The organism is Sulfitobacter albidus (genome assembly GCF_018200035.1).
GTDB lineage: Bacteria > Pseudomonadota > Alphaproteobacteria > Rhodobacterales > Rhodobacteraceae > Sulfitobacter > Sulfitobacter albidus.
Genome location: NZ_CP073581.1, coordinates 1095644 through 1152342, shown reverse-complemented (window position 1 = coordinate 1152342; position 56699 = coordinate 1095644). Strand labels below are relative to the sequence as shown.

Annotated in this window: 56 protein-coding genes and 2 pseudogenes (2 of these 58 running past the window's edge); 20 read left to right on the top strand and 38 right to left on the bottom strand. The window is 64.7% G+C overall.

Annotation, left to right across the window (positions count from 1 at the left end; translation table 11 throughout):
• The 4 genes and pseudogenes from KDD17_RS05410 to mmsB all read left to right on the top strand — a co-directional run.
• Positions 1-807: the 3' portion of a CoA-acylating methylmalonate-semialdehyde dehydrogenase gene (locus KDD17_RS05410; protein ID WP_212705629.1), read on the top strand. It extends 693 nt beyond the left edge of the window; the window shows 807 of its 1500 coding nt (coding positions 694-1500); its start codon lies off the left edge, out of view; it ends in the stop codon at positions 805-807.
• 165 nt (positions 808-972) lie between these two features.
• Complete coding sequence (locus tag KDD17_RS05405) at positions 973-2115, top strand: acyl-CoA dehydrogenase family protein (protein ID WP_212705628.1); 1143 nt, start codon at positions 973-975, stop codon at positions 2113-2115.
• Between the two features lie 9 nt (positions 2116-2124).
• A pseudogene (locus tag KDD17_RS19090) lies at positions 2125-3081 on the top strand (enoyl-CoA hydratase/isomerase family protein); the annotation flags it as partial.
• Between the two features lie 81 nt (positions 3082-3162).
• The gene (gene mmsB / locus KDD17_RS19085; RefSeq protein WP_348541496.1) at positions 3163-4038 is read left to right on the top strand and encodes a 3-hydroxyisobutyrate dehydrogenase; all 876 of its coding nucleotides are present in this window, start codon (positions 3163-3165) and stop codon (positions 4036-4038) included.
• Here mmsB and uvrA read toward each other — a convergent pair whose 3' ends face one another.
• The 8 genes and pseudogenes from uvrA to KDD17_RS05360 form a co-directional block, all read right to left on the bottom strand.
• A complete protein-coding gene (gene uvrA, locus KDD17_RS05395) occupies positions 4039-6906 on the bottom strand; it encodes an excinuclease ABC subunit UvrA (protein WP_212705626.1) in 2868 nt (955 codons plus the stop codon). It lies immediately after the preceding gene.
• Positions 6907-6987: 81 nt separating this feature from the next.
• Positions 6988-8127, bottom strand: coding sequence for an MFS transporter (locus tag KDD17_RS05390; RefSeq protein WP_254796897.1), 1140 nt, complete (start codon positions 8125-8127; stop codon positions 6988-6990).
• A complete protein-coding gene (locus KDD17_RS05385; protein WP_254796896.1) occupies positions 8127-8666 on the bottom strand; it encodes a class I SAM-dependent methyltransferase in 540 nt (179 codons plus the stop codon). The genes KDD17_RS05390 and KDD17_RS05385 overlap by 1 nt, the downstream gene beginning before the upstream one ends.
• Before the next feature lie 293 nt (positions 8667-8959).
• Positions 8960-10354, bottom strand: a complete 1395-nt coding sequence (lpdA, locus tag KDD17_RS05380) for a dihydrolipoyl dehydrogenase (RefSeq protein WP_212705624.1) — start codon at positions 10352-10354, stop codon at positions 8960-8962.
• A gap of 142 nt (positions 10355-10496) precedes the next feature.
• Positions 10497-11078, bottom strand: coding sequence for a DUF924 family protein (locus KDD17_RS05375; RefSeq protein ID WP_212705623.1), 582 nt, complete (start codon positions 11076-11078; stop codon positions 10497-10499).
• A gap of 138 nt (positions 11079-11216) precedes the next feature.
• Positions 11217-12492 (bottom strand): annotated as a pseudogene (locus KDD17_RS05370) (MFS transporter).
• 84 nt (positions 12493-12576) lie between these two features.
• Entirely contained in the window at positions 12577-13632 is a 1056-nt protein-coding gene (gene queA / locus KDD17_RS05365; RefSeq protein ID WP_212705622.1) for a tRNA preQ1(34) S-adenosylmethionine ribosyltransferase-isomerase QueA, read from the bottom strand.
• A gap of 10 nt (positions 13633-13642) precedes the next feature.
• Positions 13643-17059: an AsmA-like C-terminal region-containing protein gene (locus KDD17_RS05360; RefSeq protein WP_254796895.1), complete on the bottom strand. Its 3417-nt coding sequence runs from the start codon at positions 17057-17059 to the stop codon at positions 13643-13645.
• 105 nt (positions 17060-17164) lie between these two features.
• Here KDD17_RS05360 and KDD17_RS05355 point away from each other — a divergent pair, with 105 nt between their 5' ends.
• The 4 genes from KDD17_RS05355 (at position 17165) to KDD17_RS05340 (ending at position 20428) form a co-directional block, all read left to right on the top strand.
• Complete coding sequence (locus KDD17_RS05355) at positions 17165-17626, top strand: peroxiredoxin (RefSeq protein WP_212705621.1); 462 nt, start codon at positions 17165-17167, stop codon at positions 17624-17626.
• 14 nt (positions 17627-17640) lie between these two features.
• Positions 17641-18432 carry a ferritin-like domain-containing protein gene (locus tag KDD17_RS05350; protein ID WP_431358148.1) on the top strand — a complete coding sequence of 264 codons (792 nt, stop codon included), beginning with the start codon at positions 17641-17643 and terminating at the stop codon, positions 18430-18432.
• Between the two features lie 180 nt (positions 18433-18612).
• On the top strand, positions 18613-19929 hold the full coding sequence (locus KDD17_RS05345; protein WP_212705619.1) for a M23 family metallopeptidase: 1317 nt from the start codon (positions 18613-18615) through the stop codon (positions 19927-19929).
• Positions 19919-20428, top strand: a complete 510-nt coding sequence (locus tag KDD17_RS05340) for a bactofilin family protein (protein ID WP_212705618.1) — start codon at positions 19919-19921, stop codon at positions 20426-20428. The genes KDD17_RS05345 and KDD17_RS05340 overlap by 11 nt, the downstream gene beginning before the upstream one ends.
• Positions 20429-20610: 182 nt before the next feature.
• Here the strand turns inward: KDD17_RS05340 and KDD17_RS05335 are convergent, their stop codons facing one another.
• Together KDD17_RS05335 and KDD17_RS05330 are read right to left on the bottom strand one after the other, a co-directional pair.
• Positions 20611-21165: a peptidylprolyl isomerase gene (locus KDD17_RS05335; RefSeq protein WP_212705617.1), complete on the bottom strand. Its 555-nt coding sequence runs from the start codon at positions 21163-21165 to the stop codon at positions 20611-20613.
• Positions 21158-21664 carry a peptidylprolyl isomerase gene (locus tag KDD17_RS05330; RefSeq protein WP_212705616.1) on the bottom strand — a complete coding sequence of 169 codons (507 nt, stop codon included), beginning with the start codon at positions 21662-21664 and terminating at the stop codon, positions 21158-21160. Before KDD17_RS05330 ends, KDD17_RS05335 begins: the two co-directional genes overlap by 8 nt.
• A 133-nt stretch (positions 21665-21797) precedes the next feature.
• Between KDD17_RS05330 and KDD17_RS05325 the strand changes: the two genes are divergently transcribed.
• The 7 genes from KDD17_RS05325 (at position 21798) to KDD17_RS05295 (ending at position 29736) form a co-directional block, all read left to right on the top strand.
• Positions 21798-22991, top strand: a complete 1194-nt coding sequence (locus tag KDD17_RS05325; protein WP_212705615.1) for a phosphoglycerate kinase — start codon at positions 21798-21800, stop codon at positions 22989-22991.
• Positions 22992-23015: 24 nt separating this feature from the next.
• The gene (locus tag KDD17_RS05320) at positions 23016-24572 is read left to right on the top strand and encodes a hypothetical protein (protein WP_212705614.1); all 1557 of its coding nucleotides are present in this window, start codon (positions 23016-23018) and stop codon (positions 24570-24572) included.
• A 113-nt stretch (positions 24573-24685) separates the two neighbouring features.
• On the top strand, positions 24686-24976 hold the full coding sequence (locus tag KDD17_RS05315; protein ID WP_212705613.1) for an FtsB family cell division protein: 291 nt from the start codon (positions 24686-24688) through the stop codon (positions 24974-24976).
• Between the two features lie 129 nt (positions 24977-25105).
• Positions 25106-26122 carry a pyruvate dehydrogenase (acetyl-transferring) E1 component subunit alpha gene (pdhA, locus tag KDD17_RS05310; RefSeq protein WP_212705612.1) on the top strand — a complete coding sequence of 339 codons (1017 nt, stop codon included), beginning with the start codon at positions 25106-25108 and terminating at the stop codon, positions 26120-26122.
• On the top strand, positions 26122-27495 hold the full coding sequence (locus tag KDD17_RS05305) for a pyruvate dehydrogenase complex E1 component subunit beta (protein ID WP_212705611.1): 1374 nt from the start codon (positions 26122-26124) through the stop codon (positions 27493-27495). Before pdhA ends, KDD17_RS05305 begins: the two co-directional genes overlap by 1 nt.
• Before the next feature lie 12 nt (positions 27496-27507).
• Positions 27508-28842: a pyruvate dehydrogenase complex dihydrolipoamide acetyltransferase gene (locus KDD17_RS05300; RefSeq protein ID WP_212705610.1), complete on the top strand. Its 1335-nt coding sequence runs from the start codon at positions 27508-27510 to the stop codon at positions 28840-28842.
• Between the two features lie 3 nt (positions 28843-28845).
• Positions 28846-29736, top strand: coding sequence for an SPFH domain-containing protein (locus KDD17_RS05295; protein WP_212705609.1), 891 nt, complete (start codon positions 28846-28848; stop codon positions 29734-29736).
• Here KDD17_RS05295 and cysE read toward each other — a convergent pair whose 3' ends face one another.
• The 25 genes from cysE to fabD all read right to left on the bottom strand — a co-directional run bounded on the left by cysE (position 29737) and on the right by fabD (position 51165).
• Positions 29737-30549: a serine O-acetyltransferase gene (gene cysE / locus KDD17_RS05290; protein WP_212705608.1), complete on the bottom strand. Its 813-nt coding sequence runs from the start codon at positions 30547-30549 to the stop codon at positions 29737-29739.
• Positions 30550-30588: 39 nt separating this feature from the next.
• Positions 30589-30879 (bottom strand): DUF7742 family protein, encoded by a 291-nt coding sequence (locus KDD17_RS19320; protein WP_489146336.1) that lies wholly within the window; start codon positions 30877-30879, stop codon positions 30589-30591.
• A gap of 17 nt (positions 30880-30896) precedes the next feature.
• Complete coding sequence (locus tag KDD17_RS05285; protein ID WP_212705607.1) at positions 30897-34823, bottom strand: baseplate multidomain protein megatron; 3927 nt, start codon at positions 34821-34823, stop codon at positions 30897-30899.
• Between the two features lie 13 nt (positions 34824-34836).
• Entirely contained in the window at positions 34837-35259 is a 423-nt protein-coding gene (locus KDD17_RS05280; RefSeq protein WP_212705606.1) for a C40 family peptidase, read from the bottom strand.
• Entirely contained in the window at positions 35256-36146 is an 891-nt protein-coding gene (locus KDD17_RS05275) for a DUF2163 domain-containing protein (protein WP_212705605.1), read from the bottom strand. The genes KDD17_RS05280 and KDD17_RS05275 overlap by 4 nt, the downstream gene beginning before the upstream one ends.
• Positions 36143-36790, bottom strand: coding sequence for a DUF2460 domain-containing protein (locus KDD17_RS05270; RefSeq protein WP_212705604.1), 648 nt, complete (start codon positions 36788-36790; stop codon positions 36143-36145). The genes KDD17_RS05275 and KDD17_RS05270 overlap by 4 nt, the downstream gene beginning before the upstream one ends.
• Before the next feature lie 12 nt (positions 36791-36802).
• Positions 36803-37468 carry a phage tail tape measure protein gene (locus tag KDD17_RS05265; RefSeq protein WP_212705603.1) on the bottom strand — a complete coding sequence of 222 codons (666 nt, stop codon included), beginning with the start codon at positions 37466-37468 and terminating at the stop codon, positions 36803-36805.
• Positions 37455-37637 carry a rcc01693 family protein gene (locus KDD17_RS05260; protein WP_254796944.1) on the bottom strand — a complete coding sequence of 61 codons (183 nt, stop codon included), beginning with the start codon at positions 37635-37637 and terminating at the stop codon, positions 37455-37457. The genes KDD17_RS05265 and KDD17_RS05260 overlap by 14 nt, the downstream gene beginning before the upstream one ends.
• Before the next feature lie 26 nt (positions 37638-37663).
• Positions 37664-37978 (bottom strand): gene transfer agent family protein, encoded by a 315-nt coding sequence (locus tag KDD17_RS05255; protein WP_212705601.1) that lies wholly within the window; start codon positions 37976-37978, stop codon positions 37664-37666.
• Positions 37979-37980: 2 nt separating this feature from the next.
• Positions 37981-38409, bottom strand: a complete 429-nt coding sequence (locus KDD17_RS05250) for a phage major tail protein, TP901-1 family (protein WP_212705600.1) — start codon at positions 38407-38409, stop codon at positions 37981-37983.
• A 39-nt stretch (positions 38410-38448) separates the two neighbouring features.
• Positions 38449-38859, bottom strand: a complete 411-nt coding sequence (locus KDD17_RS05245) for a DUF3168 domain-containing protein (protein WP_212705599.1) — start codon at positions 38857-38859, stop codon at positions 38449-38451.
• A complete protein-coding gene (locus KDD17_RS05240; protein ID WP_212705598.1) occupies positions 38856-39194 on the bottom strand; it encodes a phage head closure protein in 339 nt (112 codons plus the stop codon). Before KDD17_RS05240 ends, KDD17_RS05245 begins: the two co-directional genes overlap by 4 nt.
• Complete coding sequence (locus KDD17_RS05235; RefSeq protein ID WP_254796894.1) at positions 39191-39817, bottom strand: head-tail connector protein; 627 nt, start codon at positions 39815-39817, stop codon at positions 39191-39193. Before KDD17_RS05235 ends, KDD17_RS05240 begins: the two co-directional genes overlap by 4 nt.
• A 163-nt stretch (positions 39818-39980) precedes the next feature.
• On the bottom strand, positions 39981-41153 hold the full coding sequence (locus KDD17_RS05230) for a phage major capsid protein (RefSeq protein ID WP_431358141.1): 1173 nt from the start codon (positions 41151-41153) through the stop codon (positions 39981-39983).
• Positions 41150-41782 (bottom strand): HK97 family phage prohead protease, encoded by a 633-nt coding sequence (locus KDD17_RS05225; protein WP_212705596.1) that lies wholly within the window; start codon positions 41780-41782, stop codon positions 41150-41152. Before KDD17_RS05225 ends, KDD17_RS05230 begins: the two co-directional genes overlap by 4 nt.
• A 26-nt stretch (positions 41783-41808) precedes the next feature.
• Positions 41809-42030 (bottom strand): GTA head formation protein, RCAP_rcc01685 family, encoded by a 222-nt coding sequence (locus KDD17_RS05220; protein WP_212705595.1) that lies wholly within the window; start codon positions 42028-42030, stop codon positions 41809-41811.
• Positions 42023-43192, bottom strand: coding sequence for a phage portal protein (locus KDD17_RS05215; protein ID WP_212705594.1), 1170 nt, complete (start codon positions 43190-43192; stop codon positions 42023-42025). Before KDD17_RS05215 ends, KDD17_RS05220 begins: the two co-directional genes overlap by 8 nt.
• A gap of 304 nt (positions 43193-43496) precedes the next feature.
• Positions 43497-44909: a DNA-packaging protein gene (locus KDD17_RS05210; protein WP_212705593.1), complete on the bottom strand. Its 1413-nt coding sequence runs from the start codon at positions 44907-44909 to the stop codon at positions 43497-43499.
• 366 nt (positions 44910-45275) lie between these two features.
• Entirely contained in the window at positions 45276-46448 is a 1173-nt protein-coding gene (mltG, locus tag KDD17_RS05205; protein ID WP_212705592.1) for an endolytic transglycosylase MltG, read from the bottom strand.
• 1 nt (position 46449) lies between these two features.
• Positions 46450-47709 (bottom strand): beta-ketoacyl-ACP synthase II, encoded by a 1260-nt coding sequence (gene fabF / locus KDD17_RS05200; RefSeq protein WP_212705591.1) that lies wholly within the window; start codon positions 47707-47709, stop codon positions 46450-46452.
• A 94-nt stretch (positions 47710-47803) separates the two neighbouring features.
• On the bottom strand, positions 47804-48337 hold the full coding sequence (locus tag KDD17_RS05195) for a GNAT family N-acetyltransferase (RefSeq protein WP_212705590.1): 534 nt from the start codon (positions 48335-48337) through the stop codon (positions 47804-47806).
• Between the two features lie 169 nt (positions 48338-48506).
• The gene (locus KDD17_RS05190) at positions 48507-48740 is read right to left on the bottom strand and encodes an acyl carrier protein (RefSeq protein ID WP_093914756.1); all 234 of its coding nucleotides are present in this window, start codon (positions 48738-48740) and stop codon (positions 48507-48509) included.
• 204 nt (positions 48741-48944) lie between these two features.
• Positions 48945-49682: a 3-oxoacyl-[acyl-carrier-protein] reductase gene (fabG, locus tag KDD17_RS05185; RefSeq protein WP_212705589.1), complete on the bottom strand. Its 738-nt coding sequence runs from the start codon at positions 49680-49682 to the stop codon at positions 48945-48947.
• Positions 49683-49694: 12 nt separating this feature from the next.
• Complete coding sequence (locus tag KDD17_RS05180) at positions 49695-50243, bottom strand: hypothetical protein (protein WP_212705588.1); 549 nt, start codon at positions 50241-50243, stop codon at positions 49695-49697.
• Positions 50233-51165, bottom strand: a complete 933-nt coding sequence (gene fabD, locus KDD17_RS05175) for an ACP S-malonyltransferase (protein ID WP_212705587.1) — start codon at positions 51163-51165, stop codon at positions 50233-50235. Before fabD ends, KDD17_RS05180 begins: the two co-directional genes overlap by 11 nt.
• Before the next feature lie 157 nt (positions 51166-51322).
• On the opposite strand from fabD, the gene KDD17_RS05170 reads away from it, so the two are divergent.
• On the top strand, positions 51323-52525 hold the full coding sequence (locus KDD17_RS05170) for a cytochrome b/b6 domain-containing protein (RefSeq protein ID WP_212705586.1): 1203 nt from the start codon (positions 51323-51325) through the stop codon (positions 52523-52525).
• A gap of 54 nt (positions 52526-52579) precedes the next feature.
• On the opposite strand, the gene KDD17_RS05165 is transcribed toward KDD17_RS05170, so the two are convergent.
• Positions 52580-53149, bottom strand: a complete 570-nt coding sequence (locus KDD17_RS05165) for a YceI family protein (protein ID WP_212705585.1) — start codon at positions 53147-53149, stop codon at positions 52580-52582.
• Positions 53150-53250: 101 nt separating this feature from the next.
• Entirely contained in the window at positions 53251-53757 is a 507-nt protein-coding gene (locus KDD17_RS05160) for a hypothetical protein (protein WP_212705584.1), read from the bottom strand.
• Positions 53758-53966: 209 nt separating this feature from the next.
• Between KDD17_RS05160 and rpsF the strand changes: the two genes are divergently transcribed.
• The 4 genes from rpsF to KDD17_RS05140 all read left to right on the top strand — a co-directional run bounded on the left by rpsF (position 53967) and on the right by KDD17_RS05140 (position 55926).
• The gene (gene rpsF / locus KDD17_RS05155; protein ID WP_212705583.1) at positions 53967-54320 is read left to right on the top strand and encodes a 30S ribosomal protein S6; all 354 of its coding nucleotides are present in this window, start codon (positions 53967-53969) and stop codon (positions 54318-54320) included.
• Between the two features lie 29 nt (positions 54321-54349).
• The gene (rpsR, locus tag KDD17_RS05150; protein WP_005852865.1) at positions 54350-54577 is read left to right on the top strand and encodes a 30S ribosomal protein S18; all 228 of its coding nucleotides are present in this window, start codon (positions 54350-54352) and stop codon (positions 54575-54577) included.
• 11 nt (positions 54578-54588) lie between these two features.
• Positions 54589-55233, top strand: coding sequence for a 50S ribosomal protein L9 (rplI, locus tag KDD17_RS05145; protein WP_212705582.1), 645 nt, complete (start codon positions 54589-54591; stop codon positions 55231-55233).
• 222 nt (positions 55234-55455) lie between these two features.
• On the top strand, positions 55456-55926 hold the full coding sequence (locus KDD17_RS05140) for a transglycosylase SLT domain-containing protein (protein WP_212705581.1): 471 nt from the start codon (positions 55456-55458) through the stop codon (positions 55924-55926).
• Between the two features lie 70 nt (positions 55927-55996).
• On the opposite strand, the gene tig is transcribed toward KDD17_RS05140, so the two are convergent.
• Positions 55997-56699, bottom strand: the 3' portion of a protein-coding gene (gene tig, locus KDD17_RS05135; protein ID WP_212705580.1) for a trigger factor. Its footprint extends 629 nt past the window's final position; only the last 703 of its 1332 coding nucleotides appear in the window; its start codon lies beyond the right edge, outside the window — the gene reads right to left on this strand; it ends in the stop codon at positions 55997-55999.

The following is a 56699-nucleotide window of genomic DNA, read 5'->3' as shown; positions in this document are numbered from 1 at the left end:
TACATCTACGCCACTGGCTGTGCGAACGGCAAACGCGTGCAGTGTTTCGGCGGCGCCAAGAACCACATGATCATCATGCCCGACGCGGATATGGATCAGGCGGCGGACGCGCTGGTGGGTGCCGGCTACGGTGCGGCGGGCGAGCGTTGCATGGCGATTTCCGTGGCCGTGCCCGTGGGCGATGAGACCGCGGACCGGTTGATCGAAAAACTGGTGCCACGCATCGAGGCGCTCAAGGTCGGGCCCTATACGTCGGGTAATGATGTGGATTACGGCCCCGTCGTTACGGCGGCGGCCAAGGCCAACATCGAACGGCTGGTGCAGACCGGCATCGACCAGGGGGCTGAGCTTGTGGTCGACGGGCGCGATTTCAAATTGCAGGGCTATGAGGACGGCTTTTTCGTCGGCCCCCACCTGTTTGACCGCGCGACCAAGGAGATGGACATCTACCAGCAGGAGATCTTTGGCCCCGTGCTGACCTGTGTGCGTGCGCAGAGCTACGAGGAAGCGCTGGGTCTGGCGATGGATCATGAATACGGCAACGGCACCGCGATCTTTACCCGCGACGGCGATGCGGCACGGGATTTTGCCAACCGGATCAACATCGGCATGGTGGGCATCAACGTGCCGATCCCCGTGCCGCTGGCCTATCACACCTTTGGCGGCTGGAAGAAATCCGTCTTTGGCGATCTCAACCAGCATGGCCCCGATGCGTTCAAATTCTATACGCGCACCAAGACCGTCACGGCGCGCTGGCCGTCCGGGATCAAGGAAGGCGGCGAATTCTCCATCCCCGTGATGGAGTAAGCCACCCTACCCCGACCGGTCGTGCGTGGCGGGCGGCGGCATTTAGGTATTTTTGAAAGGGTGCAGGGGGCGGTGGCGTCCCCTTGCCACGGCTTTACGGGGTTGCAAAACTTGCGCAAGGATTGGAATTTAACGTGTGTTCAATAACACCTGCGGAGGACCCCGATGGATTTTGCACTGAGTGAAGAGCAGACGGCGATTTTTGACATGGCGCATGCCTTTGGTCAGGAGCACATCGCGCCCCATGCGCAGACGTGGGAGCGGGACGGCACGATCCCCAAGGAGCTGTGGCCGCGGATCGCCGAGCTGGGGTTCGGCGGGCTGTATGTCTCTGAGGACGGCGGTGGGGCGGGTCTGTCGCGATTGGATGCGACGCTGGTGTTCGAGGCGCTGTCGATGGCCTGCCCGTCGGTTGCGGCGTTTTTGTCGATCCACAACATGTGCGCCAAGATGATCGATACCTTTGGCTCGGACGAGATGAAGAACCGGGTCATGGGCGATGTGCTGAGCATGAAGACGGTGCTGAGTTATTGTCTGACCGAGCCGGGATCGGGATCGGATGCGGCAGCGCTGAAGACCCGCGCGGAGCGCACCAATGACGGCTATACGGTGACGGGGACCAAGGCGTTCATCTCGGGCGGCGGCTATTCGGATGCCTATGTGTGTATGGTGCGCACCGGCGACGACGGTGCGGGCGGCGTGTCGACGCTGTACGTCGAGGACGGGGCCGAGGGGCTGTCGTTTGGCGGGCTCGAGGATAAGATGGGCTGGCGCAGCCAACCGACCGCGCAGGTCCAGTTCGACGGCTGCAAGGTGCCTGCGGCAAATCTGGTGGGCGAAGAGGGTCAGGGTTTCAAATACGCGATGGCGGGGCTGGATGGCGGGCGGCTCAACATTGCGGCCTGTTCGCTGGGGGCCGCACAGACCGCGCTGAGCGCGACGCTGGACTATATGGGGGAGCGTAAGGCATTTGGTCAGTCGATCGACCAGTTCCAGGGCTTGCAGTGGCGGCTTGCGGATATGGAAATCGAGCTACAGGCGGCGCGGACGTTCCTGCGGCAGGCGGCGTGGAAGCTCGATACCGGCGCGCCGGATGCCACGAAGTTCTGCGCCATGGCGAAGAAATTCGTGACCGAGGCCGGATCGCGTGTTGTCGACCAGTGTTTGCAGTTGCACGGCGGCTATGGCTACCTTGCCGACTACGGGATCGAGAAGCTGGTGCGCGATCTGCGGGTGCACCAGATCCTTGAGGGTACCAATGAGATCATGCGGGTGATTGTCGCCCGTGACATGCTCAAGAACCGCTGAGGAGCCGCGATGAGCGACATCGACATTCGTGTGACGGGCCGTGCCGGGCGGATCACACTGAACCGCCCCGACGCGCTGAACGCGGCAACCTGGGCGATGATCACCGCCGTCGAGGAGGCGCTGGACCGCTGGCGCGACGATGACGCTGTTGCATTGGTCGTGATCGACGCGGCGGGCGATCGTGCCTTTTGCGCTGGCGGCGATATTGCGGACCTCTACGAGACCGGCCGCGCGGGCGATTTTGCCTACGGGCAGCGGTTCTGGGCCGATGAGTACCGTCTCAACAACAAGATTTTCAGCTATCCCAAGCCGGTCGTGTCCTTCCTGCAAGGGTTTACCATGGGCGGCGGCGTTGGGCTGGGCTGTCACGGCTCGCACCGGGTGGTGGGCGAAAGCAGCCGCATTGCAATGCCCGAATGTGGCATTGGACTTGTTCCGGACGTGGGCGGCACGCTGATGCTGGCGCTGGCGCCCGGGCGGCTGGGCGAATATCTTGGCCTGACGGCGGCGCGGATGGCGGCGGCAGATGCGATTTACGCCGGGTTTGCGGATGTGTTCGTGCCGCAGGAACGCTGGCCCGAACTGATTGCGGCGCTTGAGCGTGACGGCGATGTTGCGGCGGTGGAAACGGCTGCCACGGGCGTCGCGCCGGGCGCGCTGCAAGGGTTGCAAGAGCAGATCGACGCCTGTTTCGCGGGCGAGGCGCTTGGCGATATCCTGACCGATTTGCGCGGCACCGATAGCGATTTCGCGCGCGATACGCTCAAGGCGATGGGGCGCAACAGCCCGCTGTCGATGGCCTGCACGGTCGAGATGCTGCACCGGTTGCGCGGCCCCTCGCTGAGCATGGAGCGGGCGCTGGAGCTGGAGTACCGGTTTACCGCCCGCGCGATGGAGCACGGGGATTTCCTTGAGGGGATCCGCGCGGCGATCATCGACAAGGACCGTGCGCCGAAATGGCAGTACGCCGACGCTGACGTGCCGTTGACGGCGGTGGCCAAGATGCTGCAACCCTTGAAAACGCAATTGACGCTGGAGGGAAAGAGGATGGCACGGATCGGATTTATCGGACTGGGGAACATGGGTGCGCCGATGGCGCAGAACCTTGCCGCCGCAGGCCACACCGTCGTCGGGTTTGACGTGGCGGGTACGACCGCAAAGGGTGCCGAGATGGCCGAGAGCGCGCAGGCTGCCGTGACGGGCGCGGATATCGTCATTACCATGCTGCCGAACGGGCAGATCCTGCGGGACGTCGCCGCCGACATCCTGCCAAAGATGGCGGCGGGCGCGACCTTGATCGATTGCTCGACCGTGGATGTGGACAGCGCACGCAGCGTGGCGGCGGATGCGACCGCGCGCGGCATCGGATTTGTCGACGCGCCGGTGTCGGGCGGGATCGGTGGCGCGGCGGGCGGCACGCTGACCTTTATGGCCGGCGGCACCGCAAAAGATTTCGCCACCGCCTCCCCGCTGTTCGAGATCATGGGGCAGAAGGCCGTGCATTGCGGCGAGGCGGGCGCCGGTCAGGCGGCCAAGATCTGCAACAACATGATCCTGGGTGCGACGATGATCGCCACCTGTGAAGCCTTCGCTTTGGCGGACAAGCTGGGGCTGGACCGACAAAAGATGTTTGACGTGGCCAGCACTTCGTCAGGCTACAGCTGGTCGATGAACGCCTACTGCCCTGCCCCCGGCGTTGGCCCGCAAAGTCCCGCTGACAACGACTACACGCCCGGTTTCGCCGCCGAGCTGATGCTCAAGGATCTGGGGCTGAGCCAGCAGGCAGCCGAGGCCGTGGATGCCGACACCCCGATGGGCGCCCGCGCGCTGGAGCTTTACCGCCAGTTCGTCGAGGATGAAGACGGCAAGGGCCGGGATTTCAGCGCGATGTTGCCGAGGTTCGTCGCGCGGGGGCGCGGCTGATCATTCAGCCGCAACCTTCCGCTTGGGTGCCAGCATCGGCTTGAGGTAGCGCCCGGTATAGCTGCCCTCAACCTCGGCGACTTCCTCCGGCGTGCCGGTGGCGACGATCGTGCCGCCGCCGTCGCCGCCTTCGGGGCCCACATCAATGATGTGATCGGCGGTTTTCACCACGTCGAGGTTATGCTCGATCACCACCACCGAATTGCCCTGATCGACCAATTCGTGCAGCACTTCCAACAGTTTGCGCACGTCCTCGAAATGCAGCCCCGTTGTCGGCTCATCTAGGATGTAGAGCGTGCGACCGGTCGAGCGTTTGCTCAGCTCTTTGGAGAGCTTCACGCGCTGCGCCTCACCGCCAGAGAGCGTCGTCGCCTGCTGGCCCACCTTGATGTAGCCGAGCCCCACGCGCATCAGCGCATCCATCTTCTCCCGGATCGACGGCACGGCGGCAAAGAACTCCTGCGCGTCCTCAACGGTCATGTCGAGCACGTCAGCGATGCTCTTGCCCTTGAACTTGATCTCCAGCGTCTCGCGGTTATAGCGCTGGCCTTTGCAGGTCTCACATTCCACGTAGACGTCGGGCAAAAAGTGCATCTCGATCTTGATGACGCCGTCGCCCTGGCACGCTTCGCACCGCCCGCCCTTCACGTTGAACGAAAAGCGCCCGGGTTTGTAGCCGCGCGCCTTGGACTCCGGCAGCCCGGCAAACCAGTCGCGGATCGGGGTAAAGGCGCCGGTATAGGTGGCGGGGTTCGAACGCGGCGTGCGCCCGATGGGGCGTTGATCAATGTCGATCACCTTGTCGAGGTGCTCCAGACCCTTGATGGTCTCGCAGGGCGCGGGCGTCTGGCGCGCGCCGTTGAGGTTCATGCTCGCGGTCTTGAACAGCGTCTCGATGGTCAGCGTCGATTTTCCGCCGCCCGACACACCCGTGACGCAGACAAACTTGCCCAGCGGGAATTCGGCAGTGACGTTTTGCAGATTATTGCCGGTAGCTTTCACGACCTTGACCGATTTCTTCTTACCCTTGCGGCGCTTAACGGGCACTGCGATCTCGCGCGCGCCGGTCAGGTACTGGCCGGTGACACTGTCGGGATTGGCAGCGATTTCGGCGGGCGTTCCGTGGGCGACCACCTGCCCGCCGTGCACGCCTGCCCCCGGCCCGATGTCGAACACATAGTCGGCCTCGCGGATCGCTTCCTCATCGTGTTCCACCACGATCACGGTGTTCCCCTGATCGCGCAGGTTCTTGAGCGTCAGCAGCAGGCGGTCATTGTCGCGCTGGTGCAGGCCGATCGACGGCTCGTCGAGCACATAGAGCACGCCGGTGAGGCCCGAGCCGATCTGGGAGGCCAGCCGGATACGCTGGCTTTCCCCGCCACTTAATGTACCACTTGAACGTGACAGCGTAAGGTATTCAAGTCCAACGTTATTCAGAAAACCGAGCCGCTCGCGGATCTCTTTCAAGATCGCGCGCGCGATCTCGTTTTTCTGCACGCTCAACGCCTCCGGCACGGTCTCGCACCAGTCAAAGGCTTCCCGGATCGACATCTCGACGATCTGGCCGACGTGGCGCAGATCGTCGGGTTTGCCGATCTTCACCGCGCGCGCTTCCTCGCGCAGGCGGTAGCCATCGCAGGTGCCGCAAGGGCGGTTGTTCTGATAGCGCTCGAATTCCTCGCGGATCCAGTTGCTGTCCGTCTCGCGGTAGCGGCGCTCCATGTTGGGGATCACCCCCTCGAACACGCGGCTGACCTCATAGACGCGCCCGCCCTCGTCGTAGCGAAATTTGATCTCTTCCTTGCCGGACCCGTAGAGGAACACCTGCTGGATCTTGGCATCCAGATCCTTCCACTTTGTGTTCTGGTTGAAGCCATAGTGCTTGGCGATGGCCTCGATCGTCTGTTTGAAATAAGGGCTCTTGCCCTTGCGCCAGGGTGCCAGCGCGCCGTCGTAGATCTTCAGATTCTGATCCGGCACCACGAGGCGTTCGTCAAAAAACAGCTCCTTGCCCAGACCGTCGCAGGCCGGGCACGCACCGAAGGGCGCGTTGAAGGAAAACAGCCGCGGCTCGATCTCGGAAATGGTGAAGCCCGACTCAGGGCAGGCGAATTTTTCCGAGAAGGTGAACCGTTCGGGCTCCTCCGTCGCCGTCTCAAGGATCGCGATCCCGTCGGCAAGGTCCAAAGCGGTGCGCAGGCTGTCGGCCAGCCGCGTCTCCATCCCCTCGCGCACGACCAGCCGGTCGACGACCACGTCGATGTCGTGGCGGAACTTCTTGTCCAGCGTGGGCGGCTCGTCGAGCTCGTAGAACTCGCCGTCGACCTTCACCCGCTGAAACCCCTGCTTGCGCAGCTCAAGGAACTCCTTGCGGAACTCGATCTTGCGGTCGCGGATGATGGGGGCCAGCAGATAGGCGCGCGTCCCCTCGGGCATCTTCATGATCCGGTCGACCATGTCTTGCACCTGCTGCGCCTCGATGGGCTTGCCGGTAGCGGGCGAATAGGGCGTGCCGACCCGCGCGAACAGCAGACGCATGTAGTCGTAGATTTCGGTCACCGTGCCCACGGTGGAGCGCGGGTTTTTCGAGGTCGTCTTTTGCTCGATCGAGATAGCGGGCGACAAACCAGAGATGTGATCCACATCCGGTTTCTGCATCATATCAAGGAATTGGCGGGCGTAGGCGCTCAGGCTCTCGACATAGCGGCGCTGCCCTTCGGCATAGATCGTATCAAAGGCGAGCGAGGATTTGCCGGAGCCCGACAACCCGGTGATAACCACCAGCTGATCGCGCGGAATATCCACGTCGATCCCCTTGAGGTTATGCTCGCGCGCGCCGCGGACTTCGATGTTCTTGAGCTCGGCCATTGGTCACCCCTTTTCCACCCTGCGGGATATAGGCCGCGCGGGCGGATTCTCCAATGGCAAAACAAGAACGTTAACGGAACATTACGATTTTTGACGCAGCGCCGCCAAACCCGCGTGCACCGCCAGCCCGGCCACAAACGCACCCCCCGCGATCAGCGGCAGGCTGGCATAGCCCGCCCCCGCCAGCGCCAGCGCCATCACCGGGGTGCCAAGCGTGTTGCCCAGATTGCCCGCCTGCGCCATGGCGCCATTGGCCTGCGCCTGCGCCTGCGGCGCCGCGTTCAGCTGCGGCACGGCGGCAAATGTCGCCCCCTGGATCAGTCCCATCGCGCCCGCCAGCGCCAGACAGGCCACCGGCCCCGCGGGCACCAGCGCCAGCCAGACCATCGCCAGCGCCGACAGCGCAAACCCCAGCATCACCACCTGCACCGCGCTCATCACGCGCAAGAGTGCTACGCCCAGGGTCATCGACACGGCGATGCTGACCAGCGGCATCGCCCCCATCACCGGCGCCCGCACCGACGGGTCGAGGAACGGCGGCAACACCGTCAGGATCGACACAAAACAGAACGTATAAAACAGCCAGCCCGCCGCAGGCGCCGCGATACGCGGTGAGCGGTAGATGGCCAGATGCGTGGCGACAACCTTCATCGAGGGCGCATCGGCCTCAAGCACCCCGCGCAAGGGGCGTGCGAGCGCCAGCGCAAAAAGCGCCAGATAGGCGCCGTGGACCGCAAAGAGGGCAGGAAGACCCGCCGCAAGCGCCAGCGGGCGCCCGCCCCAGGCCATCACCGCAAACGCCACGCCAAAGAATGTACCCCAAAGCGTCAGCGCCAGCCCGCGATCGCGATCTGTGGCCACCTGCGCAATCAGTGTTGGCGCGGCCACCACAAGGCCCAGATGCGACACGCCCTCGATCCCGCGCAACACCAGCATCACCGGCAGGCTTGGCATCAGGGCTTGCGCGAAGGACACCCCAGCGCCCAGCCAGAGCGCCCCCAGCAGCGCGCGGCGAAAGCCCACGCGCCCGACCAGCATCGCGGCCACCACGCCCAGCACGATGCCCACCCCGCCGACGATGGATACAAGCCACCCCACGGCGGCGCCGCTGCCATATTCCGCCTGCAACAGATCGTAGATCACCGAGAACTTCGCGTATTGCGCAGCCGCCCCCAGCCCCGCGCCCCACAGCGCGAGGATCATCGGCCAGGATCGCCCCATCAGCTGCGCTCGGCCATGGCCCAGGCACAGATGGGCATCTCGGGGTCGTTTTCGATATCGTCGGTGGCTTCGTCGTATTCAGGCGGCCAGGTATCTTCGAGGTTACGGCGCGCCACGTGGCGGTTGCCCCATTGGTGCGCCTCGATCAGATGCTCCTCGAACCCGCATTCGATCAGGAAATTCTTGAGCCCGCGCGCCGACCAGCGCGAATTATCCATGGGGGCCGCGTGGAACGGAATGAAAAACGGCACCGCCACCCAGAACTTCCCGCCCTTTTTCAGCATACGCCGCACGTTCTTGGTCGCCTGATAGGGGCGGTCCAGATGCTCCCACACCTGATTGGCAAGGATCAGATCGAACTTGCGCGGCTTGCCCGTCTCGGGGTCCAGATACGGCCCCGCGCAGATGTCATATTCGGGATAACGGAATTTCTCGTAGGATTTGAAATCGAATTGCTCCCCGTACCAGCCGGAAATCTCGGCCACCTGAAGCCGTTGCGGTTTCAGGGCCTGGATCATCCGGCGCGAGGCCGGTCCCATGACGACACGATTGAGGCTTACCATGCGGTGATTATGCCAGCGCATATAGCGGGGCGCAACGCCCGTCGGGGCCGGGTCAAGGATCGGCGCAGCCGACGGGGCGCATGCCCCGCATGTCCTTGACGCGGTCCCGGCGGGCAGACACTCGAGCAAGGTCGTTCAGGACGCACCGCGCCCTGAACACCGTCTCAGCAAATTTTCAGTCCTCACGGCACACTCAAACCATGCCATGAGGGGCTCACGCCTGCCCCGCGCGCCGATAAAGATAATCGCGCGTCAGCGCGTCCGCTGGATCACATGTGGATGACACGCCCGTAGGCGTCGAGCACCGCCTCATGCATCATTTCCGACAGCGTGGGATGCGGGAAGACGGTGTGCATCAGGTCTTCCTCGGTCGTCTCCAACTGGCGCCCCACCACGTATCCCTGGATCAGCTCGGTCACTTCCGCGCCCACCATATGCGCGCCCAAAAGCTCGCCGGTCTTGGCGTCAAAGATCGTCTTGATCATGCCGTTCTCTTCACCCAACGCGATCGCCTTGCCGTTGCCGATAAAGGGAAAGCGCCCGACCTTAATGTCGTAGCCCAGCTCTTTCGCCTTCGCTTCGGTATAGCCGACGGAGGCGACCTGCGGATGGCAATAGGTACAGCCCGCAATCGTCTCGGCCTTCACCGGATGCACGTGTTTGCCCGCCATATGCTCGACCACCATCGTGCCCTCGTGGCTGGCCTTATGCGCAAGCCATGGCGCGCCCGCGATGTCGCCAATGGCATACAGCCCGTCGACGCCCGTGCGGCAATATTCATCGGTGACCACATGGGTGCGGTCGATCTTCACGCCCAGCTCTTCGAGGCCCAGCCCCTCGACATTGCCCACGATCCCCACGGCCGAGATTACCGTGTCAAACTCCTGCTTTTCCAGCTTGCCGCCCACTTCGATGTGCGCGGTCACCTTGTCCTTGGCGCGGTCGAGCTTCTTGACGATGCTCTTTTGCATGATCTTCATGCCCTGCTTTTCAAAGGATTTCTTGGCAAAGGCGCTGATTTCGGCGTCCTCGACGGGCAGCACGCGGTCCATCACCTCGACCACGGTCGTGTCGGCCCCCAGCGTGTTGTAAAAGCTCGCGAATTCGATGCCGATGGCGCCCGATCCGATGACCAGCAGCTTTTTCGGCATGCGCTTGGGTTGCAGCGCGTGTTTGTAGGTCCACACGCGGTCGCCGTCAGCCTCCAGCCCCGGCAGCTCGCGCGCGCGCGCGCCGGTGGCCAGCACGATGTTCTTGGCGCTCAGGCTCTCGGTGCCCTTGTCCGTCTTGACGCTCACCTTGCCCTTGGCGGGGATCGTCGCCTCACCCATCACCACGGTGACCTTGTTTTTCTTCATCAGATGGCCGATGCCGCCCGACAGCTGCCCGGCCACCTTGCGTGAGCGTTTGACCACCGCGTCGAGGTCATAGCCGATGCCCTCGGCCTTCAGGCCGAATTCCTTGGCCCGGTGCATCAGGTGGAACACCTCGGACGAGCGCAGCATCGCCTTTGTCGGGATGCAGCCCCAGTTCAGGCAGATGCCGCCCAGATGCTCGCGCTCGACAATGCAGACCTTCATCCCCAGCTGCGCGCCGCGGATCGCGGCCACATAGCCACCCGGCCCGGCGCCAATCACGATCAGATCATAGGAAGTCTCGGCCATGGGGCACCTCGCGCAGTTAAGCCAGAATATGGTTTACCATTAAACCATCTCCGGTCGACCATCAATGGCAAGCCGTGCAAGGCCGACATGCAAAACCCGCGCCAAACGGACGCGGGTTTCCGGGACGCCATAGTGGACCGGTTCAGGCGGCCTGCGCCTGCTGCAATGTGCGGAGCGTGTGACCGTAGCCCCCGGCGGCAGCATAGGCCTGCTCTCCCTGCGTCTGCGTGCGCGAGAGGGCTTCATTGCGGTACGGAAAGCGACCGAACTGGCGGATCACCTCACGGTGTGCGCGGGCGTGCAGCATGTTGTCGTCACTCTCCGGCATCCGCTCGCACATCAGCCGCACGCACCGGTCCTGATCGCTGAGGTTTTCGGAATGCATCAGGGGCAGGTAAAAGAACTGCCGCGCGGGCGCGTCGATCTTCTTGTCCCACCCCTTGCAGATCGCCTGTTTCGCCACCGCAAGCGCCAGCGGGTCGAGCGTGAATGCCTCTGCCGTGCCGCGATAGATGTTGCGGGTGAACTGATCGGTCAGGATCAGATAGGCGAGCGCGCCGGAGGGATAGGTCAGCCAAAGCCCGAGGCTGCCGCTGCGGGCTGCCTCGATCGTCGGGCCAAAGCGCGCGGCGATCTTCGCGTCAAGCGCTGCGTCGGTGGCGTACCACCCCGACGGCCCAACCTCATCAAGCCAGAATGACAGGACGTCCTGCGGATCAACCATTTTCCCACTCCCATGTGTCAGCCTTGGTCAATAGGAGACGGTAGACAGAGGCCCCGCACGATTGACAGACACAAATTGCAACGAGGCTGCAATAATTGCGCTAACACCGCGCGGATGCCTAAAAATGTTTCCTTTAGGTCACTTTTGGTCCGTTTCGGGGTCCCCGGCGCTGTCTTCCAGCTCACTTTCGATGGCGTATTCCTGCGCGATTTCCATCGCCACCGCCGTGGCCGAGGGTGTCATGGCCACGTATTGACCGGTCTCGTCCACGGGCACCGTATCGCGCACGGTCGCGCGGTAGCCCGCATAGACTACCATCGCCACGAACAGGATCGCGGTAAACAAATAGAACCCCGCAGGGCCCAGCGACGTGCCCATGATCCAACCGGTGATGACCGGCCCCAGGATCGCGCCCAGCCCGTTTATGAACAGCAGACCGCCTGAGGCGGCGGCCATGTCCTCATGCTCCAGAAAGTCGTTGGTGTGGGCGATCAACAGCGAATAAAGCGGATTTGCCATGCCGCCGATCACGAAGGCCGACACCAGCAACAAGGCAAACACATGGCCCAGCATCATCCCCATGATCGATCCCACCAGCCCGATGACCGAGACGCCGATGATCAGCACCCGTCGGTCCATGCGGTCCGACAGCCAGCCAACGGGATATTGCAGCACCACCGCGCCGACAAAGAACGTCGCCACAAAGGTCGAGATCTGCGCGACGCTCAGCCCCGCCTGCGCGCCATAAACCGACGACATGCCGAATTGCGCCGAAAAGATCCCGCCGAGGATGAACATACCCACCGCCCCAACGGGGAGAAATTGACCAGCTGGCGCAGGCTCATCGGTTTGGTGGTGTCAAACGCGGGCGTGGGGCTGATCGACAGAAGGATCGGCGTGATCGCAAGGCTCACGAGGATCGAGGGGATCACGAACAGCATGAAGCCACCGGGATCCGCCGTCAGCAGCAGCGCCTGCGCCGCCACGATGCCCAGCGTCTGCACGATCATATACAGCGACAGCGCCTGCCCGCGATTGGAATTGTTCGCGGCATTGTTCAGCCAGCTTTCCGCCGTGACGTAAACGGCGGAAAAGCAGAACCCGATCAGCACACGACCGAAAGTCCACACGATGATGCTGGGATAGCTGGGATATAGGATCATCACTGCTGAGATCATCGAGGCAAGTGCCGCAAAAACGCGCACGTGTCCCACCCGCTGGATCATGCGGGGCGCCAGACGCGAGCCGCCGAGGAAGCCGGCAAAATAGGCCGACATCACGATCGACATCGCAAAGGTGTCGAACCCTTCCAGCCCCCGCGAATACCCAGAAGCGTCCCCTGCATCCCGTTGCCGAGCATCAGAAGGAACATCCCGAACAAAAGCGCCCATGCGCTGGAGAGTACCTGTAGCATTGCCGCGTCTCCTTACCAGTCAGCCCCGCCTAACAGCCCCGCAAACGCCGCGTCGGGCCTGTCTGCGACTCATTGAGGGTCGTTTCAGCGCGGCGGTATCAGCAGCGACGCATCTCCGTAAGAGAAGAATCGATAATTTTTTGTGACAGCGTGGGCGTAGATTTCCCGCACCCGGTCCACCCCCATCAGCGCCGAGACGAGCATCATCAGCGTCGAGCGTGGCAGGTGGAAATTCGTGATCAGCGCGTCGGCGACGTTGAAGCTGAAACCGGGCGTGATGAAGATATCGGTATCGCCCTCCCAGGGGGTGATCTGCCCACCGCGTCCGGCGGTCTCGATCAGGCGCAGCGCGGTGGTGCCTACCGGGATCACGCGACCGCCGGCGGCTTTGGTCGCGGCGATCTCGGCGGCGGCGGAGGTGCTCACCTGTCCCCATTCGCTGTGCATCTTGTGATCCGCGATGTCGTCGACCTTCACCGGCAGGAAGGTGCCCGCGCCCACGTGCAGCGTGACGTAGCTGAACTGCACCCCCCGCGTCTCAAGCGCCGCCAGGAGCGCTGCATCAAAATGCAGCGAGGCCGTGGGCGCTGCGACTGCCCCCTTGTGACGCGCCCAGACAGTCTGATAATCGGTGCGGTCCTGCGCATCCGCCGCGCGCTTGGCGGCGATATAGGGGGGCAACGGCATCGCCCCGGCCGCGTTGAGGGCCGTATCGAAATCCTCGCCCGTCAGGTTGAAGGCCAGCATCCCCTGCCCGTCCTGTACGCCCACCAGCGTCGCACTCAGGTCGTCCGAGAACACGACCTCCTCCCCGATCTGTAGCTTTCTGAGCGGCTTGATCAGCGCCGACCAGACGCCCGCCTCCGCCTGAGGCTCCAGCAGCGTGGCCTCGATCCGCGCTGTGACGGGCCCCTGCGCGCTGTCGCGGTGGCGCAGCCCCGACAGGCGCGCGGGGATCACGCGGGTATCGTTGAGCACCAGCCGGTCGCCGGGGCGCAGCCAATCGGGCAGATCGCCCACCGTTTGGTCGTGGGTCTGCGCCCCATCCGCGATCAACAGCTTGGCGGAGCTGCGCGGGACGGCGGGCCGCACGGCGATGCGGTCCTCGGGAAGGTCGAAATCAAAATCACTCAGTTTCATGCGCGCGGGCCTAGCGGTCTCCGGCATTGGGTGCAATGGGTCTGCGCGCGGGCGGCTCCGGCGCCGCGTCGGGTGCGGGCGTGGCCCCCTCGATCTGCGGCAGCTCGGTCTTGGGCGCGCGGAACGCATCGCGCAGCCCCCCCGGCGCCAGCGCCGACAGCGGATTGATCGAGACTTCGGGATCCTTGGCCTTGCCGCCCAGCGAATAATTGAACCCAATCAGCCCCTCGCCCTTGCGCGTCAGCACCGATCCGATCCCGTTGAGCAGATAGACAGGCGTGATCACCCCCTGCATCGCGATGTCACCGGTATCGGTGGCAAACACCCCGTCCATCGAAATCCCCAGCGAGGCGCCCACGGCAGATCCCTCGGAGAGCGTCACACGCCCCGGCGTCAGGCGGAACCGCGCGGCAACCTCGTCAAAATAGATGCCGTCGCCGTTCATCTCGTTGACCAGGCCGACGACGGAAACCGCATTGACCAGCGCGGCCATCGACGGCGCGTCCTTGATCGACACACCCTTGACGGTCATGCGCCCGTCGAATGCACCGCCCGCCCCCAATGGCGTCAGCGTCAGATCCAGCGCGCCGCCCACTGCCTGACGCAGCACGCCCGCAGAGCGCAGCACGCCGCCCGCGTCGGGCGTCGTCACCCGCAGCGCGGTGCGGCCGTTTTGCGGCACGACCCGCCCGGTGATCGCAGTACCGCCATTGACGAGACCCTGAAACGGGCCATCCAGCCCGGCGGCGGTTTTGAACTCGCCGCGCAGGTTGGCCAGATGAATGGTGTCCGTGAGCTGCAGCCGGTCCAGCCGTACTTGCATCGGTGCCTGCGCCTCGGGTGCGCCGCGCCCGGCATCCCCCGACGCGCGGCCTTGCCGCGTGCCGCCGAAGGGCGCGCTGCGCAGATCGAGCCTCCCGCCGCGCACGACCACCTGCGGCGCGCGCCCCGCGCCCTGCCCCAGCAGATCCACCGGCGCATCAAGCCAGCTGCCCACCCGCAAACGGTCGAGCCGCAATCGCTCCAATCCGCCCGCCGGGGCCAGCGTCACGCTGCCCGCCGCCTCCAGCCCCGCGCCCGCGAGGCTCAGCCGCGGCACCGAAGGGCGCGCGCCCAGCACGGCGTCGACCCGCAGCTGCCCCGCGGTGTTTGCGGATTTGCGCCAGCCGATCTGCGGCACGGCCACCGACATGCCCCGCAGGTCCGACCGTGCGGTGAGCGTTGGCGGCGTGCCGCGCGCGAGATCCACCGTCACCTGCGCCTGTGTCGCCCCCGACAGCGTGCCCGGCGGCAGGGCCACACCGAATTGCGCAAGCGCCTCCGGCGTGATGCGCACCGAACCTTCCCAGCTGCTCCGGGCACTTCCCGGTCCGATGGGCTGGCGCCATTGCCCGTCAAAGGCTGTCCCGTCGAGCGTGCCGCTCCCGCCGATTTCGACCCCTGTGTTGGTCGCGCGCAGCGACAGCGACGGCGCCTCCAGGCGGCGGCCCTTGATGAGCGCGTCGCTTTCAAGCTCCAGCAAGGTGCCGCCAACGTCAAAGAGCACGTCCGCCGGGCTGCCGCCACGTCGCAGCGGGAATTTCAACGTGCCCGACAGCTGCGCCCGCCCCGCGCCCAGATCGGTGCCCAGCCCCACGCGCTGCAACACCCGCATGGGCGGCTGATCCAGCGTCCAGAGCGCTGCCGTCAGGCTGGAACTTGTGTTGAGTGTCACTTCGGCGGGCGTATTGGGGCGCACGCGGGTGTCGGGGATGACGAATGCTGAATCGCGGAGGTTCAGGACCCCGCCCTGCGCCGCCTGCATCTCGCCCTCGGCCACCGCGATGACAAACCGTGCGGCCTCAAGGCTCGCGTGTCCGCGCGCGCGGCTGATCGGCGGCAGTCCGCGCAGCACCCGCACCCGCGCCTCGTCGAAATCGAACGACAGAAAGCTGCGCGGCGCGGCGTCGGGGGCCAGCCGCAGCGCAAAATCGGCGTTGCTGATGTTGGCCTCCAGCAAATTGTCGGCCAGCCAGCCCCGCGTCTTGGCCTTGAGCGTGGGCGGCCAGAATGCCAGCACCCGCGCCGGCGTGATCCGGGGCGCCCGCGCATCGAGCGACAGCTGCCAGCCATCGGGCCGCGCGGCCAGCGTCCCCCAGGCCCGCGCGGTCATCGGGCCATCGCGGATGACCAACTCCCCCAGCCGCAGCTCGAACGGCTCGGGCGTCAGCGCGAAATCAACGTGGGCGCTTTCCAGTTGCACGCCGCCCTCGAAAAGCGCCATGGGGTTGGCCCGGATCGCGCGCACCTCGATCTGCCCGGTCAGATTTTGCAGCGCGCCGCTGCGCAGCCCGGTCAACTGCGCATTGCCCGAGGCGGTGGCGCTGATCCACTCGCTCTGTACCGACAGTTCGGTGAATTCCAGAACCCCCGCCGCCGCGTCGTAGGTGAAGTAGCTGCGCGCACTGTCGAAAGGCACGGGGGCCGTGCCGTCGTTGGGCTGAACCGCCCCCGCCCCGATGCGCAGCGCCGCCGTCAGCGGCGCCAGCGTGCCATCATCCCGCACGCCCGTGCGCAGATTACCCGAGATCGGCGCGCGCAGCGCGCCCAGAAATCCGAACGCCGGGCTAAGGGTCGCAAAATCGGCGCTGCGCGCGCCGGTCAGGCTCAGCCCCATCTCTGCCTCGGTCTGCCCGATGGGGCTGGCAAAATTTGCGGCCAGCGTGGTCACGCCGCCCCCGTCCCCCGCCAGAAGCGCCAGATCCGCGGTGATCGTGAGCCGCCCGTCGGTGCGTCGCGCCAGCACACGGCCCCCGTCGAGGGTATAGGCCTGCTCGGCCCGCTGGTCGATGAATTGCAACGTCAGCCCGCGCAGCTCAGCGGCCTCAAGCGCGGCAAGGCCGGGTTGCGCCAGCACCGCGTCGATACCCTCAACCGCCGCGCCGGGGGTCAGCCCTACCAGACCGTCCCCGCCTTCAAGCGCCAGATCGCGGCGCAGCGACAGCGCCCCCGAGGGCGCACGGATGAGCGTTGCCACAACGCCGTTGAGCCGGATCGCCTCCGGCTGTACCTCCCCGTCCAGCAGCGCCGCCATCGACACCTCTGCCGTGGCTTCGGCGAATTGTACCAGTTCGCGCCCCTCTGGCGTGCGGACCCGGATGTCGCGCAGACGCACGCGCGGGCGCCAGCCCTCTTCGATCAGCACGCGCAGCTCGCCGAAGGTGATGCGCACCGTCGGGAATTCCTGCGCCAGTCGCGTCTCGATCCGCGCCTCGACCCAATCGGGCGCCGTCAGCGGACGGTCGTAGAACAGATAGAGCCCCAGCACCGCCAGCACGCCCCCCAGAAGGACAAGCGACCACACCGCCTGCGCCATACCGCGCAACAGCCACAGGCGCCTGCCTTTCGGCGGCGCTGCGAGAACGTCGGGCGCGGTCTTGTCAGACATCTGCTGATATTTCCCTTACGGCTTGCGGTGGACTTTCCCGCAGTCACGCTACTATGACAGAGGCCCGCGCGCGCCGGAAGGCCCGCGCCTATGACGGAGGAACACATGCCCGAGATTTCCCAACCCGCCCCGGATTTCACCCTGCCCGTCACCGGCGGCGGTGAGGTGACGCTGAGCGCGCTGCAAGGCGCGCCCGTTGTCCTGTTTTTCTACCCGCGCGACGACACGCCGGGCTGTACCAAGGAAAGCGTCGGCTTTTCCGAACATCTGGATGCGTTCGAGGCGGCGGGCGCAAAGGTCTTTGGCATTTCGCGCGACAGCATGGCGAAACACGACAAATTCGCCGCAAAGCATGATCTGACCGTACCGCTTCTTTCGGACAGCGAAGGCAGCGTCACCGAAGATTACGGCGTCTGGGTCGAGAAAAACATGTACGGCAAGAAATCCATGGGGATCGAACGTGCAACCTATCTGATTGCCGCCGATGGCACGATCGCGCAAATCTGGCGCAAGGTGAAGGTGCCCGGCCACGTCGAAGAGGTCCTCGACGCCGTGCGCGCGCTTTGAAACCGCTCGCCGAGATGGCCGATGCCGTGCTGCGCACCGCAGATGGGCGCGAAAAGACGGCCCTGTCGCGCGGTTTTGCCGCCCAATGGCGCGCCGCCCGGGCCGAGGGGGCAGAGCCCCGGATCGGCCGGGCCGATCCCCCCCTGCACCCCGCGCGCCCCGCCACGCCCGAGCTTCTGAGCCCGCGTGACGTGCCACGCCGCCGCCCCGGCACGCCCGAGGGCCGCATCGCCCTGCTGCACGCCGTCGCCCACATCGAGCTCAACGCCGTTGATCTGCACTGGGACATCATCGCCCGCTTTGCCCATGTGAAAATGCCCATCGGATACTACGATGACTGGGTGAAGGCCGCGGATGAGGAATCCAAGCATTTCAACCTAATGTGCGACTGTCTTGAAGCGGCAGGCAGCCATTACGGCGCCCTGCCTGCGCACGCCGGCATGTGGCGCGCCGCCGAGGATACGGTGGATGATTTCATGGGTCGGCTTGCCGTCGTCCCCATGGTGCTGGAGGCGCGCGGCCTCGACGTCACTCCCGGCATGATCGAGATTTTCAAGCGCGCCAAGGACACCGGCGCGGTCGACGCGCTCGAGACGATCTACGCCGAGGAGGTGCACCACGTCGCGTACGGCTCAAAATGGTTTCACTTCCTGTGCGGTCGCCACGATCTGGATCCGACGGTGCAATTCCACAGCCTTGTGCGCCAATATTTCCATGGCGCGCTGAAGCCCCCCTTCAACGAAGAGAAGCGTGCCGAAGCTGGAATACCGCCGGATTTCTACTGGCCACTCGCCCAGAACGGGTAAGTTCCCGCCTCCAACCTGCTGCATTCGGCGGATTTCTGCCAGTTTACCCTCAAATTGTGCCGGTCTTGCCCCGCTTTGGTCGCAAGGGTTGCCCCATCTATCCGCGCTGGATATTGCAATACCGTTAACAGCTGCGCGCGGGACACGCGCAGCCGTAGAACAATAAGGGGACGGTAAAACGTGCGAACAAAGCTCGCGATTAAAACTCATGCCTTTCTGGAACGGTATTTCCCGGAACGGCGCGTCTTTCTGAAATCCGACAGCGACACGCGGTTTATCCGTCTGCGTCCGGGCACCCAGCTTCTGGCGGTCGCAGGATCGGCCCTGTTGGTCAGCTGGGCCATCGTCGCCGCCGCAATCATTCTGATGGACAGCATCGGGTCGGGCAACTTCCGCGATCAGGCCAAACGCGATCAGCGCACCTACCAGGCGCGGCTCAACGATCTGTCCGCGCAGCGCGACGCCCGCGCCGAAGAAGCGCTGGCGGCGCAGGAACGCTTCAACGCGGCCCTCGCCCAGATTTCCGTGATGCAGTCCGAACTTCTGAATTCGGAAACGCGCCGCCGCGAGCTCGAAACCGGCATCGACGTGATCCAAAGCACCCTGCGCGACACCATGAAAGACCGCGAAGCGGCCCGCACGCAGCTTGCCAGCCTGACCGAAGAGGGCGGCGCGGAGTTGCAGGTTGCCGCCAATACCGCACCGATGGATTTCCTTGCCGACGCGCTGGCCCGCACCGCGGCGGAGCGCGACAAGATCGAGGCCGACGCGCAGGACGCCCTGCTGGCCGCCGACGAGCTGACCCAGAAGATCGCGCTCATGCAGGAGCAGAACGACACCATCTTCCGCCAGCTCGAAGAGGCGATGACCGTCTCTGTCGCGCCACTGGACCGGATGTTCCGAAACGCGGGCATGCCGACCGACCAGATCCTGCGCACCGTGCGCCGTGGCTATTCCGGTCAGGGCGGCCCGCTGACACCGCTCAGCTTCACCACCCGCGGCGATGAACCCACCGTGGACACGCTGCGCGCAAACCGTCTGCTCAACCAGATGGACAAGCTTAACCTCTACCGCATCGCCGCGTCCAAGGCGCCCTTTGCCAATCCGGTGAAGGATTCGTTCCGCTTCACCTCCAAATTCGGCTTCCGCCGAGATCCCAAAACCGGCGGTCGCCGCATGCACCAGGGCGTCGATTTTGCCGCAGGCCTCGGCACGCCGCTCTATGCCACGGCGGACGGTGTTGTGACCCACGCGGGCTGGGGCTCAGGATATGGTCGTCTGGTCAAGATCCAGCATGAGTTTGGCATCGAAACCCGCTACGCGCACCTGTCGAAAATGCGCGTCAAGGTTGGACAAAGAGTGTCGCGCGGCCAGCGGATCGGTGATATGGGTGCTTCAGGACGGGTCACCGGCGTGCATCTCCATTACGAGGTCCGCGTCGGCGGTAAGGCCGTCAACCCAATGATCTATATCAAGGCAGCAAACGATGTTTTCTAAAAGCAAAATCAACGATCCCGCGCCGGGTGGCGCTGACGGAGCCAAGCCTTCCACGCCGCCCTCCGCTGCACAGGCCTCCCCGTCCCCCGCGCCCAAGCAGTCGGAATTCAAGGCCTCGGCGCCCAAGGCAAAGCCTCCAGCCTCGGTGCTGTCCGCCGATTTGCACGTGACCGGCAACATGAAAACCACCGGTGATATCCAGGTCGAAGGCACGGTCGAAGGCGACATCCGCGCGCATCTGCTGACCATCGGCGAGACCGCGACAATCAAGGGTGAGGTCATCGCGGACGACGTGGTCATCAATGGCCGCATCGTGGGCCGCGTGCGCGGTCTCAAGGTGCGCCTGACCTCCACTGCGCGGGTCGAGGGCGACATCATCCACAAGACCATCGCGATCGAGAGCGGCGCCCATTTCGAAGGCTCCGTGCAGCGTCAGGACGATCCGTTGAACCCCGGCGCCAAATCCGCGCCCGCGCAGAAAGCCAACCCCGCTTCCTGAGCCAGCTTGTTACGACACGATTCAAAACGCCGCCGCGCATCCGCCGGCGGCGTTTTTGCGTGTCCCCTGCCTGCACCCTTTTCCAAATACCTCAATCCCGACCCTGCCGCCCGAACTGCGGCTGCAAAAAAGGCGCCACCGGTCTCCCGGCAGCGCCCCAAACACCACGGCGGAATTCCCCGTCAGTCGATGACGGTCACCTCGCGCATCACGTCCGGTGCGCCGACAACGGCCCCATTCCCGCCGGTGCCGCGCTTGATCGCATCCACCACATCCTGCCCGTCGGTCACGCGGCCGACGACCGTATACTGACCGTTCAGGAACGGCGCCGCGTCGAACATGATGAAGAACTGGCTGTTGGCCGAATCAGGGTTCTGCGCGCGGGCCATGCCCACCACGCCGGTCTCGAAAGGCAGATCCGAGAATTCGGCGCCCAGATCCGGCATATCCGACCCGCCGGTGCCCGCGCGGCGCAGATCGCCGCCCTGGCGCCCGTGCTCGACATCGCCGGTCTGTGCCATGAAGCCGTCGATCACCCGGTGAAACACGACCCCGTCGTATTTCCCGTCGGCGGCCAGCGCGGTGATGCGCGCGACGTGATTTGGCGCGACCTCTTCCAGAAGATCCACCGTGACGGTGCCATTGGCCTCCCCCGCGATCTCGATCTGCAATCCCGTCGCCATCGCAGGCCCCGCGAAGAGCGCCGCAAGAAAGCCGCCAGCTACAAGATCACGCATCTGCGGCCACCTTCACGCTGATCATGCGGTCGGGATTGGCGGGTGGCTCGCCCTTGGCGATGGCGTCCACATGTTCCATCCCCGACACGACCTGACCGTAGACGGTGTATTGCCCGTTCAGGAAATCATTGTCCTTGAAGTTAATGAAGAACTGGCTGTTGGCCGAATTGGGATTGGCCGAGCGCGCGGCCCCCAGGCTGCCGCGCGCGTGCGGCACTTTCGAGAATTCCGCCGGCAGATCGGGCATTTCCGATCCACCCGTGCCCGCCATGCGCGGGTTATAGTCCTTTTCCATGTTCGCGTGCTGCACGTCGCCGGTCTGCGCCATGAAGCCGTCGATCACCCGGTGAAAGGCCACATTGTCATACGCACCCGCCCGGGCGAGCTCTTTCATCCGCGCGCAATGCTCTGGCGCCACATCCGGCAGTAGCTCGATGGTGACAGTCCCGTCCTTGAGCTCCATCAGGATCGTGTTTTCGGGGTCTTTGATATCGGCCATGCCGCACTCCTTTGACTTTCGTTGGCAGATACCTAAGCCGCACGGGCAAGATTGCCAAGCCGGTGCATTGACCTGCCCGGGGATACCGGCAAAACAACGCCCCATAGATACCGTGGACCGGAAGGAACGACAGATGGCTTGGAAATCGCTCGATGAGATGGATCTGGCGGGGCAGCGGGTGCTGTGCCGGGTGGATATCAACGTACCTGTCGAGGACGGGCGCGTTACCGACACGACGCGCATCGACCGGATCGTGCCCACCGTGCAGGATATCCTCGCCAAGGGCGGCAAGCCGATCCTGATCGCCCATTTCGGGCGGCCCAAGGGGCGCGTGGTGCCCGACATGAGCCTGCGTCAGGTTCTGCCCGCGCTTGAGGCGGCCCTCGGTCGCGATGTGCGCCTGATCGAGACGCTGGAGGCCGCCGAGGCCCCAACGGATAAGCACCGCGCCGCCGAGATCCTGCTGCTGGAAAACATCCGCTTTTATCCGGGTGAGGAAGCCAACGACCCCGCCTTTGCCAAACGGCTTGCGGGTCTGGGCGATGTCTATTGCAACGATGCCTTCTCCGCCGCGCACCGCGCGCATGCCTCCACCGAAGGAGTGGCGCATCACCTGCCCGCCTGCGCGGGTCGGTTGATGCAGGCAGAGCTTTCGGCGCTCGAAGCCGCGCTGTCGACGCCGGAGCGCCCTGTCGGCGCGGTGGTGGGCGGTGCCAAGGTCTCGACCAAGATCGCGCTTTTGGAAAACCTCGTCGGCCGCATCGACACGTTGGTGATCGGCGGCGGCATGGCGAATACGTTTCTTGCGGCACAGGGCGCGCAGCTGGGCGCGTCGCTGATGGAGCCTGACTATTTCGACACGGCCCGCGCCATCATGGCCGAAGCCGAGCGCACGGGCTGCACGGTCATCCTGCCTCGCGACGGGCTCGTTGCGCGCGAATTTGCCAAAGGGGCCGCGCATGAGACTGTCGCCCTCACGTCCGACACGATTCTGGACGCGGATCAGATGGTGCTGGATGCGGGTCCGGCGAGTGTGGAGGCGGTGGCCGACGCCTTCGCCGATCTGAAAACACTGATCTGGAACGGCCCCATGGGCGCATTCGAAATCCCGCCCTTCGACACCGCCACCGTCGCCGCCGCGCGCGATGCGGCCAGGCGCACGGGCGCGGGCACGCTCATTTCGGTCGCGGGCGGCGGCGATACGGTCGCAGCGCTCAATCAGGCGGGCGTGGCGGAGGACTTCACCTATATCTCCACCGCCGGCGGCGCCTTTCTGGAGTGGATGGAAGGGAAAACCTTGCCCGGGGTCGCTGCACTGGTAGGCTGAGGTTTTTAACCCCCGGAGATTTTCATGCACCGATTTGCCCTGCCGCTCGCCCTGTCCCTCGCCACGCCTCTGGGCGCACAGCAGGCGGTCGATCCGCCGGGGTTCTGGGATTTCTTCACCGTCGAGCGGTTGGGGCAAGCCGTCGCCAGCCAATTGGTGCTGACCGGGCGCGCCTTTGCCGATCTGCGCTACGACGGGCTGAGCGTCGATCCGATAAGCGGGCAGATCGCCATCACCGGGCTGGATGTGGCGCCCACCCTGCCCGGTCTCGCCCCCGGTGCCTGCACGATCCGCGCGGACCGCGTAAGCGTACGTGGCGCGCCGTTTGACCGGGTCGATGAGCTGCGCGTGTCGGTCACGCTGGCCGGGGCGGTGGTGGATTTCGACTGCCTCCCGCCCGAGGCGCGCCCTGTCGTGGGGATGATGGGCCTGACGGATATTGCCGTGGACCGGCTGGATCTGAGCCTGCTCTACGATCTGCCCTCGGGTGCCATGGACATGCAGATCGAGGCCAGCGTCGACGGGCTGGTCCGTCTGAGTGCGGATGCGCAAGCCGACTACGTCAGCTACCGGATGAATTTGCAGACCGAGGAGCCGGAGCCGTCGGTGCTTTTGCGCCGCGCGCGTGTCCAGATCGAGGATCGCGGGCTTGCTGACAGGGCCCGTCAGATCCTGCCCCCGCAGATGCTGGAGCCGCAGGCCGCCGTGGGCACGGTACAGCAGGCGCTGACGCAAGCCTTTGGACCCGGCCCGCTGAACCCGGCCCAATCGCAGCTGGTCGAGGACGCGGGCGCGGTTGTCGTCGATCTGCTGGAGGGCGGGCGCAGCGTAACGCTGGAGGCCACAATTGATCCCGCGCCCCTGCGGCTTGACGCCGCCGCGCTGGAGGATCCCGGCACATTGATCACCGCCCTTGCCCCGCGGCTGACGGACGTGAGCGCGCGCCTGCGCAGCAGCCTGCCGCGCGATCTGCTGATCGCCGCCGCTGAGGAGCGCCTGGACGACGCCGACCGTCTGCGCGTGGGCCGTGCGCTGATCACCGGGGACGGTGCGCCGCGCAACCTGTCATTGGCGGCAACCACCCTGCTGCCGCTGGCGCAACGCCGCGATCCCGAGGCCGCGCATCTGCTGGCCGAAGGGTTCGCCGATATCGCCCCCGTCCCCGCCTACCGCGACGCGATCACCGCCGTGGCCGCGGGCCGCACGCAGGCGCTGGGTCTATTGGAGCGGCTGGAGGCCGGGCTGCCGCTGGAACAGGTGCTTGAGATCCAATCCGACGCGGCCCCAGCGGCCAGCCGTGATCCGATGCGCTTTTCCACGCTTGCGGACATGCGCACGGCGGCCTTCGCCCACGCCAGCGGGATCGGCGCGCCGCGCAGCTTTGCCAGCGCGTACTTCTGGGCCGCAATGGCGGCGGCGGCGGGCGACAGCGCGGGCGAGGCCCTGCGCGACGAGCTGGACACGCGGATGCGTCTGCGCGGGCTGGGCGACGTCTGGGCCGAGATGACGCAGACCCTCGACGCCGATGTCCTGCGCGGCTGGATCGAGACGGACGTGCCCGCCCGCCTGCAAGCGAACTAGGCAAAAATACCGCACCTGTGCCACGGGGGATTCCCTTTGCGAATCACCTGTGGCATAGTGTTCGCACGGCCCACCAAGAGGCCGTGTTATTGAGCAATCGCAGGCCCCCTTCCATGAGCAAACTCGCCTTTGGTCCGTTGATCTTTTTCGCCATCGCCTTTGCGCTGAGCCTGTATTTCACCTTTGCCGCCGTGCAGGGTGATTTCGGCCTGTTCCGGCGCGCGGAGATTCTCGCCGAGGCCGCCGATCTGCGCGCACAGCTTGAGGCGGCGCGCACGGAAGTGGCGCAGATGGAAAATCTCACCCGCCGCCTGTCCGACAACTACCTGGATCTGGATCTGCTGGACGAGCGTGCGCGCCACGTTCTGGGCATGGTGCGGGCCGACGAAATCGTCATCCGCTGACACTTTTGCCGCGCGATCAATCTGCACGTGTAAGCCTCTCGCCATTCCTTTTCGAATCCTGTATCGTGTAGTTTAACGTTAAACTACTTTGCGCTGCAGCAGGATGCGGCGCCATTCGGGAGGACCTTCATGGCCGCACGCAAGAGCACCGCAAAAAAGCCCAACGTCTCCGCTGAGGAATTAACTGCCTACTACCGCGACATGCTGTTAATCCGGCGGTTCGAGGAGAAGGCGGGCCAGCTTTACGGCATGGGATTGATCGGGGGCTTTTGCCACCTCTACATCGGGCAGGAAGCGGTCGTTGTCGGGCTTGAAGCAACGGCCAAGGAAGGCGACAGCCGCATCACAACCTACCGCGATCACGGGCACATGCTGGCCTGCGGGATGGATCCCAAGGGCGTGATGGCAGAGCTGACGGGCCGCGAGGGGGGATACTCCAAGGGCAAGGGCGGCTCGATGCACATGTTCTCGAAGGAGAAGAAGTTTTACGGCGGCCACGGCATCGTGGGCGCCAACGTGCCGCTGGGGGCGGGGCTTGCCTTTGCCGATAAATACAAGGGCAATGATAACGTCACCTTTACCTACTTTGGCGACGGCGCGGCCAACCAGGGCCAGGTGTACGAGACGTTCAACATGGCCGCCCTTTGGGAGCTGCCGTGCATCTTCGTGATCGAGAACAACCAATACGCCATGGGCACGGCGCAACAACGCTCGACCTCCAGCGCCGAGATCTGGGAGCGCGGCAAGGCGTTCGGCATCCCCGGTGAGGCTGTCGACGGTATGGACGTGCTGGCGGTGAAGGCCGCGGGCGAGACGGCGGTGAAACACTGCCGCGCGGGCAAGGGACCCTACATTCTCGAGATCAAGACCTACCGTTACCGCGGCCATTCGATGTCGGACCCGGCCAAATACCGCACCCGCGAGGAGGTGCAGAAAATGCGCGACGAGCGGGACTGTATCGAGAGCGTGCGCAAGATGCTGCTGACGGGCGATCACGCCACCGAAGAGGATCTGAAGGCCATCGACAAGGAGATCAAGGGCATCGTCAACGAAAGCGCCGAGTTCGCCAAGGAAAGCCCTGAACCCGCGCTCGACGAGCTTTGGACAGATATTTACGCAGACGAAATTCCGCAGGAGGCCGTGTAATGGCGACCGAAATTCTCATGCCCGCCCTCTCGCCCACGATGGAAGAAGGCACGCTGGCCAAATGGCTGGTCAAGGAAGGCGATACCGTCAACTCCGGCGACATCATGGCCGAGATCGAGACCGACAAGGCGACGATGGAATTCGAGGCCGTCGATGAAGGCACGATCGGCAAGATCCTGATCGCGGAAGGCACCGAAGGGGTAAAGGTCAATACGCCCATCGCCGTGCTGCTGGAAGAAGGCGAGAGCGCCGACGACATCGAAAGCGCGAAAGAGGCGCCCGCCTCTGCCCCCGTGCCCGCCGACAAGGAACAATCGTCGGAAACCGCCCCGGCAGCGGCAATGGCGCACCCCGAGCCCGACACCTCCCCCGACTGGCCCGAGGGCACCAAGGTCAAGCAGCAGACCGTGCGCGAGGCGTTGCGCGACGGCATGGCCGAAGAGATGCGCCGCGACGAGGACGTGTTTATCATGGGTGAGGAGGTGGCCGAGTATCAGGGCGCCTATAAGATCACCCAAGGGATGCTGGACGAATTCGGCGCCAAGCGGGTGATCGACACCCCGATCACCGAACACGGCTTTGCCGGCATCGGTGTCGGTGCGGCCTTTGGCGGTCTGAAACCGATCATCGAGTTCATGACCTTCAACTTCGCCATGCAGGCGATTGACCAGATCATCAACTCGGCGGCCAAGACGCTGTATATGTCCGGTGGCCAGATGGGCGCGCCCATGGTGTTCCGTGGCCCCAATGGTGCTGCGGCCCGCGTGGCGGCCCAGCACAGCCAGGATTACGCCGTGTGGTACATGCAGATCCCCGGCCTGAAGGTCGTGATGCCCTATTCGGCGTCCGACTATAAGGGCCTGATGAAAACCGCCATCCGCGACCCCAACCCGGTGGTATTTCTTGAGAACGAGATCCTCTATGGCCGCTCTTTCGACGTGCCGGAGCTGGATGACTATACGGTCCCGTTTGGGAAGGCCCGCATCTGGCGTGAGGGCGAGGATGTGACCATCGTAAGCTTTGGCATCGGGATGACCTACGCGCTGGAGGCGGCGGAAAAGCTGGCCGAGGATGGCATCTCGGCTGAGGTGATCGATCTGCGCACCCTGCGACCCATGGACACAGCGTCGATCATCAAATCGGTGAAGAAAACCAACCGTCTCGTCACGGTCGAGGAAGGCTGGCCCCAGCCTTCCGTTGGCAGCTATATCGGCGCCACGATCATGCAGGAGGCGTTTGATTACCTCGACGCGCCGGTCATCAACTGCACCGGCAAGGACGTGCCGATGCCCTACGCCGCGAACCTCGAAAAACACGCGCTGGTCACCACCGATGAGGTGATCGAGGCCGTGCGCAAAGTCACCTACCGGTAAGGAGCGGATACGATGCCCATAGAAATCCTCATGCCCGCGCTGTCTCCGACGATGGAGGAAGGCACCCTTGCCAAATGGCTGGTCAAGGAAGGCGATACCGTCTCCTCCGGCGATGTGATGTGCGAGATTGAAACCGACAAGGCCACGATGGAGTTCGAGGCCGTCGACGAAGGCACGATTGGCAAGATCCTCGTGGCCGAGGGCTCCGAAGGGGTGAAGGTCAACGCGCCGATTGCCGTGCTGCTGGAAGACGGCGAGTCTACGGACGACATCGGCGACGTATCGTCAGAGCCGAAGGCGGAGGCGTCCTCAAACGCCGCGCCCGCAGAGGCGTCAGCGCAGACCGCCCCCGCGCAGGGCCACGGCCGTGGTGAGGGGCCATCCCCCTCTGACACAGGATCCGCGCCGAAATCGGGCGATGGGGAGCGAATCTTTGCCTCCCCCCTCGCCCGGCGCATCGCCGCTGACAAAGGGCTCGATCTGAGCGCCATCAAGGGCTCCGGCCCGCGCGGGCGGATCGTGAAGGCGGATGTCGAAAACCTCGACAAGACCGACGCGCCGGCTCCCAAGGCCGAAGCCGCCGCCACAGCCCCGGCCGCCGCAGCCGCCCCCAGCGGCCCGTCCGCCGACGCAATCGCCAAGATGTACGAGGGGCGCGATTACGAGGAGGTCAAGCTCGACGGGATGCGCAAAACCATTGCCACGCGTCTCACCGAGGCCAAGCAGACCGTGCCGCATTTCTACCTGCGCCGCGACATCCACCTCGACGCGCTGCTGGCATTCCGGGCGGATCTGAACAAACAGCTTGAGCCGCGTGGCGTGAAGCTGTCGGTCAATGATTTCATCATCAAGGCCTGCGCGCTGGCGCTGCAACAGGTGCCCGACGCCAATGCCGTCTGGGCCGGTGACAAGGTGCTGAAACTCACCCCGTCCGACGTGGCCGTCGCGGTCGCCATCGAGGGCGGCCTGTTCACCCCCGTGCTGCAGGACGCCGACACGAAGTCGCTCTCTACACTCAGCGCGCAGATGAAAGACCTCGCCACCCGCGCCCGCGACCGCAAGCTGGCACCGCACGAATATCAGGGCGGCAGCTTTGCCATCTCGAATCTCGGGATGTTCGGGATCGATAATTTCGACGCGGTCATCAATCCGCCGCACGGCGCGATCCTTGCCGTGGGTGCGGGGGTCAAGAAACCCGTTGTCGGCAAGGACGGGGAACTGGCCGTCGCCACCGTGATGTCCGTGACACTATCGGTGGACCACCGGGTCATCGACGGTGCACTTGGTGCAGAGCTGCTCGGCGCGATCAAGGACAACTTGGAAGCGCCCATGACGATGCTGGCATAGCGGATGTTTGATACCTTCGCGATCCCGTTTGTCATCCTCGCTGCGGTCCTGCTGGTTGCCGTGCTTGCGACCTGTATCGTGATTACACGCCAGCAGCACGTCCGCTTCATCGAGACGTTCGGCCGTTTTTCCTCGACCCGGCAGGCTGGGCTATCGCTCAAGCTGCCCTGGCCTATCCAGATCGCGACGTCAAATTTTTCGATGAAGATACAGGAGCTTGCAGAAGATATCACCGTCAAGTCGAGTGATAACGCCTTTGTGGTCGTCCCGATCAGGGTACAATACGCCGTGACACCCGAACGCGCGAATGCCGCCTTCTACCGGCTTGAGAACGCCGAGCGGCAGGTCGCCTCCTACGTCGTCAATCAGGTACGTTCAACCGCGGCTGAGATGAGTTTTGAAGAGTTGTTCCGCGCCAAGAGCCGGTTTGAAGAGGATGTGGCCGAAACCCTGACCGAACGGCTCAGCGATTACGGTTATGTTATCGAGAACGTCTTGGTCGACGATCCGCAGCCTTCAGCCGACCTGAAAACCGCCTTCGACCGGGTTCTCGCCTCCAAGCGTCTGCGCGAAGCCGCGCAGAACGAGGGTGAGGCAGTGCGGATCAAGGCGGTGCTGGAGGCGGAAGCCTCGAAGGAGGCGATGATCCTCAAGGCAGAAGGGTACGCGCGTTTTCGGGAGATCATCGCGGAAGGAAATGCCAAAGCCCTGTCGGATTTTGTGGGCAATACAGGCATCGCGCCACAAGCGGTTTTGGATTTCTTTGCTCAGACCAACACGATGGAAGCGTTGCGGGATGCCGCAGACAGCGGCGGCAAAACCGTTCTTGTCACAGGCGACACACCACAGTCACTGCATGGCCTCTTCGCCAAGGACGCAGAGCACGGCAGCTGATCACTCTTCCCAGGGGCCCAGCATGTGGTTCATGGAAATCGACGGCTGATCGCAACCCGCTTCACCGACGATTCGGGCAGGGATCCCCGCGACGGTTTTGCAGGCGGGCACAGCTTCCAACACGACCGAGCCGGCGGCGATGCGGCTGCAATGACCGATGGTGATGTTGCCCAGCACCTTGGCCCCTGCCCCGATCAACACGCCATCGCCGATCTTGGGGTGGCGATCTTCCTCCTCCTTACCGGTCCCGCCAAGCGTCACCGAATGCAGCATCGAGACATTGTCGCCCACCACGGCCGTCTCGCCGATCACGATGGAATGGGCATGGTCGATCATGATCCCCTTGCCCAGCTTGGCTGCCGGATGAATATCCACACCAAAGATCTCGGACACCCGCATCTGAAAGAAATAGGCCAGATCGCGTTTGCCCTGCATCCACAGGTGATGGCCGACGCGGTACGCCTGCACCGCCTGAAACCCTTTGAAATACAGAATCGGCTGGAGGAGCCGGTGGCAGGCGGGATCACGCTCGAATATCGCGACCAGATCGGCGCGGGCGGCCTCCACAAGGCCAGGGTCTTCCAGATAGGCCTGTTCGACCACCTCACGCACCACCATCATCGACATCTCGTTTGACGACAGTTTCGCCGCAACGCGGTAGGACAGCGCCTTTTCGATGGTCGGGTGATGCAGGATCGTGGCGTGCACAAAGCCGCCAATCAGCGGCTCATCCGTGACCGCCTGCTGCGCGTCGCGCTTGATCTGGTCCCAGACCGGGTCAACGCTGGCAAGTTTGCTGTGGGGGTGTGCCATGGGCGGCTCCTGTACCGTGTGTCCGCATCATTTAACATCTCAGCTGCGAAGGCAAACCCCTGCCCTCTTCCTGCGCGGGAATGTGATGTGATCGCGCCGTAGCAGACACGCCACAACCGTTCGGTATCCCGCCAGTAGCGCCGCGCCGCGTGGCGGCACGGCGGGGGCCTGTGCCAATGCCGCCGACCGCAGACTGCCATCCCCCCATACCGGGTGACGCTTACGCAGACGCTTGACGTATTTGTCGGCCACATGCGCCCGCCAGCACAGCTGTGCCGCTACGGTGGGCGCACCGGTGCCCACCGCACAAGCCGCGTGATACAGATCCATCACCCCAACCCGTCGCATCACGCCCCCACGGTGATCCGTGCGGCCATGCCTGGCCCGTAGGTCGACGAAATCTGCGCCACCTCGATGTCGAAAGGCGCGACTGCCCCGTCGCCCGCCTGCGCCGAGGCGCTGTAGGAAAAGGCAGGGGCGCTCAGGATTTCCTCGCGCAGGACAGCACCGTCCTTTCGCACCCGCATCAGGTAGCTCTCGCTTTCCTCCCCCAGGGGCACCTCGGGCGCTTCCCATGGATCGCCATCCACCCGCGTGCGCCGGATCCAGCTTATATCAAGATCATCGGCTCCGCTGGCGCGCAGATGCGCTGGGGCGTAGGGTCTCAGCCCGTTCCCGTCAAAGGCGCGCACAAGCTCGCGGAACGAGTTGTCCTCGATCGGGCGCCGGGCCGGGCCGATACGGTAAGTCTGCGCGACGCCGCGCAAGTTACGCTCAAGCGCGATCTGCTGGGGAACCCCGTTCAGCAGAACAAATTTGCTCCCCTCGGGCCAGACATCCGGCATCAAACCGTCGCTCCCCGCCTGACCCCGCAGACGCGTGCGCAGCAGATAGGTGTTCTGCGCGATCAACTCCACGTCCTGAAACTGAATCAACTCCCAATTTCCCGGCGATCCATCCCCCACGGCAGCCAGATTGGCACCGCTGAGCAACGCCGGGCGGCTGACCGATTCGAGCCGCCCGCTCACAAGCTTGACCTCAAGCGCCGCGCCCCGGTCGATCCGCCCCGGATGCGCCCGCAAAAGCGCCGTGCGCGTGGTACCGACAGTCGCGCGGATCGGAAGCAGGGTATCGAGAGCAAAATTCGCGCCCGTCGGACTGGAATAAAGTGCGACGCTCCCCGGCCATGGATTGGCGCTGGCCGCAATATAGGGCGCATAGGGGATCTCATCGCCCCGGATAAGCGGCAGATCCATGAACAGCGAGGACACCGGAACGGGCGCCACGAACGCCTGTATCGACGCGGCCTCTTCCGAAAGCGGCGCAGGATCGTAGAGCTCTGGGTCGATCCGCACGGCCTCGATCTGCTGGAATTCAGCCTGATCCACCCGGTCCACCCGATAAAGCGCGGCGCCCTCGGCCTGATCGCCGGGGAGCGAGACCACATCCCCCGCCCGCACCGCCATCCGCGACGGCGGCAACGCAAATTGCACTGTCTCCCGCGCAATCCGCGCCTCGTTCAGGAATCGCTCCGCCACTTGCCGTCCTTCGGCGCGCGTCAGTGTCATCGAAAATTCGGTCGATGACACTGCATGCGTGCGCGCGTCGTTCAGCACCGCCTCCTCGCTGATGACCTCAAAATTGCCGTCCGCCTGGATGAAGCGTACGCGCACCCGACCGGACAGCTCTGCCTCCGCCTCGCGCCCCTGAACAAGCGTGCCGTCCAGCGCGCGGCTGACGGCAAATCCGGTCGGATCCAGGTCCGTCGCCCGCAGCCCATCGCGCATGCGGAAACACAGAACCCCGTCGCGCTCGATCGCGTCAAAACCAAAGCGGATCATCAGTGGCTGCAATGCGCTACGCGCCTCGCTGACCGCGCTGATACCGTAGCCGCGCACGATCCCGTAAAGACCGCTGGTATCAAAGGCCAACACACCCGACCGGCGGCAAATCTCGCCCACGACGGAAGCAAGGCTGCGATTGGACGTACGCCCGTTGAGCCAATGACCCCGCGCGTAGTTTGCCCCGTCGCTCCACAGATCGCGGTTGCCGGGAAAAAACGGATAGGGCCGCACATCCCACGCCCAGACAAAGGCGCGGCGCATGTCGATCATGGGCCCGTCGTATTCGATCCCTTGGGGGTTATTCTCGGGCTGGGCCCAATAATCGATCATCGCCCGCAGGTACTGCATCTGAATGAGATCATCGCGCGCGCCATCCGAATAGCGCGGCAGGCTGCTTTCTGAAGACTTTGGATCGAGGAACTTGTTGGGCTGGTTGGTGCCCTTGTCGATCGCCGCACAGCCGTATTCGGTGAACCAGAACGGCTTGAGCCCCGGCAACCAGCCTGTGGGGTCGTTCACCTTCACCCCGTCAATGCGGTTGAAATGCAGGTTTTCCCACCAGCCGCGGAAATCCTTGTAGCGGAACGTCCAGGGCTCATCGTACGCGCCATCGGTGATCGGCGTGCGGCGCTGAAAATCACGCTCCTCCTGCGAGCCGTAGAACCAGTCATAGCCCTCGCCACCCTCGATATTGGATTGCAGATAGGCCATGTCATAGATCGTCTCGAAGGACTGCGCGTCGAGGTGATCGATCCCTTCGCGCCAGTCCGACAACGGCATGTAATTATCCACACCGATGAAGTCGATCTGCGGATCGGCCCAGAGCGGATCGAGGTGAAAGAACACATCCCCCGTCCCGTCCTGCGGGGTATAGCCAAAATACTCCGACCAATCGGCGGCATAGCTGATCTTGGTCTGTGCGCCCAGAAGGCTGCGCGCCTCCGCTGCCAGCGCCCTCAGGGCATCGACCGCGGGAAAGCTGTCGCGGCTTGACCGCACCTGCGTCAGCCCGCGCATCTCTGAGCTGATGCAGAACGCCTCGACCCCACCCGCCGCGGCGCAGAGGGCGGCATAGTGAAGGATGAATCGCGTCAGGCTCCATTCGTCGGGGCCTGTGTAAGAGACCTCGCCGTCCAAGACGGTGAAATCCGCTGCCGTGACGGTGCCAAAGAACGCACCGACCTGCGCCGTTGCGGCAACCGTCCCGTCAGAGCTCCCTTCCTGCCCCGGTGCCGCATCCAGCGTGATCCGCCCGCGCCACGGCAACGCCGGTTGGCCGGTCTGACCGGTGTAAGGGTTTGGCAATTCGTTGCTTTCATCCTGATCCATGAGGATGAAGGGATAAAACATGACCTCTTTGCCCGCGGTGCGCATGGCCCGAATGGCCTCGATCACGGCCTGGTCAGCCGGTGTGCCCCCATAAATCGGGCGATCATCAGCTCCCTTCGCGATCACCTGCGCCTCATCGCGCCGCAGGCCCGAGACAATCCACGGCATCTCTTCGCCATCGATGTCCGGGTCCTCCACCTTGGGTCGCAGATCACAGTGCTCCATGCGCAGATCAGAGCCAAACCACGACACCACCAGCGATGCTGACCGAAGGGCCGGCACTTCGTCGGTCAGCGCCTCGAAAGATGTCGTGAAATCGGGCTTGCCGGAGGGGCTGTTGATATTGGCGCTCCAGCGCGCCTCATCCGGCCCTTCGTAGCTGACCGGCGTGGTGGCCAGCGAATACTCCCCCGTGCCCGGGATCAGCGCGACGCCTTGCACGCCGTAGGGCAAGGCGTGGCTTGCGCCCGGCGCGCCGGACTGCTCCGGGCGCACAACCTCGAACGAGAATTGCGGCACGCGATTGCCAAAGGCCTGCAGGCCCAGCGCCTCGATCACCACATAGGCCGTGCCGCGATAGGCCGGCACCTGCCCGGGCCCCTCGATCGCCTCCATCAACGGGTCGGGCTGCTGATGGGCAGACCCGGTATACACCGTGAGGTTCAAATCATCGGGCGCAATCTCCTCCCCGTCGGCCCAGATACGGCCCACGCGCGAGATCTCCCCCGTGCCCAGCGCGATAGCCAGATTGACGCTATAGCTGTACTCTGTCGTCTTGGGCCGCGATGGCCGCCCCTTGCCGCCGCCGCTCACGCTGGCGGTCTCCTCAAAATCCGAGGCCCAGATCACTTGACCGCCCACACGCATGCGCCCGAACAGCTGCGGGATCGGATCGCCCTCTCCTGCACTGCTGAGGCGGAAACGGTCGACCTTGCCGGTCTCGACTGCCTGCGCACCGGTCCCGAGGATCTTCTGGTCCACCACCCGGCCCAGCGTCGCCCCAACTGCACGCCCGATTGCCACCGACGACAATCCCGCCAGCGTGCCCCCGACGGAGCCACCAATCGCGGCGCCCGCCGCGGAGAATAGTATCGTTGCCATCGGTCAGTCTCCTTCAGGGAAAGTCAAATGTCGCCACGATCCGGCGGCGCCAGGGGGCACTCAGCGGGCTTTCAACCACGCCGTGGCCCGAATAGGCGTGCACGAAGGCAGGCGCATCGCCCTCCGCGGTCATCACGCCAAGATGTTTGGCCACCGATCCCGCGCGCATCCGAAACAGCAGCACGCAGCCCGGTGCGGGTGTCGCGACAGGCGCCAGATGGCGCAGCGCGGCGCGCCACAACCGTTCTTCGCCCTCGGGCTCAGACCAATCCATCGAATAGGCAGGCACGGCCTCGGGTTCATGGCCGTAGACCTCGCGCCAGATCCCGCGCACGACACCCAGACAGTCGCTGCCCGCCCCGCGCGTCGCCGCCTGGTGCACATAAGGTGTGCCGATCCAGCCGCGGGCCGCCGCCACAATGGCCGCCCGGCTCATCTGAGCGACCCGCCCGTGTTGGCCTTTGACGAGGTCGGCACCGCCAGCAGCCAATCCTCACCCGGCAGATCCGGAAAGCCCTGAAAGTTGTCGAAGTTGTTGAACTTCAACCGGCAGCTCTCCTTGCGCTTGTCACAGCCCGCGACCAGACGCACCTGCGTGCCCGGCGTGATCCCCCCGCGCATCGGCTCCCACAGCTCGATCACCCGCGCGCCATCCTCAATGGTGTCGGTCTTGATCTCCCCCCAAAGCCCGGCGGCGGAGCCTTCCATTACCTCCAGCCTGCCGCGCAGGAACCACTCGAAATCGAACGAGGGGAAATCCTTCCAGACAAACCGCCGGGCATCGCGCACCTCGGCCACGGGCAGATCGGTGAAATATCCCTCACGGCTCAGATCGAAACGGCAATCACCATCGCCCAGCACCGCCGTGCAGGGTTTTTGATAGCTGCGGCCCAGCGGGCGGTTCAACTCTTCGGTCAGGCCCCGCAACTCGGCGCGAAAGCCCCCCTGCGCGCGCGTCAGCTCCCCGATCGTGCCACGAAAGTTCAGCCAGTGTTGCGCGGGGTCCGCCCAGTTGACCAGCCAGCCGAGCACCTCGGCACGGTCAAACCGCCCCTGCTCGATCTCGTCCTCGCGCAGGCTTGCGTCCGACAGCGCGCCCAGCGCCTCGGTGTTGTCCACCGACAGGCCCGTGGTCTGCTGCAACGCCAGCGCGCTCATGCCGGTATCGGCGCGAAAGGTGATGCCCGCAAATATCAGTTCACGGTCGTGATCGGTAAAGGCAAAGACCTGCCCGTCGGTGCGCGTGATCGCCCAGGCATGACAAACGGTCGTCACCCCGCGCGCAAGATGCGCCTCAAAGGCGGGATCAAAGGGCGCGCTCATACCCGCACCTCGCGGACCGGAATATCCGGCACTTGCCCCGCCTGAAAGCTCGCGATGTTGGTCAGCAGGCTGTCGCTGTCAAACCGCACGGGTACATCGAATTCATACCCGGCATAGACTCGGGTATCGGGATCGGGTGCGTGCACAAACGTCAGTACACCGGTGGTCGCGTCGACCTCATAGTCGATGCTCTCGCGCAGCTCGTCCTGTTCAACCGCGACAACGACCGACCCCGCAACCGGCTTGGTGATCGGCCTCGCATAGCTGTGATCGCCCGAGCGGTAGGTCTTGATCAGCTGAAACGCCACCTGCACGCCGTCGCCCGTCGCGATCTGCTGATCCTCATAGGTGATCCCGGCCGACGGCACGCCGGATTTGTAATCCGACCAATCCTTCCACCGAAACCCGAACATCTGCCCGTAACGCGCCTCGTAGAACGCAATCACTCGTTCGATATCGTCGAGCGAGCGCATTCCCAGCCCCGCGTCATACATCCTGCGCGAATGGGCCCAGGGCGTGTTGCGCTCCTCATAGCCGTTGGCCAGCGTCACGACGTCCACCCGCCGCTGGGGCCCGCCCACCGCGCCAAAGCTCAGGTCGGCAGGAAACTGCACCTCGTGGAAATTTGTCTCGGAAATATTCATGCGCCCGGCTCCCTATCTGATCTTTTGCGCAGCGCCCAAGGCGCGCGTCATCTGTGCCGCGATCTGCCCGCGCGAGCGTTGGAAGGACGCGGCATCGGGCGTCGTGATGTTCATCACGACCGTCGGCGCGCCACCGCCCCCGCCCTGAGCGCGCACGCCCAGCTTGCCGTCGGGGCCACGCGACAGCGGCATGATCGCCTCCGGTCCCGCCTCGCCCATCACGCCAAGGCCCCCGCGCATCCCGAAATGCGTCGCCTGATCCACCACGCCGCCGCTGGCAAAGGGCATCACCTTGCCCTGGCTGAAGGGCGCACCGTTGGCAAAGGGCAGGATGCCACTCACGAGCCCGTTCACCCCCTGCGAGATCAGCCCGCCAAAGTGATCCGTCACCGGCTTGATCGCCGCGTTGTAGGCCGTGCGCGACAGGGTCTGCGCCACGGTGCTCAGCGCATCCGACAGCTTCATCCCGTCAAAGACGACGCCATCGAACGCCTTGCGCAGCCCACGGCTCAGCCCTTTCTCCAGCGTCGCGACATCCTTGCCCGTCGCCGCCAGCGAGGTCCGCATGCGCCGCAGCTCACTGTCAAAACCGGAGACCAGAACACTGGTCTGGCCAAGGGTCTGGTTCAGGGCCTGCGTGTCGTCGTGCAGATCGTCAAAACTGTCATCGTCTCGCATCTTCATCCTCCTTCAGAGTGTCGGGATAGGCAGCCATCAACGCCTCAAGCCCGTCGCGCAGCAGCGGCTTGGCCCCCGCTGTCGCCCCCAGCATCATTTGCAGCTCCGCGGGCGTAAGGCTCCAGAACGCCTCCGGGCTCAACCGCAGACCGTGCAGCCCCGCCCGCATCAAGGCGGGCCAGTCGAACCGCGCGCTCACGGGGCGGTCACAAACGCCCGCGCCAGCAATTCGGCGGCGGCACGGGCGGCTGCCATCGGACCGCCCGCCACCTCGGCCTGCGCCAACGTCTCTGGGTCCATCATCGTCCCCCCGCCACGCAGACCCGCGTGCAGCAGCGCCAGCACGTCGCGCGCGCTAAACGCATGGCCCTCAAACCGCTCCACCAGCGCCATTAGCGACCCTTCGCCCAGCTCGTCCTCAAGCTCGGCCAGCGCACCCAGCGTCAGGCGCATCCGGTACGCCTGACCGTCGAGCGTGATCGCCACCTCTCCCCTCCACCGATTGGTCATGCTCAGATGACCGGATCAACGTCTGCGATGAATTGCAGCTCACCGGCCGAGGCGAGGCTGATCTCATAGGTCGCCTCCCCGTTCAGCTGGCCTGCGTATTCCAGCGCCGTCACCTGAAACGGCCCCTCGACCACGCCAAAACCGGGGATCACCACCTGAAAATCCGGTGTCAGCCCGTCGAACAGCAGCTGGCGCGCCCGCTCATCGGTCGCGGCATCGCGAAACACCCCCGACCCGCTGATCGCGGCGGAGCGTACACCGGCGCCGCCCAGCAGCTCACGCCACCCGCCCGAGCTGTCCAGCGCGGTGACATCCACCGCCTCCGCGTTAAAGCTGATGCGCGTCGCGCGCAGCCCCGCCAGTGTTTCGAAATTCCCGTCGGTGGTCATGTCCACCTTGACCAAAAGGTCTTTACCTGCCTGAACAGCCATGTGCCGTACTCCTTGGATGTGCCTTGCGGCCAGTGAAAATCAGTCGTCCGAGATCCGCGCGCGAAAGCGCAGATCAATTTGCCGCGCCGAGGCGCCATCGATGCGCCGCGCCGTCGCCCGCTCGAACCGCAGCGAGACAAGCCGCCCGGCATCAAGGGTCAGATCGGCCTCGTGCAGCGCGTCACTCACCGCCCCCGCCGCGCGTTTCGCACTGGCAAAGCCGGGGGCCGTCGTGATGACGGAAACGGTCACCTGATGCGCAGATCCCGCGCCACTCGCGTCTGAGGCGTCCCGCACGCTCTCCGATCCCAGCCGAACGTAGATGTCGGGCAATGTGCCCGAAGGCACCGCGTCATAGATCGCGTCGCCGACCTCCTGCGACAGCGCCGCATCCGCGCTCAACGCACCAAAGATCGCGGTCTGTAAGGCCGCCGAATACGCATAGCTCATACCACCTGCTCCTCTTGGGCAAAGCAGGTCAGATAGCGCCCCTCGCTGTCGCGCTCCGTCACTGCTTCGATGGTGAAAATCCGACCGTCTTCGCGAAACCGCTGCTGTGCCGCAGGCCGTTCCGGGCTGCCGACGGGGGCGCCGCGTACCGTGATGCGGTAGCGCATCCGGCTGATCGGCGCGCCGCCCTGCGCGGTCTCGCTGCCCGTGCTCGGACGCACCTCCGCCCAGAGCGCGCCCAACGGCGCCCACCCCTCGACAAAGCCGCCCGCCCCGTCGCCCAGACGCGTCGGTGCCTCCAGCACAAGGCGGCGGTTGAGACGCGGCGCGCTCACGTGCGCGCCCCGCTCAGGCCGATCCGCAGATTGCGGAACCGCTCGATCAGCGAGGACACGCCAAAGGGCATGCAGCCATCGCTCAGCGCCGTGTCGTGGCGGTATTCATAGTAATGCGCGGCCAGCATCAGCACCGCCTGACGCAAATCGGCGGGCAGATCGTCGAACTCCGCACCAAAGCCCGCCAGAAACCGTACCCGCAACGCGCCGCCCCGCTCGGGCCCTGGCAAACAGGCCGCCGCCGCGCGCAGCTTGGGCGTGTGCCCGTCGCGTTCCAGCCAGTAGATATCCGGCGACACCGTCTGCTCCGCGCCATCGCGGCTGACCAGCGTCACCGATGCGATCACCGTCACCGGTGCCACGGCAAGGTTCAGCGCTTCCGCACCACGCAGTTCGCCGACGCTCTGCGTGAATTCCCGCGCCATCAGCGCCTTGCCCGTGCGCGCCTCCACCGCCGCCAACGCCGCACGCAAGAACCCTGCGAGCACACCGTCCTGCACCGTATCCTGGCCAAACCCGCTCCCGAGACGCAAATGCGCCTTCAACGCGTCTACCGGCAGGGCCGCATCGGGCACATTTGTCTCTTCGATCAACATCGCAAAGCCTTTCTCAAACCTTGTCATTCCGCGGCCCGCTGGCCGTCTCCTCCCCCTCCATCCCGGACACACACCCCGCCTTCGCATCGCTCGGTCGGAGGGGAGCAGCTAGACAACACGAAGGGATCAAAGGGGCATGTGCCCGGACCGGGGCGACGCAAAACGCCGCCCCGGCATCCGTCACGCCGGGTTAGGACGTGCCGAATTTCAGCAGCTTGATCGCGGCAAAATCGCTCACGTCCCCGCCCACGCGCTTGGTCGCATAGAACAGCACATGCGGCTTGGCGCTGAAGGGATCGCGCAGGATGCGCAGATCGGGGCGCTCTGCGATGGTGTAGCCGGCGGCAAAATCGCCAAACGCAATCGACAGCGAGCCATCGGCGGCATCCGGCATGTCCTCGGCGATCAGCACCGGATAGCCCATCAACCGCGCGGGCTCGCCCGCCGCCAGACCGTCCGACCACAGGAAACGCCCGTCCATGTCCTTGAGCTTGCGCACCGTGCCCGCAACCTTGGAGTTCATCACGAATGTGCCGTTGGCGCGGTACTGCGCGCCCAGCGCATAGACCAGATCGACAATCGCATCGCCCGTCACATCACCGGCCACGGTCGACGGCACATAGCCCAGATTGCCCCAGGCCCAGACATCATTGTCGACGGATGCATGGGTGAGGAAGCCGCGCGGCTTGTCCACACCATCGCCGTTGATGAACGCACCGGCCTCGGCACGGGCGAACTTGTCGGCGATGCGCCCCGCCAGCCACCCCTCGATGTCAAACGCGGCATCGTCCAGCAGACGCTGTGACGCCTTGGGCAGCGCGCTCAGCTCGTGCAGCTGCACGGTGATGCGGTCGATCTGCGGCGTATCCGTCTCCCCTACAGAGGCGGATTCCGTCGCCCAGCCGGCGCCCACATCCGAGTGATCGACCAGCACGTCATACGACGTCGCCTCGACCGTGACGACCTGCGCGATGGCGCGGATCGAGGCGGTGTTGTGCAGCACGGATTTCACGATGTCCGACGTCTGCGGATCCACCAGATATCCGCCGTCCGAGTTCACGGCCGTCGACAGCGCCTTACCCTCCAACTCCAGCCCGCGCAGACCGTCATCGTCGCCGTTGCGCAGGTAGGCATTGAATGCCTTTTGATGGGGCGCACCCGCATCCACGGCACCGCCCAATGGCGGACGCGCCGCCGTGATTGTCTTTCGATCCAGCATGTTCACTCGCTCTTCCGTTTGTTGAAGTTTGGTCTCAATCTCGGCCTGAAAGCCTTTGAAGTCGCTTACGAAACCGCTCACGGCTCGCCGCACCTCCTCCGCCGGGGACTGCGCGACCCCGGTCGTCTCTTCGGTCCTGCTCATCCGCATTCCCCTTTGCTTGGTTGCACTCGCGGGGCGTTCAAATCGGCCCGCGCCGCCTCGAACATCTCCGCCATGTCGCGCAGCACGTCGCCAAAGGCGCGAAATCCCTCCGCCTTTGCGCCGACCCGCGCACTGGGCAGCATCGGAAAGGTCACCAGCGACACCTCCCAAAGCTCCAGTTCCTGCAAGAGCCGCTGGCCCTTGGTATTCTTGCTGGCCTTCACCGTGCGGTAACCGATCGACAGCCCGTCAATCGCACCCGCCTCGATCAGCGCGATCGCCTCACGTCCCTTCGCCACGCTCTTGAGAATCCGGCCCTTGACGAACAGCCCCCGCGCATCCTCGCGCACCACATCCCACACGCCGATCGGCTGCGCCGGATCGTGCTGCCACAGCATCTTGACGCCGCGCTTGGCCGCGCCCAGCACCGCAAGGCTCCGGGCATAGGCGCCCTGCAACACGACGTCATTGCCCTGATCGACGTCCCCAAAGAACGAGGCATAGCCGCTGATCTCGACCCCGTCGGCGACGGGCGCCGCGCTGTCGAACTTAACGAACTTGCGCTCCAGACCGGGCAATCCTTCCCCGGTTTCCGGCGCGAGGCCGAAGTCATTCCCACTCATATCCATCTGAAGTCTCCCGAATTTTCGCCCGCCTAGGGCGCCACCACCAGGAACGATTGCACGCCCTGCGCCAAAATCACCGCCACCACACCGTAGACCGTCAGCCACAGCCGCTTCTCAAGCCTCTCCATCATCACCTCGATCCGGTCGAGCCGCGCCGTCAGATTGTCGAAATGAATGGCACTCACCCGCTCATGCGCCTGCAGCCGCATCCCCGGCGCGCATTGAAATCGCTCCACCGGCAGATCACTCATCGATGGCCACCGCAGGCAGTCCCAGCAGGCTGCGCTTTTCTGCATCCGTCAGGAAATCCGCGCCCGCGATCCGGCTCCATTGCGCGTCGCGCTCGGGGGCGAGGGCCGGCACCTGGTCCAGATCGGGCCGCAGCTCGACCGCCTCTCCGGTGAAGCCCGACAGCCAATGGCTCAGCACCGCCGTGACCCGCGTGGCAAGCGGCACCACCGTCAGCCGGAAAAATGCCCGGTGCGCCTCCTGGTAGTTGGCATAGGTCGCATCCCCCGCGACCCCCAGCAGCATCGGCGGCACTCCGAACGCCAGGGCGATCTCGCGCGCCGCCGCCTCCTTGGTCTTCTGAAATTCCATGTCCGAGGGCGAAAACCCCATCGGCTTCCAGTCCAGCCCGCCCTCCAGCAGCATGGGCCGTCCCGCATTGCGCGCGCCCTGATGGTGGCTCTCCATCTCGCTGACCAGCCGCTCGTACTGGTCGTTGCTCATGCTGCCCTGCCCCTCGGCCCCCTTGTAGATGATCGCCCCCGAAGGCCGCGCGGCATTGTCCAACAGCGCCTTTGACCAGCGCGAGGCCGCGTTATGCACATCCACCGCCGTCGCCGCCGCCTGCATAGGGCTGAACCCATAATGATCGTCCTGCGGATGAAAATTTCGCACGTGGCAGATCGGAGAAATCTCGCCCACGTCAAAGCGGTGCTTGCGCCCGCCCACCGCGTATTCATAGGCCACCGGCCAGCCGTCCCCGCCCGGCACCACCGACATCCGGTCCGAGCGCAGCACATGCAGCTCCACCGGCGCGCCGACCTCGCCCGCCACCGCCTCCACATATCCGTCCCCCGACAGCAGCAGCTGCGCATAAAGCGCTTCAAGCAGCTCCGCACGCCCCTGCGCCCCGTTGGGCCGCGCCATCAGCGCCAACACCGGGTGCTGCTCATAGCGACGCTCGGCGTCCTGCAACACCACAGGCAAGGCCGCCGCGGCTTCCGCGATCAGCTTCACACAGCGAAAGCCGACGGGATTGGCGGCAAATCCGGTCTTGGTCAGCGATACCGTGTCACGCGGGCTCCAGGCCACGCGGCCCGATGAATGCATCGCCACCACCCGCCCCGTCGCCGACGCCTTTACCTCGGCCACCTCCACCGTGCCCCGTCGCAGAAAATCAAACATGCCGCCGCCCTCTCGCAAATCTCCCCAAGGCCCCGGTCACGGGCCTCTTCAGGTCGTTGAACACAAACTGCCACCCAAATCCTAAAGCGCCCCAACCTGACCGTACGCACCCGGACGCAACGCAAAAAAGGAGGGCCAAAGCCCCCCTTTCCCGCACAGGTCGCGCCCCTGCACCCGTTGAAAAATACCGAAATACCCACCCATCACCCCAATCACGCCGGTCGAAAATGCATCCCAACGCCCCCCTGCACCCTTTCCCAAATACCTAAATCCCACCGCCTGCCCCAAACGCGGCCGCTTGCGATTACAGCGACCGCACCCCCGGCTGCCGCCATTTTGCCGCCGGCGCAATCATCAACTCATGCAGCGCCCAGACCAGCGCATCGACCCGGTCAGGTGATCCCGTTCCCTCATATCCCCGCGCGGTCATCTTGGTCATCTGATCCTCCAGCGCCTCCAGCCCTTCCAGATGCCCCACACGCCCCTGCTCATAAAGGGCCGCCACAGGCTCCGCCCGCGCGACCTTCCCGCGCGATGCATGCACTCCCTTGTAGGGCACCATCGGATCGACCTGCCGGATCACCTCCTGCACCAGCTGACCGCCCTGGTTCACCTCCGCCACCAGCCGGTCGGCGCCAAACTCCGTCATCGCGTCGATTGCCGCGCGCGCCCATCCGGTGGGGCCCAGGCCCTGCACCGTGCGGTCGGCTAGCACCACCGCGCGCCAGTCCTGCGGCGGGCCCTGCATGCGCACGCCCGCCACCACGATCCCGCAGGCATCCGATGCCGCCCCGCTGCTTACCGCCGGATCGACCGCCACCACGATCCGGTCCAGATCGCCCGGGCGCGCCGTGCCGCATTTCTCGATCAGCGCCGAGGGCCACAGCGCCCCTTCGGCATCGGCCAGCAACACCCCGTCCAGCTCCTGCCGGCCCAGCCGCGTGCCGCGGTAGCGCGCGCGCACCTCTTCGAGAAACGAGGCCGCCAGATTGGCCCGGTTCGCCTCCGTCGGCGCCTGTGTCAGCACGGTCGAGGGCGCGGCGAGCAGCGCCTTGAGCACCCCCACATTGCGCGGTGTCGTCGTCACACAGACCTGCGGCGCGTCCCCCAGCCGCAGCGCGAACTGCAGCATGTCCCAAGTCTCCTGTCCGCGCTTCCACTTGGCCAGCTCGTCGACCCATGCCGCATCGAATTGCGGCCCGCGCAGCCCTTCGGGATCATGCGCTGTGTGGATCGTCGCCACCGCCCCGTTGGGCCAGACCAGACGCTTGCGCGAGGCCTCCCAATCGGGCCGCCGGTCGGGGGGCGAGCACGCAAGGATCCCGCTATCGCCAAAAATCATCACCTCGCGCACCTGCTCGATCGTCTCGCCCACCAGCGCCACGCGGCGGCACCGCCCCGGATCGAGCGGCCGCGATCCTTCGACGACCGACCGCACCCATTCGGCCCCCGCCCGCGTCTTGCCAGCCCCGCGGCCACCCATGATCACCCAGGCGCGCCAATCGCCCTCGGGCGGCAGCTGATGCGGCATCGCCCAGAAGTCGAATAAAAAAGGGAGAGCGCGAAGCTCTCCCTCATCCAGCTCATTCAGGAAACTCTCCTGAACCGATGGAGCAGCGGAGCCGATCCAGTTTGCACCCGATGTCAGCCCGCGCCCGGTCAAGGTCAAAGGCGTGATCTCCTCGGGCAATGCCCGCTTGCTTGCTTCGGCAGTCATGTACAATCAACTCCGCTTTCTGGCAGCGGCCGATGGTCTCCCCGATCTGGGTCAATACCTTCGCCGCAGCCGTTGCACTCGTTTCCTCCCCGGCTGAGATCTGTTCGTGCAGATCTTCAAGTTCTCCTCGCAAACCCGTCAGACGACGGCGCAGCGACGCATAAAGCGCCTCTGCCTCCGCCAGCTCCTCGGGGGGTGGGCCGGGGTGATATAAGTCATCCGTTTCGGTCCTCTCAGTTGGATGTCTCCAACCGAAAGACAAAGGAAAAAGGCCCGCGCCGGTGGCGGGGCCTTTGTCCCTGATCTCCTAGCCTGTACAGGTTTAGCGGCGCGGGATTAATCCCGCGCTACACCACCGTTCGCTGCCTATTCGCTTGCCGCCTCGCCCGCCGCCGCACGCTCGGCCTCGATCTCGCGCCAGCGCGCCACGTTGCGGTTATGCTCATCCAGCGTCTCGGCAAAGGCATGCCCGCCGGTGCCATCGGCCACGAAAAAGATATACGGGCTCTCGTCCGGCTGTGCTGCCGCCATCAGGCTGGCGCGTCCGGGGTTCGCGATCGGCGTGGGTGGCAGCGCCGGGATCACATACGTGTTGTAAGGCGTCTCGGCGCGCAGCTCGCTGCGGCGCAGACCGCGCCCTAGGATACCCTCACCCCGCGTGATGCCGTAGATCACCGTCGGGTCGGTCTGCAATCGCATCCCCTGGTTCAGACGGTTCACAAAAACGCTCGCCACCTGCGGGCGCTCGTCGGCCACCGCGGTCTCCTTTTCGATGATCGACGCCAGCGTCAACAGCTCTTCGGGGCTGTCGATGGGCAGATCCGCGTCCCGTGCCTCCCAGGCGGCGGCGATATTCGCCTCCTGCGCCGCCGTCATCCGCGCAATCAGCGCCGCCCGATCATCCCCGCGCCGCACTTCATAGCTGTCGGGCGCCAGCGATCCTTCGGGCGGTGTCTCTGAAATTTCACCCTCCAGAATATCCAGCGTGTTCAGCGCATTGGCCACCTGCCAGCTGGTCACCCCTTCGGCCATGGCGATGCGCAACCGGGTGTCGGCTTCGGCAATTGTCTCGCTGTATTCCGGCGGGGTTTCATCCACCCCCGGCTCGAACGACGCAAGCTCGGCAAAGCGGTTGGTCGCGGGATCCAGCTCACGCACCTGAACGCTCACCCGGTTCACCCCGATGCGGTAGACCACCTCGGTCCCGCAAGTGGACGCCCCGCCGCGCGTGATCGTATCGACGATTTCCTGCATCGACGCCTCAGGCTCCACCAGAAAACTCCCGGCCTTCAGCTGCCCGGTCTTTTCCTCGTAATCTGCGCCGATGCGGAAAATCGCGGCAGAGGTCACGGCCCCCTGTTCGGCCAGGTCATTGCTGACCCGCCGCATCGAGCTGCCGCGATCGACCTGCACGCAGACCGCCTCGCTCAGCGGTCCGGGGGCGTCATATTGCGCGCGCCCCCACAGGATCAGACCGCCCAGCAGGAACAGCCCGACCATCAGGAAGGTCAGTGCATTAGCCGCAACGTGGCGCCACATCTCAGTCGACCTTTCCGAACAGAACGCTCGCGTTAGTTCCGCCAAAGCCAAAGCTGTTGCTCAGCGCCACCTTGATCTCGCGCTTGACCGCCTTGTTGGGGGCAAGGTCCACCTTTGTCTCAACCGCCGGGTTGTCCAGATTGATCGTCGGTGGCGCGATTTGATCGCGGATCGCGAGGATGGAAAAGATCCCCTCGATCGCACCGGCCGCGCCCAGCAGATGCCCGGTTGCCGATTTCGTCGACGACATCGTCACCTTGCCCGCCGCGTCGCCCATCATGCGCTCCACGGCGCCCAGCTCGATCGTGTCGGCCATGGTCGAGGTGCCATGCGCGTTGATATAGTCGATATCCGCAGGCTCCAGCCCGGCATTGCGCAGCGCCGCGCGCATCGAGCGCTCGCCGCCCTCGCCGTCCTCCGACGGTGCCGTGATGTGATAGGCATCGCCCGACAGACCGTAGCCGATCACCTCGGCGTAAATCTTCGCGCCGCGCGCCTTTGCGTGCTCGTATTCCTCCAGCACCACAATGCCCGCACCCTCGCCCATCACGAATCCGTCGCGGTCCGCGTCATAGGGGCGGGACGCCTTTTGCGGCTCATCCCCGCGCTTGGTGCTCAGCGCCTTGCAGGCGTTGAACCCGGCAATCCCGATTTCACAAATCGCGGCCTCCGCGCCGCCGGCGATCATCACATCCGCATCGCCGTGCTGAATGAGGCGGCTCGCATCACCGATGGCGTGCGCGCCGGTGGAGCAGGCCGTCACAACTGAATGGTTCGGCCCCCGGAACCCGTATTTGATGCTCACCTGACCCGAGATCAGGTTGATCAGCGCCCCCGGAACAAAGAAGGGCGAAACCCGCTTGGGCCCCTTCTCCGCCATCATCACGGCCGTGTTCGCGATCGAGTTCAGCCCCCCGATGCCGGATCCGATCAGCACCCCGGTGCGCTCAAGACTTTCGCGATCCTCCGGCATCCATCCGGCATCCTCGACCGCCTGCTGTGCCGCCGCCATGCCGAACAGGATGAACGTGTCGACCTTGCGCTGATCCTTTGGCGCCATGTAGGCATCCGGGTTGAACGTGCCGTCAGAGCCATCGCCGCGCGGCACTTCGCAGGCGTATTGCGTCACAACACGGCTGGCATCGAACTGCGTGATCGGTCCGGCGCCCGATTGTCCGTCAAGGATGCGTTTCCAGCTTTCCTCGACACCATCCGCCAGCGGCGTCACCAAACCCAATCCCGTTACGACCACTCTGCGCATAGCTTTGCCCTTGTAGGAAATCCCATCGTCCCGGCTATACCGCGCTGGTGCGGGATTGTTCAAGTCTCGGCAACGATCCCGCCGCCGCGCCCCGCTAGACGGGCGGCCCTTTGCGCGTCATCAACTGCACAGGGTCGCCGTCCACTTCGGTCTCGCGCAGCGGGACATATCCCAGCGTGGTGGCGATCCGCAGGGAGCTTTCGTTGTCCGGCGTGATCATGCACACCGTCCGCCCGGCCACGACCCTGTCAAACCAATCATGCGCCGCGCGCGCCGCCTCAAGCCCCAGACCCTGCCCCTGTGCGCCCGGATCCAGCACCCAACCCGCCTCGGGAAAAGGGTCAAAATCCTCACCCAACCCTCTGGATCCAAAAAAGAAACCGGTTTGTCCGGCCATCTGGGATTGACGGTGTACCTGCACTGCCCATTGCCCGAATCCCACGATCTGCCAATGGCCCGCGTTGCGCAAAAACGCATCCCAACTGCGCGACTTGGGCCAGGGTTTACCGCTGATATGCACGACAACCGAAGGTTTCGCCCAGATCTCGGCAAAGCGCTGGAAATCTTCGGCGCGCATGGCCCGCAGGCTCAGGCGTTGGGTGTTGATGGTTGGAATACTGCGCGACATGGGGGTGAATGGCTTTCACTCTTGGGAGGTCGAGCGCCCAGAATTGCCGCGCTGCGGCGCAGCAATCAACCCCTGATCCGCGCCCCATACAAAAAACGGCGCCGATCCGCGAAGGACCAGCGCCGTTTGAGAACTTTATTGCCGAAACCCCGGCAAAGGGGAGGTCAGATCAGGAAGCTTCCTTGATGAACTTGACCGCGTCGCCGAATGTCTGGATATTTTCGGCCGCGTCGTCAGGGATTTCGATCCCGAACTCTTCTTCGAACGCCATGACCAGCTCGACGGTGTCGAGGCTGTCTGCGCCCAGATCGTCGATGAAAGAGGCGTTCTCGACCACTTTGTCTTCTTCCACGCCGAGGTGCTCGACCACGATCTTCTTCACGCGTTCTGCGACGTCGCTCATACTATCTTCCTCACTCGTTGGGCCTTGGCCCCTTTGGGATGCCAGCGGTGCCAGATTCGGGACCGGATGGCGTCTGCCCCAAAAGGGCGGCTCGTTTCGCCCTTTATATAAAGGGCTTTGGCGCCTGTGAACAGGCCCCTTGGGTTGAATCTGCGCCCCCTTTAGCACAGCGCGCGCACGGTGCAAACGGTTTCGCTGACCCGCCTACAACATGGCCATACCGCCGTTCACATGCAAGGTCGCCCCGGTGACATAGGCGGCCTCCGGGCTTGCCAGATAGACAACGGCGCTGGCGATCTCGTTCGGGGTGCCCATGCGGCCCGCCGGGATCTGGCCCATGATGCCGGCCTTTTGATCGTCGGTCAGCTTGTCGGTCATCGCCGTCTCGATAAAGCCGGGCGCGACCGCGTTCACGGTGATCCCGCGGCTCGCGACCTCATAGGCAAGGCTCTTGCCCATGGCGATCATTCCCGCCTTTGAGGCCGCGTAATTCGCCTGCCCCGGATTGCCGGTGGCCCCCACGATGGAGCTTACGTTGACGATCCGGCCCCAGCGCGCCTTCATCATGCCGCGCATCACACCCTTGCACAGCACCCGCGTCGCCGTGAGGTTCACGTCGATCACCGACTGCCATTCATCATCCGACATGCGCATGAAAAGATTGTCCCGCGTGATCCCGGCGTTGTTGACCAGAATGTCCACGGCTCCCATCGCCTCCGCCGCCTGTTTCGGAAGGGCCGCCACAGCCTCCATATCACTCAGGTTGCACGGCAGCACATGCGCGCGCTCCCCCAACTCACCGGCCAGCGCCTCCAGCGGATCGGTGCGCGTGCCCGACAGGCCCACGCGTGCGCCCTGCGCGTGCAGCGCGCGCGCGATGTCTGCGCCAATACCCCCCGACGCGCCGGTGACCAGCGCGCATTTCCCTGTCAGATCAAACATGTCTCTTCCCTCTCAGTTCAGCTCTTGCACGGGCTCGGTCAGCAAACCCAAGCGCGTGATGTCCTCGATGCTCATCCCCTGTATCCCGCCAGCGGCCGGGTTCCGCAAGGTGAAGCGGTAGAAATCATCGCTGCCCAGCATCGCGCGCAGATACGCCCGCCGCGCCGGATCCGCGCGGCTGGAGGGGTCAATCACCGCGCCCGCCACCATGCGCCGTGCAACGCCCGCGACGAACAGATCGACGCCACCACCCCGGACGACGCTGTCACTGCGCAGCGCTGTTGTCAGGCCCGACGACCGTATCAATGTCCCCAGCCGCAGCACATCCTCCAGATGCCGCCCACCCTCGACACGCTGGAACACCAGCGTCGCAATCTGCGGGTTCTGCGCCAGAACGCCCTCGAACCCGCGCGCGCTGCGCCGGGTAATCACACCGTCCAGCAGCAGCCGGTCGTTGACCACGGTAAAGCGCAGCGGCTGGCGCACCCGCTCCACCCGCGCGCATCCCCCCAGCGCCAGCGCACCGAGGATCAGCGCACGGCGCGTAGGCTCAGCCGCCAAGGGCCGCCGTCACGTCCGCCGCCGCACCGACGTTGCGCAGTGTGGCGTCACGGTGGATGCGTTTGATCATGCCCGACAGCGCCTTGCCGGCACCGATCTCCCAGAACTCGGTCACGCCCTGCCCGACCATCCACTCCACCGACGAGCGCCAGCGCACCCGGCCCGTCACCTGCTCCACCAGCAGCGCCTTGATCCGCTCGGGGTCGCTCACGGCCTCGGCGGTCACGTTGGCGACCAGAGGCACGGAGGGCGCGGTAAACTTCACCTGCGCCAGCGCTTCCTGCATCGCCTCCGCCGCCGGGCCCATCAGGGCGCAGTGGAACGGTGCAGAGACCGGCAGCGGCAACGCCCGCTTGGCGCCCGCCTCCTTGGCCAGCACGATGGCGCGCTCGACGGCGGCCTTGCTGCCGGAAATCACGTTTTGCGACGGGTCATTCTCATTGGCGAGCTGGCACACGTCGCCTTCGGCCGCCGCAGCCGCCACCGCCTCGACCGCGCCCGCGTCCAGGCCCAGCACCGCCGCCATCGCGCCCTCGCCCACGGGCACCGCTGATTGCATCGCTAGTCCCCGCGTGCGCAGCAGGCGCGCCGCATCGGCGACCGAAAAAACCCCCACCGCACAAAGCGCGGAATACTCGCCCAGACTGTGTCCAGCCACAAACGACGCGCGCCCCGCCTCCAGCCCCTCGGCCTCAAGCGCGCGCATCGCCGCCATGGACGTCGCCATCAGCGCGGGCTGTGCGTTCTGCGTCAGCGTCAGCGTCTCGATGTCCCCGTCCCAAATGAGTGTGCTCAGCTTTTCCCCCAGCGCGTCGTCGACCTCATCAAAAACCGCACGTGCCGCCGGATAGCTGTCGGCCAGATCGCGGCCCATGCCGATGGTTTGCGCGCCCTGACCGGGAAAAACGAATGCTGTGCTCATGGAAAATGCCTTTCTGTTTGCGGGTGCCAAAGGGTGTAGCGGCCCCGCCTCCCCCTCACAAGACCGTGCGCACATCCCTTCTGCGCCGCTGCGCATTGCAGGCGCGCCCCTTTCCGCTATCTGTTGACCAGCCCTATTCATAGACCGGAGCGCGGCCATGCCCCTTTCAAATACCGCCACAACCTACGGCAGCGTCACCCGCGCCTTTCACTGGCTGACAGCCCTGCTGGTGATCACCCTGATCCCTGTCGCCGTCGTCGCCAATCGCCTGCCCTACGAGACGTCCGAGCAACTGGCGACAAAGGCGTGGCTGTTCTCATTGCACAAGACGCTGGGCGTCGCCGTCTTTGCCGTGGCGCTGCTGCGCATCCTGTGGGCCATCTCGCAGCCCAAGCCAAGCCCGCTGCACCACGAAAAGCGGATGCAGACGTTTCTGGCGGAAACCGCGCATTGGCTGCTTTACGGCTCGTTGGTGCTGGCGCCATTGTCGGGATGGGTCCACCATGCCGCCACCGAAGGGTTCGCCCCGATCTGGTGGCCCTTCGGGCAAAATCTGCCGCTGATCCCCAAATCCGAAAGCGTGGCGGCGATCACCTACGGGCTGCATTGGGTGTTCGGCAAGGTCATGGCCGCTACCATCGCGCTGCACATCCTCGGCGCGCTGAAACACCAGTTGATCGACCGCGACGCAACGCTCGCACGCATGACCCGCGGGGCCACCGCGGGCAGCCCCCTGTCGCATACCGGCGCCGCCAAACCCGCCGCTGCCGCCGTTGCTATCTGGGCCGCCGTCCTCGCCGGTGCGGGCGCCTTCGGCCTCTACCAGCCCCACGCCAGCACGGTTCAGGCCGCCACGCTTGATGAGGTTGCCTCAGACTGGGCCGTGCAGGAGGGTGAGATCGCGATTACCGTCAACCAGTTCAACTCCGACGTCACCGGGCGCTTTGCCGATTGGACCGCCGCCATCCAGTTCGACGAAACCGCCGACGCGGGCACCGCAGGCAACGTCGAGACACAGATCGCCATCGGCTCGCTCACGCTGGGATCGGTCACGGATCAGGCAATGGGGGCGGATTACTTCAACGCCGCCGACTTCCCGACGGCCACGTTCACCGCAGATCTGATCCGGCAGACCGACGGCTATGTCGCCGATGGGACACTCACGATCAAGGATCAAAGCGTGCCGCTCACCCTGCCCTTCACGCTGGATCTTGACGGCGACACCGCGCGCATGCAGGCCCAAACGACCCTCGACCGGCGCGACTTTGGCATCGGGGACAACATGACCGACGAGAGCTCGCTCAAATTCGGCGTGACGGTCGACATCAACCTGACCGCCACACGCGCCGCGCCCGAGTAAAGAAAAAGCCGCCAGGGATCTCTCCCCGGCGGCCCATATCTTCAGTGGCAGCGCTTATTCGGCGGCGCCGGCCTCAAGCGAGATCTGCACCTCAACTTCGTCGCTCACGTTCGGTGCAAATTTGCCCACGTTGAAGTCAGAGCGCAGCAGCGTCGTCGTCGCGTCGAATCCGAGCCATGGTTTGCCCGCCATCGGATTGTCACCCGCCTGGTTCAGTGTGGCATCCAAAACTACGGATTTGGTCACGTCGTTCATCGTCAGATCGCCGGTGATCTTTGCGGTGTTGTCACCGGTGACTTCGATGCCGGTGGAGGTGAAGGTAATCACGTCCTCATCGGTCGCGCCGAAGAAATCATCGGACATGAAATGCGCCTCGCGCTGTTCCCAGCCGGTGAACATTGATTTCGTAGGCATCGACACACTTACCGACGACGCTTCGGGGTTTTCGGCGTCAAACATGATCTCCCCTTCAAACCCGGAAAACATGCCGTATGTCGTCGAGAAGCCAAGGTGGTTGTAGGAGAAAACCACCTGGCTGTGGCTGGAATCCAGCGTGTATTTATCAGCGGCAAGCGCCATGCCAGCGGTGGCGGACAGAAGGGCGCCGAGAAGAAGGGATTTCATAAGGGTTGCTCCATGTTGAGTGTGACTGCGGTTTAATGTGGTGCACTCGACCTGTTTCTCAATCCCGCAGCGATCAACATCTCGTGCGCGAAAACGAACACTCAGGTCAGCGCCCCCGCCTCGCGCAGGCTGCGCTCAAGCGCGGCGCGCGCGGCGGGGTCAGAGACGGCTACTTCGGCCAGTAGCCCGCCATCGGGGCGCCAGAAGGTGAAATAAGCCGCGTTGCATTCCGCCCAGCCGAGAGCGTCAAACCGGAAATGCGCCAGAACCTGCGGTTGGCGTCCCCTGCCCAGCAGTCGGATCTCGGCAAGGGCCGCGTCGATCTCGATTGTCGGCGGCTCTGGTTTGCCGCTCGACTGCATCAGGCCCGCAGCGACACCGGCCAGCAGGATCGACAGGACAAGCGTCGCGAGCCCCGTTTGCGGATCGGTGATGCTTCCCGGCCGCAGCCAGACAAGCGCCGCGCCCAGCAGCAACGCGATGGCCACCAGCCGCAGCACACAGCACATCAGCACGCGCCCCCCGTCGACGCTGCGCGCGATGCAGGCAATCGGCTCACGTGGGGGCTCAAGCTCGGGGAAAGCGGATGCGGTGGCGTGCTGTGTCATGTGCTCAAGGATGCCAGTCGATTTGGGCAGCGCAATGGCGGATCGGCGTCAGTGCCGCGGCAATCGCCCTGCGCGCTTGCGCGCCCGCGCAAACCGTGTATACGGGCGCTCTCTTGCACAGCATATGAACCGCGCAGTCTCTCGTGGTGGGGCCGCAAGAGATCCTTGCCCCGCCTTTGAAATGCGCCTTGATAGTAAATGGAGCACACATGCCACTCTACGAGCATGTCATGATCGCGCGTCAGGATTTGTCCAACACGCAGGCCGAAGGGCTGATCGAACACTTCTCGACCGTCCTCGGCGATGCCGGCGGCAAGATGGTCGATCACGAATACTGGGGCGTCAAGACGATGGCCTACAAGATCAACAAGAACCGCAAGGGCCACTACGCCTACATGCGCTCGGACGCCCCCGCGCCCGCCGTCATGGAGATGGAGCGCCTGATGCGCCTGCACGACGACGTCATGCGCGTTCTGACCATCAAGGTCGATGAGCACAAAGAGCTGCCATCGGTCCAGATGCAGAAGCGTGACGAACGTGAAGGCCGCCGCGAGCGCCGTTGATCCACAGCCTGAAGAAAAGGACATAACCCATGGCCGCAAAACCATTTTTCCGCCGTCGTAAAGTCTGCCCCTTCTCGGGCGACAACGCACCGGCGATCGATTACAAAGACACCCGTTTGCTGCAGCGCTACATCTCAGAGCGTGGCAAGATCGTTCCCTCCCGCATCACCGCAGTCTCGGCGAAAAAGCAGCGTGAACTGGCCCGTGCCATCAAACGCGCCCGCTTCCTCGCCCTGCTGCCCTACGCCGTCAAGTAAGGAGAAAGCACATGCAAGTTATCCTTCTTCAGCGCGTGGCAAAGCTGGGCCAGATGGGCGACGTCGTCGACGTGAAACCCGGCTACGCCCGCAATTACCTGCTGCCCCAACAAAAGGCCCTGTCCGCTTCCAAGGCGAACGTCGAAGCCTTCGAGGCGCAGAAAGCCCAGCTTGAGGCACAAAACCTCGAGAGCAAGAAAGAGGCCGACGCCATGGCCGCGCGCATCGATGGGCAGCAGTTCATCGTGATTCGCTCCGCCTCCGACGCAGGCGCGCTCTACGGCTCCGTCACCACCCGTGACGCCGCCGATGCCGCGACCGAGAATGGCTTTACCGTCGACCGCAAGCAGGTCGTTCTGGGCGCGCCGATCAAATACCTCGGCGTACACGACGTGCAAATCATCCTGCACCCCGAAGTCGAGGCCCGCATCGAGCTGAACGTCGCGCGTTCGCCCGAAGAAGCCGAGCTTCAGGCCTCCGGCAAATCGATCCAGGAACTCGCAGCGGAAGAAGAAGCCGCCGCGGAATTCGAGATCGCCGAACTCTTCGACGATATCGGCTCCGCCGCCTCCGAGGACGAGGAACTGGCCGAGGCCGTCGAGGCGCAGGACGACGAGCCTGCCTCTGGCGATCAGGAAGACACTGCGGGCAACTAAGCGCCCCGCAAATGAAGACGGCAGAAAGCCGGGCAGCCTCCCTGCCCGGCTTTTTCGTGGCCTCCGGCGCGCCGGACAGACTTTCGCAGAAAGTCTGCACCCAAATCCTCGTCCGAGGATTTGCCCCCGCCCCCTGCGCAGAACACCGCCCATGCGCTGACGCCCGGCTTGAACCGCCCCAACATTCGCGCCATTCCGGCTCTGTCGCTATCGGAGCCTGCCATGTTTTCTCGCCGCACTTTCCTTCTGGCCACCTGCGCCGGTCTCAGCGCCTGCGCGCGTCGCGAAACACCCCCCGTCGCATCGCCGTCAGAGCCGCCACTCTTTCCCAATGAAACACCGCAATTGCGCGCGTCCATCAACCGCTGGGCCGATCACTACGAGGTGCCGCGCAGCCTTGTTCACCGCCTTGCCATCCGCGAAAGCACCCACCGTCCCGGCGCGCGCAACGGTCCGTACTGGGGCCTGTTGCAGATCCTGCCGCAAACCGCCCGCACCATGGGATTTCGCGGCAAGCCCTCCGATCTTTTGGACGCGGACACAAACCTCGAATTTGCGGTGAAATACCTGCGCGGGGCGTGGCTGCTGTCAGATGGCGATCAGGCCACCGCGATCAACTGGTACGCGCGGGGCTACTACTACGAGGCAAAGCGGCGCGGCATGCTCGTCGAAACCGGTCTGCGCCCGGCCTGAGCGGCGCAGGCCGAGCAAAAATAAGGGCCGCCTGTTTCCAGACGGCCCCTATAACTCAAAGCGGTGCAGCTTACTCGTCTTCGAGCGCCTCAACGGCTTTCTGAAGCTCTTCCTTCGAGACTTCTTTCTCGCTCACGGTCGCCTGTTCGAACACGTGGTCGACGACCTTGTCCTCGAAGATCGGCGCGCGCATCTGCTGTTGCATCTGCTGGTTTTGCTGAACGAATTCAAAGAACTGGCGTTCCTGACCGGGGTACTGACGCGCCTGGTTCATGATCGCCTGCGTCATCTCGGCGTCGGACACCTCGACCTCGGCCTTCTGGCCCAGCTCGGCGAGCAGCAGGCCCAGACGGACGCGGCGCGCGGCCAACGCCTTGTGCTCGTCGGTCGGGGTGATCTCGGGATGATCGTGGCCCTCGACCTCTGGGTTTTCCTCGTGCCACAGCTGATGCGCGATCTGGCCCGCTTCGGCATCGAGAAGCGAGGGCGGCAGATCAAAGCTCACGAGCTTGTCCAACTCGTCGAGCAGCGCGCGCTTCATGATCGCGCGGGAGGCGCCGCCGTATTCGGCTTCCAGACGCTCACCGATCTGTACCTTCAGGGCTGCCAGATCCTCGGCGCCGAATTTTGTGGCCAGCTCGTCGTTGATCTCGGCGGCGACGGGCTCTTTCACTTCCTTGATCGTGCAGGAGAACACGGCTTCCTTACCGGCCAGATGCGCGGCCTGATAGTCGTCGGGGAAGTTGACGGTGACGTCTTTTTCTTCCTCGGCC

Bases quoted from the DNA above. Each gene is read 5' to 3' on its own strand.
- fabD (WP_212705587.1), bottom strand. From the start codon at position 51,165: ATGAGCACAGCATTCGTTTTTCCCGGTCAGGGCGCGCAAACCATCGGC.
- KDD17_RS05315 (WP_212705613.1), top strand. From the start codon at position 24,686: ATGAGCAAACTCGCCTTTGGTCCGTTGATCTTTTTCGCCATCGCCTTT.
- KDD17_RS05405 (WP_212705628.1), top strand. From the start codon at position 973: ATGGATTTTGCACTGAGTGAAGAGCAGACGGCGATTTTTGACATGGCG.
- rpsR (WP_005852865.1), top strand. From the start codon at position 54,350: ATGGCCGCAAAACCATTTTTCCGCCGTCGTAAAGTCTGCCCCTTCTCG.
- KDD17_RS05210 (WP_212705593.1), bottom strand. From the start codon at position 44,909: ATGACTGCCGAAGCAAGCAAGCGGGCATTGCCCGAGGAGATCACGCCT.
- KDD17_RS05245 (WP_212705599.1), bottom strand. From the start codon at position 38,859: ATGAGCTATGCGTATTCGGCGGCCTTACAGACCGCGATCTTTGGTGCG.
- lpdA (WP_212705624.1), bottom strand. From the start codon at position 10,354: ATGGCCGAGACTTCCTATGATCTGATCGTGATTGGCGCCGGGCCGGGT.
- pdhA (WP_212705612.1), top strand. From the start codon at position 25,106: ATGGCCGCACGCAAGAGCACCGCAAAAAAGCCCAACGTCTCCGCTGAG.
- KDD17_RS05170 (WP_212705586.1), top strand. From the start codon at position 51,323: ATGCCCCTTTCAAATACCGCCACAACCTACGGCAGCGTCACCCGCGCC.
- KDD17_RS19320 (WP_489146336.1), bottom strand. From the start codon at position 30,879: ATGGATCTGTATCACGCGGCTTGTGCGGTGGGCACCGGTGCGCCCACC.
- KDD17_RS05140 (WP_212705581.1), top strand. From the start codon at position 55,456: ATGTTTTCTCGCCGCACTTTCCTTCTGGCCACCTGCGCCGGTCTCAGC.
- KDD17_RS05390 (WP_254796897.1), bottom strand. From the start codon at position 8,127: ATGGGGCGATCCTGGCCGATGATCCTCGCGCTGTGGGGCGCGGGGCTG.
- fabF (WP_212705591.1), bottom strand. From the start codon at position 47,709: ATGCGCAGAGTGGTCGTAACGGGATTGGGTTTGGTGACGCCGCTGGCG.
- KDD17_RS05250 (WP_212705600.1), bottom strand. From the start codon at position 38,409: ATGGCTGTTCAGGCAGGTAAAGACCTTTTGGTCAAGGTGGACATGACC.
- KDD17_RS05280 (WP_212705606.1), bottom strand. From the start codon at position 35,259: ATGAGCCGGGCGGCCATTGTGGCGGCGGCCCGCGGCTGGATCGGCACA.
- KDD17_RS05195 (WP_212705590.1), bottom strand. From the start codon at position 48,337: ATGTCGCGCAGTATTCCAACCATCAACACCCAACGCCTGAGCCTGCGG.
- KDD17_RS05300 (WP_212705610.1), top strand. From the start codon at position 27,508: ATGCCCATAGAAATCCTCATGCCCGCGCTGTCTCCGACGATGGAGGAA.
- rpsF (WP_212705583.1), top strand. From the start codon at position 53,967: ATGCCACTCTACGAGCATGTCATGATCGCGCGTCAGGATTTGTCCAAC.
- KDD17_RS05260 (WP_254796944.1), bottom strand. From the start codon at position 37,637: ATGCGGGCGGGGCTGCACGGTCTGCGGTTGAGCCCGGAGGCGTTCTGG.
- KDD17_RS05230 (WP_431358141.1), bottom strand. From the start codon at position 41,153: ATGAGCAGGACCGAAGAGACGACCGGGGTCGCGCAGTCCCCGGCGGAG.
- KDD17_RS05270 (WP_212705604.1), bottom strand. From the start codon at position 36,790: ATGAATATTTCCGAGACAAATTTCCACGAGGTGCAGTTTCCTGCCGAC.
- KDD17_RS05355 (WP_212705621.1), top strand. From the start codon at position 17,165: ATGCCCGAGATTTCCCAACCCGCCCCGGATTTCACCCTGCCCGTCACC.
- cysE (WP_212705608.1), bottom strand. From the start codon at position 30,549: ATGGCACACCCCCACAGCAAACTTGCCAGCGTTGACCCGGTCTGGGAC.
- KDD17_RS05340 (WP_212705618.1), top strand. From the start codon at position 19,919: ATGTTTTCTAAAAGCAAAATCAACGATCCCGCGCCGGGTGGCGCTGAC.
- KDD17_RS05295 (WP_212705609.1), top strand. From the start codon at position 28,846: ATGTTTGATACCTTCGCGATCCCGTTTGTCATCCTCGCTGCGGTCCTG.
- KDD17_RS05350 (WP_431358148.1), top strand. From the start codon at position 17,641: ATGGCCGATGCCGTGCTGCGCACCGCAGATGGGCGCGAAAAGACGGCC.
- KDD17_RS05330 (WP_212705616.1), bottom strand. From the start codon at position 21,664: ATGGCCGATATCAAAGACCCCGAAAACACGATCCTGATGGAGCTCAAG.
- KDD17_RS05225 (WP_212705596.1), bottom strand. From the start codon at position 41,782: ATGGATATGAGTGGGAATGACTTCGGCCTCGCGCCGGAAACCGGGGAA.
- mltG (WP_212705592.1), bottom strand. From the start codon at position 46,448: ATGTGGCGCCACGTTGCGGCTAATGCACTGACCTTCCTGATGGTCGGG.
- KDD17_RS05335 (WP_212705617.1), bottom strand. From the start codon at position 21,165: ATGCGTGATCTTGTAGCTGGCGGCTTTCTTGCGGCGCTCTTCGCGGGG.
- rplI (WP_212705582.1), top strand. From the start codon at position 54,589: ATGCAAGTTATCCTTCTTCAGCGCGTGGCAAAGCTGGGCCAGATGGGC.
- KDD17_RS05255 (WP_212705601.1), bottom strand. From the start codon at position 37,978: ATGACCAATCGGTGGAGGGGAGAGGTGGCGATCACGCTCGACGGTCAG.
- KDD17_RS05275 (WP_212705605.1), bottom strand. From the start codon at position 36,146: ATGAGCGCGCCCTTTGATCCCGCCTTTGAGGCGCATCTTGCGCGCGGG.
- KDD17_RS05220 (WP_212705595.1), bottom strand. From the start codon at position 42,030: ATGAGTGATCTGCCGGTGGAGCGATTTCAATGCGCGCCGGGGATGCGG.
- KDD17_RS05375 (WP_212705623.1), bottom strand. From the start codon at position 11,078: ATGGTTGATCCGCAGGACGTCCTGTCATTCTGGCTTGATGAGGTTGGG.
- KDD17_RS05325 (WP_212705615.1), top strand. From the start codon at position 21,798: ATGGCTTGGAAATCGCTCGATGAGATGGATCTGGCGGGGCAGCGGGTG.
- uvrA (WP_212705626.1), bottom strand. From the start codon at position 6,906: ATGGCCGAGCTCAAGAACATCGAAGTCCGCGGCGCGCGCGAGCATAAC.
- KDD17_RS05265 (WP_212705603.1), bottom strand. From the start codon at position 37,468: ATGCGAGACGATGACAGTTTTGACGATCTGCACGACGACACGCAGGCC.
- KDD17_RS05320 (WP_212705614.1), top strand. From the start codon at position 23,016: ATGCACCGATTTGCCCTGCCGCTCGCCCTGTCCCTCGCCACGCCTCTG.
- KDD17_RS05165 (WP_212705585.1), bottom strand. From the start codon at position 53,149: ATGAAATCCCTTCTTCTCGGCGCCCTTCTGTCCGCCACCGCTGGCATG.
- queA (WP_212705622.1), bottom strand. From the start codon at position 13,632: ATGAAACTGAGTGATTTTGATTTCGACCTTCCCGAGGACCGCATCGCC.
- KDD17_RS05285 (WP_212705607.1), bottom strand. From the start codon at position 34,823: ATGGCAACGATACTATTCTCCGCGGCGGGCGCCGCGATTGGTGGCTCC.
- KDD17_RS05235 (WP_254796894.1), bottom strand. From the start codon at position 39,817: ATGACAAGGTTTGAGAAAGGCTTTGCGATGTTGATCGAAGAGACAAAT.
- fabG (WP_212705589.1), bottom strand. From the start codon at position 49,682: ATGTTTGATCTGACAGGGAAATGCGCGCTGGTCACCGGCGCGTCGGGG.
- KDD17_RS05160 (WP_212705584.1), bottom strand. From the start codon at position 53,757: ATGACACAGCACGCCACCGCATCCGCTTTCCCCGAGCTTGAGCCCCCA.
- KDD17_RS05305 (WP_212705611.1), top strand. From the start codon at position 26,122: ATGGCGACCGAAATTCTCATGCCCGCCCTCTCGCCCACGATGGAAGAA.
- KDD17_RS05215 (WP_212705594.1), bottom strand. From the start codon at position 43,192: ATGTTTGATTTTCTGCGACGGGGCACGGTGGAGGTGGCCGAGGTAAAG.
- KDD17_RS05385 (WP_254796896.1), bottom strand. From the start codon at position 8,666: ATGGGACCGGCCTCGCGCCGGATGATCCAGGCCCTGAAACCGCAACGG.
- KDD17_RS05190 (WP_093914756.1), bottom strand. From the start codon at position 48,740: ATGAGCGACGTCGCAGAACGCGTGAAGAAGATCGTGGTCGAGCACCTC.
- KDD17_RS05360 (WP_254796895.1), bottom strand. From the start codon at position 17,059: ATGTCTGACAAGACCGCGCCCGACGTTCTCGCAGCGCCGCCGAAAGGC.
- mmsB (WP_348541496.1), top strand. From the start codon at position 3,163: ATGGCACGGATCGGATTTATCGGACTGGGGAACATGGGTGCGCCGATG.